56 protein-coding genes and 1 tRNA gene (2 of these 57 only partly in view) are annotated in these 54,748 nt (G+C 63.0%); 10 read left to right on the forward strand and 47 right to left on the reverse strand.

All coding sequences use genetic code 11. The annotated features are described in order from the left end of the window. Both ACN9MY_RS22065 and pnuC read right to left on the reverse strand, forming a co-directional pair. On the reverse strand, positions 1–162 hold the beginning of the coding sequence (locus tag ACN9MY_RS22065) for an AAA family ATPase (protein ID WP_426336157.1). Its footprint begins 354 nt before the window's first position; only the first 162 of its 516 coding nucleotides appear in the window; it begins with the start codon at positions 160–162; its stop codon lies beyond the left edge, outside the window. Then, positions 159–776 (reverse strand): nicotinamide riboside transporter PnuC, encoded by a 618-nt coding sequence (gene pnuC, locus ACN9MY_RS22070; RefSeq protein ID WP_426162678.1) that lies wholly within the window; start codon positions 774–776, stop codon positions 159–161. Before pnuC ends, ACN9MY_RS22065 begins: the two co-directional genes overlap by 4 nt. A gap of 222 nt (positions 777–998) precedes the next feature. Here pnuC and ACN9MY_RS22075 point away from each other — a divergent pair, with 222 nt between their 5' ends. Then, positions 999–1,466, forward strand: a complete 468-nt coding sequence (locus ACN9MY_RS22075; RefSeq protein WP_426162680.1) for a hypothetical protein — start codon at positions 999–1,001, stop codon at positions 1,464–1,466. Positions 1,467–1,526: 60 nt separating this feature from the next. Here the strand turns inward: ACN9MY_RS22075 and ACN9MY_RS22080 are convergent, their stop codons facing one another. From ACN9MY_RS22080 to ACN9MY_RS22125, 10 genes are all read right to left on the reverse strand, one after another. After that, positions 1,527–3,608, reverse strand: a complete 2,082-nt coding sequence (locus ACN9MY_RS22080) for a S46 family peptidase (RefSeq protein WP_426337653.1) — start codon at positions 3,606–3,608, stop codon at positions 1,527–1,529. A 126-nt stretch (positions 3,609–3,734) separates the two neighbouring features. Next, a complete protein-coding gene (locus ACN9MY_RS22085; RefSeq protein ID WP_426336158.1) occupies positions 3,735–5,267 on the reverse strand; it encodes a PAS domain-containing sensor histidine kinase in 1,533 nt (510 codons plus the stop codon). Continuing rightward, a complete protein-coding gene (locus ACN9MY_RS22090) occupies positions 5,264–6,178 on the reverse strand; it encodes a PAS domain-containing protein (protein ID WP_426162682.1) in 915 nt (304 codons plus the stop codon). The genes ACN9MY_RS22085 and ACN9MY_RS22090 overlap by 4 nt, the downstream gene beginning before the upstream one ends. Further along, positions 6,168–7,172, reverse strand: coding sequence for a chemotaxis protein CheB (locus ACN9MY_RS22095; RefSeq protein ID WP_426318628.1), 1,005 nt, complete (start codon positions 7,170–7,172; stop codon positions 6,168–6,170). Before ACN9MY_RS22095 ends, ACN9MY_RS22090 begins: the two co-directional genes overlap by 11 nt. 62 nt (positions 7,173–7,234) lie before the next feature. Next, on the reverse strand, positions 7,235–8,608 hold the full coding sequence (locus tag ACN9MY_RS22100) for an efflux transporter outer membrane subunit (RefSeq protein WP_426336159.1): 1,374 nt from the start codon (positions 8,606–8,608) through the stop codon (positions 7,235–7,237). Beyond that, a complete protein-coding gene (locus ACN9MY_RS22105) occupies positions 8,605–11,844 on the reverse strand; it encodes an efflux RND transporter permease subunit (protein ID WP_426162686.1) in 3,240 nt (1,079 codons plus the stop codon). The genes ACN9MY_RS22100 and ACN9MY_RS22105 overlap by 4 nt, the downstream gene beginning before the upstream one ends. Next, positions 11,841–14,891: an efflux RND transporter permease subunit gene (locus ACN9MY_RS22110; protein WP_426336160.1), complete on the reverse strand. Its 3,051-nt coding sequence runs from the start codon at positions 14,889–14,891 to the stop codon at positions 11,841–11,843. Before ACN9MY_RS22110 ends, ACN9MY_RS22105 begins: the two co-directional genes overlap by 4 nt. Continuing rightward, complete coding sequence (locus ACN9MY_RS22115; RefSeq protein ID WP_426318631.1) at positions 14,888–16,363, reverse strand: efflux RND transporter periplasmic adaptor subunit; 1,476 nt, start codon at positions 16,361–16,363, stop codon at positions 14,888–14,890. Before ACN9MY_RS22115 ends, ACN9MY_RS22110 begins: the two co-directional genes overlap by 4 nt. 180 nt (positions 16,364–16,543) lie before the next feature. Continuing rightward, positions 16,544–18,421, reverse strand: coding sequence for a signal peptide peptidase SppA (gene sppA, locus ACN9MY_RS22120; RefSeq protein ID WP_426336161.1), 1,878 nt, complete (start codon positions 18,419–18,421; stop codon positions 16,544–16,546). 26 nt (positions 18,422–18,447) lie between these two features. Beyond that, entirely contained in the window at positions 18,448–19,917 is a 1,470-nt protein-coding gene (locus ACN9MY_RS22125; RefSeq protein ID WP_426336162.1) for a sodium:solute symporter, read from the reverse strand. An 89-nt stretch (positions 19,918–20,006) separates the two neighbouring features. Here ACN9MY_RS22125 and dgt point away from each other — a divergent pair, with 89 nt between their 5' ends. From dgt to ACN9MY_RS22140, 3 genes are read left to right on the forward strand one after another with little or no spacing between them, the layout of a single operon-like run. Beyond that, complete coding sequence (gene dgt / locus ACN9MY_RS22130) at positions 20,007–21,230, forward strand: dGTP triphosphohydrolase (protein ID WP_426318634.1); 1,224 nt, start codon at positions 20,007–20,009, stop codon at positions 21,228–21,230. Next, positions 21,227–22,156, forward strand: a complete 930-nt coding sequence (locus ACN9MY_RS22135) for an AraC family transcriptional regulator (protein WP_426318635.1) — start codon at positions 21,227–21,229, stop codon at positions 22,154–22,156. The genes dgt and ACN9MY_RS22135 overlap by 4 nt, the downstream gene beginning before the upstream one ends. Positions 22,157–22,160: 4 nt before the next feature. Next, positions 22,161–22,382, forward strand: coding sequence for a DUF3820 family protein (locus tag ACN9MY_RS22140; protein WP_426318636.1), 222 nt, complete (start codon positions 22,161–22,163; stop codon positions 22,380–22,382). Here ACN9MY_RS22140 and ACN9MY_RS22145 read toward each other — a convergent pair. After that, complete coding sequence (locus ACN9MY_RS22145) at positions 22,379–22,915, reverse strand: pilus assembly FimT family protein (RefSeq protein WP_426318637.1); 537 nt, start codon at positions 22,913–22,915, stop codon at positions 22,379–22,381. The genes ACN9MY_RS22140 and ACN9MY_RS22145 overlap by 4 nt on opposite strands. Before the next feature lie 99 nt (positions 22,916–23,014). Between ACN9MY_RS22145 and ACN9MY_RS22150 the strand changes: the two genes are divergently transcribed. Beyond that, entirely contained in the window at positions 23,015–24,262 is a 1,248-nt protein-coding gene (locus tag ACN9MY_RS22150; RefSeq protein WP_426336163.1) for a dipeptidase, read from the forward strand. On the opposite strand, the gene ACN9MY_RS22155 is transcribed toward ACN9MY_RS22150, so the two are convergent. The 3 genes from ACN9MY_RS22155 to ACN9MY_RS22165 are packed head-to-tail and all read right to left on the reverse strand — an operon-like array spanning position 24,219 to position 25,422. Beyond that, on the reverse strand, positions 24,219–24,620 hold the full coding sequence (locus ACN9MY_RS22155) for a PPC domain-containing DNA-binding protein (protein WP_426323825.1): 402 nt from the start codon (positions 24,618–24,620) through the stop codon (positions 24,219–24,221). The genes ACN9MY_RS22150 and ACN9MY_RS22155 overlap by 44 nt on opposite strands. Further along, a complete protein-coding gene (locus ACN9MY_RS22160; RefSeq protein ID WP_426162705.1) occupies positions 24,620–25,000 on the reverse strand; it encodes a glutaredoxin domain-containing protein in 381 nt (126 codons plus the stop codon). The genes ACN9MY_RS22155 and ACN9MY_RS22160 overlap by 1 nt, the downstream gene beginning before the upstream one ends. Continuing rightward, positions 24,997–25,422 (reverse strand): DUF1810 domain-containing protein, encoded by a 426-nt coding sequence (locus tag ACN9MY_RS22165; RefSeq protein ID WP_426318639.1) that lies wholly within the window; start codon positions 25,420–25,422, stop codon positions 24,997–24,999. The genes ACN9MY_RS22160 and ACN9MY_RS22165 overlap by 4 nt, the downstream gene beginning before the upstream one ends. A gap of 126 nt (positions 25,423–25,548) precedes the next feature. On the opposite strand from ACN9MY_RS22165, the gene ACN9MY_RS22170 reads away from it, so the two are divergent. Next, positions 25,549–25,890: a KGG domain-containing protein gene (locus tag ACN9MY_RS22170; RefSeq protein WP_426162709.1), complete on the forward strand. Its 342-nt coding sequence runs from the start codon at positions 25,549–25,551 to the stop codon at positions 25,888–25,890. Here ACN9MY_RS22170 and ACN9MY_RS22175 read toward each other — a convergent pair. From ACN9MY_RS22175 to ACN9MY_RS22190, 4 genes are all read right to left on the reverse strand, one after another. Continuing rightward, the gene (locus tag ACN9MY_RS22175; RefSeq protein WP_426336164.1) at positions 25,887–26,798 is read right to left on the reverse strand and encodes a DMT family transporter; all 912 of its coding nucleotides are present in this window, start codon (positions 26,796–26,798) and stop codon (positions 25,887–25,889) included. The genes ACN9MY_RS22170 and ACN9MY_RS22175 overlap by 4 nt on opposite strands. Next, complete coding sequence (locus tag ACN9MY_RS22180; RefSeq protein WP_426336165.1) at positions 26,795–27,334, reverse strand: glutathione binding-like protein; 540 nt, start codon at positions 27,332–27,334, stop codon at positions 26,795–26,797. Before ACN9MY_RS22180 ends, ACN9MY_RS22175 begins: the two co-directional genes overlap by 4 nt. 76 nt (positions 27,335–27,410) lie before the next feature. After that, complete coding sequence (locus ACN9MY_RS22185) at positions 27,411–27,647, reverse strand: EAL domain-containing protein (RefSeq protein ID WP_426336166.1); 237 nt, start codon at positions 27,645–27,647, stop codon at positions 27,411–27,413. Next, on the reverse strand, positions 27,637–28,569 hold the full coding sequence (locus tag ACN9MY_RS22190) for a LysR substrate-binding domain-containing protein (protein WP_426336167.1): 933 nt from the start codon (positions 28,567–28,569) through the stop codon (positions 27,637–27,639). The genes ACN9MY_RS22185 and ACN9MY_RS22190 overlap by 11 nt, the downstream gene beginning before the upstream one ends. A gap of 105 nt (positions 28,570–28,674) precedes the next feature. Here ACN9MY_RS22190 and ACN9MY_RS22195 point away from each other — a divergent pair, with 105 nt between their 5' ends. The 4 genes from ACN9MY_RS22195 to ACN9MY_RS22210 all read left to right on the forward strand — a co-directional run bounded on the left by ACN9MY_RS22195 (position 28,675) and on the right by ACN9MY_RS22210 (position 32,526). After that, positions 28,675–29,373 (forward strand): pirin family protein, encoded by a 699-nt coding sequence (locus ACN9MY_RS22195; protein ID WP_426336168.1) that lies wholly within the window; start codon positions 28,675–28,677, stop codon positions 29,371–29,373. Between the two features lie 177 nt (positions 29,374–29,550). Continuing rightward, positions 29,551–30,204, forward strand: coding sequence for a GTP cyclohydrolase II (gene ribA, locus ACN9MY_RS22200; protein ID WP_426162722.1), 654 nt, complete (start codon positions 29,551–29,553; stop codon positions 30,202–30,204). 31 nt (positions 30,205–30,235) lie between these two features. Continuing rightward, complete coding sequence (locus ACN9MY_RS22205; RefSeq protein ID WP_426162725.1) at positions 30,236–31,552, forward strand: S1 family peptidase; 1,317 nt, start codon at positions 30,236–30,238, stop codon at positions 31,550–31,552. Beyond that, complete coding sequence (locus ACN9MY_RS22210; RefSeq protein ID WP_426318643.1) at positions 31,549–32,526, forward strand: FHA domain-containing protein; 978 nt, start codon at positions 31,549–31,551, stop codon at positions 32,524–32,526. The genes ACN9MY_RS22205 and ACN9MY_RS22210 overlap by 4 nt, the downstream gene beginning before the upstream one ends. On the opposite strand, the gene ACN9MY_RS22215 is transcribed toward ACN9MY_RS22210, so the two are convergent. The 27 genes from ACN9MY_RS22215 to tpiA form a co-directional block, all read right to left on the reverse strand. Next, positions 32,527–32,937, reverse strand: a complete 411-nt coding sequence (locus ACN9MY_RS22215) for a VOC family protein (protein WP_426162730.1) — start codon at positions 32,935–32,937, stop codon at positions 32,527–32,529. A gap of 17 nt (positions 32,938–32,954) precedes the next feature. After that, entirely contained in the window at positions 32,955–33,815 is an 861-nt protein-coding gene (locus ACN9MY_RS22220) for a hypothetical protein (protein ID WP_426336169.1), read from the reverse strand. Positions 33,816–33,825: 10 nt separating this feature from the next. Continuing rightward, entirely contained in the window at positions 33,826–34,128 is a 303-nt protein-coding gene (locus ACN9MY_RS22225) for a hypothetical protein (RefSeq protein ID WP_426336170.1), read from the reverse strand. A 534-nt stretch (positions 34,129–34,662) separates the two neighbouring features. Then, the gene (locus tag ACN9MY_RS22230) at positions 34,663–35,364 is read right to left on the reverse strand and encodes a hypothetical protein (RefSeq protein WP_426162736.1); all 702 of its coding nucleotides are present in this window, start codon (positions 35,362–35,364) and stop codon (positions 34,663–34,665) included. Between the two features lie 36 nt (positions 35,365–35,400). Continuing rightward, entirely contained in the window at positions 35,401–36,321 is a 921-nt protein-coding gene (locus ACN9MY_RS22235) for a cupin-like domain-containing protein (protein WP_426336171.1), read from the reverse strand. 4 nt (positions 36,322–36,325) lie between these two features. Next, positions 36,326–36,823: a 2-C-methyl-D-erythritol 2,4-cyclodiphosphate synthase gene (gene ispF, locus ACN9MY_RS22240; RefSeq protein ID WP_426336172.1), complete on the reverse strand. Its 498-nt coding sequence runs from the start codon at positions 36,821–36,823 to the stop codon at positions 36,326–36,328. Then, positions 36,820–37,503: a 2-C-methyl-D-erythritol 4-phosphate cytidylyltransferase gene (ispD, locus tag ACN9MY_RS22245; protein WP_426162742.1), complete on the reverse strand. Its 684-nt coding sequence runs from the start codon at positions 37,501–37,503 to the stop codon at positions 36,820–36,822. Before ispD ends, ispF begins: the two co-directional genes overlap by 4 nt. Further along, entirely contained in the window at positions 37,500–38,207 is a 708-nt protein-coding gene (locus ACN9MY_RS22250; protein WP_426162744.1) for a hypothetical protein, read from the reverse strand. Before ACN9MY_RS22250 ends, ispD begins: the two co-directional genes overlap by 4 nt. Positions 38,208–38,211: 4 nt before the next feature. Further along, positions 38,212–38,769: an NUDIX domain-containing protein gene (locus ACN9MY_RS22255; protein ID WP_426162746.1), complete on the reverse strand. Its 558-nt coding sequence runs from the start codon at positions 38,767–38,769 to the stop codon at positions 38,212–38,214. A gap of 157 nt (positions 38,770–38,926) precedes the next feature. Further along, entirely contained in the window at positions 38,927–39,229 is a 303-nt protein-coding gene (locus ACN9MY_RS22260) for a DUF2818 family protein (RefSeq protein WP_426336173.1), read from the reverse strand. 3 nt (positions 39,230–39,232) lie between these two features. Then, a complete protein-coding gene (nuoN, locus tag ACN9MY_RS22265; RefSeq protein ID WP_426336174.1) occupies positions 39,233–40,717 on the reverse strand; it encodes an NADH-quinone oxidoreductase subunit NuoN in 1,485 nt (494 codons plus the stop codon). A gap of 22 nt (positions 40,718–40,739) precedes the next feature. Further along, positions 40,740–42,248 carry an NADH-quinone oxidoreductase subunit M gene (locus ACN9MY_RS22270; protein ID WP_426162754.1) on the reverse strand — a complete coding sequence of 503 codons (1,509 nt, stop codon included), beginning with the start codon at positions 42,246–42,248 and terminating at the stop codon, positions 40,740–40,742. Between the two features lie 24 nt (positions 42,249–42,272). After that, on the reverse strand, positions 42,273–44,321 hold the full coding sequence (gene nuoL, locus ACN9MY_RS22275) for an NADH-quinone oxidoreductase subunit L (RefSeq protein WP_426162756.1): 2,049 nt from the start codon (positions 44,319–44,321) through the stop codon (positions 42,273–42,275). Between the two features lie 32 nt (positions 44,322–44,353). Next, a complete protein-coding gene (nuoK, locus tag ACN9MY_RS22280; RefSeq protein ID WP_028104269.1) occupies positions 44,354–44,662 on the reverse strand; it encodes an NADH-quinone oxidoreductase subunit NuoK in 309 nt (102 codons plus the stop codon). Further along, complete coding sequence (locus tag ACN9MY_RS22285) at positions 44,659–45,291, reverse strand: NADH-quinone oxidoreductase subunit J (protein WP_426162758.1); 633 nt, start codon at positions 45,289–45,291, stop codon at positions 44,659–44,661. The genes nuoK and ACN9MY_RS22285 overlap by 4 nt, the downstream gene beginning before the upstream one ends. A gap of 18 nt (positions 45,292–45,309) precedes the next feature. Then, positions 45,310–45,798 carry an NADH-quinone oxidoreductase subunit NuoI gene (nuoI, locus tag ACN9MY_RS22290; RefSeq protein ID WP_028104271.1) on the reverse strand — a complete coding sequence of 163 codons (489 nt, stop codon included), beginning with the start codon at positions 45,796–45,798 and terminating at the stop codon, positions 45,310–45,312. Between the two features lie 15 nt (positions 45,799–45,813). Continuing rightward, the gene (nuoH, locus tag ACN9MY_RS22295) at positions 45,814–46,896 is read right to left on the reverse strand and encodes an NADH-quinone oxidoreductase subunit NuoH (RefSeq protein ID WP_426162760.1); all 1,083 of its coding nucleotides are present in this window, start codon (positions 46,894–46,896) and stop codon (positions 45,814–45,816) included. After that, positions 46,896–49,226 carry an NADH-quinone oxidoreductase subunit NuoG gene (gene nuoG, locus ACN9MY_RS22300; protein ID WP_426336175.1) on the reverse strand — a complete coding sequence of 777 codons (2,331 nt, stop codon included), beginning with the start codon at positions 49,224–49,226 and terminating at the stop codon, positions 46,896–46,898. Before nuoG ends, nuoH begins: the two co-directional genes overlap by 1 nt. 12 nt (positions 49,227–49,238) lie before the next feature. Beyond that, a complete protein-coding gene (gene nuoF / locus ACN9MY_RS22305; RefSeq protein WP_426162764.1) occupies positions 49,239–50,537 on the reverse strand; it encodes an NADH-quinone oxidoreductase subunit NuoF in 1,299 nt (432 codons plus the stop codon). Then, entirely contained in the window at positions 50,534–51,013 is a 480-nt protein-coding gene (gene nuoE / locus ACN9MY_RS22310) for an NADH-quinone oxidoreductase subunit NuoE (RefSeq protein WP_426336176.1), read from the reverse strand. The genes nuoF and nuoE overlap by 4 nt, the downstream gene beginning before the upstream one ends. A gap of 9 nt (positions 51,014–51,022) precedes the next feature. After that, positions 51,023–52,276: an NADH-quinone oxidoreductase subunit D gene (locus ACN9MY_RS22315; RefSeq protein ID WP_426318653.1), complete on the reverse strand. Its 1,254-nt coding sequence runs from the start codon at positions 52,274–52,276 to the stop codon at positions 51,023–51,025. Positions 52,277–52,279: 3 nt separating this feature from the next. Beyond that, positions 52,280–52,870, reverse strand: a complete 591-nt coding sequence (locus tag ACN9MY_RS22320) for an NADH-quinone oxidoreductase subunit C (protein ID WP_426162770.1) — start codon at positions 52,868–52,870, stop codon at positions 52,280–52,282. 6 nt (positions 52,871–52,876) lie between these two features. After that, on the reverse strand, positions 52,877–53,353 hold the full coding sequence (locus ACN9MY_RS22325; protein ID WP_028104278.1) for a NuoB/complex I 20 kDa subunit family protein: 477 nt from the start codon (positions 53,351–53,353) through the stop codon (positions 52,877–52,879). 3 nt (positions 53,354–53,356) lie between these two features. Further along, positions 53,357–53,716, reverse strand: coding sequence for an NADH-quinone oxidoreductase subunit A (locus tag ACN9MY_RS22330; RefSeq protein ID WP_426162773.1), 360 nt, complete (start codon positions 53,714–53,716; stop codon positions 53,357–53,359). Positions 53,717–53,858: 142 nt separating this feature from the next. Next, positions 53,859–53,943 (reverse strand) — tRNA-Leu (locus ACN9MY_RS22335). 95 nt (positions 53,944–54,038) lie between these two features. Next, the gene (secG, locus tag ACN9MY_RS22340; protein WP_426162776.1) at positions 54,039–54,494 is read right to left on the reverse strand and encodes a preprotein translocase subunit SecG; all 456 of its coding nucleotides are present in this window, start codon (positions 54,492–54,494) and stop codon (positions 54,039–54,041) included. 30 nt (positions 54,495–54,524) lie between these two features. After that, positions 54,525–54,748: the 3' portion of a triose-phosphate isomerase gene (gene tpiA, locus ACN9MY_RS22345; RefSeq protein ID WP_426162779.1), read on the reverse strand. It continues 523 nt past the right edge of the window; the window shows 224 of its 747 coding nt (coding positions 524–747); its start codon lies off the right edge, out of view; the stop codon is at positions 54,525–54,527.

Raw genomic sequence — 54,748 nt, forward strand, 5'->3', positions numbered from 1 at the left:
GAACTGGTCGTTCGATACGGGAACGCATTGGCGCGCGTCGCAGAATTCGCGCAGGTATTCGGGCACCCAGACCGCGCCGTAGCGCTCTGCCAGCGCTTGCGCCAGGGTGGTCTTACCGGAGGATGCAGCGCCGATGATGGCGACGCGGTATGGCTGCTTCATTTCCAGACGACTGCTTCTTCCGGTTGGTCGCTGCTGCTGCCCTGCCAAGCCAGCAGGCCGGCAATCGCCATGGCGACGAACATGCCGTACAGGAGGGCCGTCAGCATCAGGCCTTTATGCACGTACAACGCGACGTACAGCACGTCGACAATGATCCAGACGTGCCAGTTTTCGATCTTCTTGCGCGACAGGAGGGCTTGGCCGACCAGGCTGCCGGCGGTCAGGAAGGCATCTGCATTCGGCACGTCGGTGTCGGTAAAGCGGCGCAGGAACCAGGCCAGGATTCCAAAGCCCACCAGCCAGGCCACGCCGCACACTACTCGGCCGCGCGTGTGCAGGGTCGACACCCCCAGCTGATTCCCGTGGTTCCCGTGCAGCCATTGGTACCAGCCCCAGATCGAAACCGTGATGAACACGCCCTGCAGCGCCATGTCGCCATACAGCTTGGCGCCGAAGAACACCGCGCCGTACATGGCGGATGACAGGATGGCAAACAACCAGGCCCAGTGGTTCTGGCGGATGTTCAGCCACACGGTCAGCACGGACAGCACGAACGACACCAGCTCCAGTGGCGTGGTGGTGGCAAGGCCGAACAGGGAAATGGTTTCGTTCATGGGTTTGCGTTTGGGTGACGCGGGATTATGCCATGAGCAGGAGTCCTAGCCAAACCAAGAAGTTGCAATTTTAGAATCACCTTCAGGCAGCAGTAGTATGGGGGTCGCGATTTAGAGGGAAACTCTTATTCGCTCTTATCCACACTTAGAACCTCTTATTTGAACTTTTTTTCTCTTAAATTGGTCAAAGTCTGCATGCTTTTTTGAAAGAAGGAGGATGCCATGACCAAAGTGCTCTTCAGCTTGCCAGCCTCACTTGAGACATACCAAGGCCTCGGAAATTTTATGTACACGCATGGCCTGAAACAGGAAATGTTCGAGATCGTCGACGAGGCGATCAACACCTGGATGGAAGGATTCGTGACGGCGCAGTCCAGGCGCGCCGCATCGACCCTGGATGGTTATCAATGGAAGAACGTATTCCTTCCCGACGGGACAACACTACGAAACGTCTACAAGCGCACAAGCTATCTCGCACATGTCGAAGGACGTGAATTGCTCTTTGAGGGCAAATGCGTTTCGCCAGCTCAGTTTGTCAATCGAGTCGGCGGTGCATTTCGCAACGCGTGGGCAACGATATGGATTCGTTTTCCGAATGAAGGGGAATGGAAACAGGCAATGAGCCTGCGCAAGAAAACGCCTCAATTTAAGAGCAAACAAGGTCGAACAAGAGGAAATAAGAGCGCCTAAGAGCGTTTAAGAGTTTTACTCCAAATCGAAAAGGGGCTCATTACGAGCCCCTTTTTTTGCTTACTTCTGCGGATACTTGATCGTCATTTCATTCAGCAGGTTGTCCGCATGGTCAACCTCCTTCATGACCCACAGCATGTAGCGCACATCCAGGTGGATGGCGCGCGTGATGTCGCGGTCGAAATACCAGTCCTTGGTGATGGACTCGTAAGTGGAGTCGAAGTTCAGGCCAATCAGTTCGCCGCGCTTGTTCATGACGGCAGAACCGGAGTTGCCGCCGGTCGTGTCAGCCGAGGACAGGAAGTCGACCGGTACGGTACCCAGTACCGGGTCCTTGAACTGGCCATAGCGCTTGGCCTTGACCGCATCGATCAGCGACTGTGGCGCGTCGAACGGCTCCTTGCCGGTGTGCTTCTCAAGGATGCCTTCCACCGTGGTGAACGGCCCCTTGGTAATGCCGTCGCGCCCTGGGTAGGCCGACACGGTGCCATAGGTCACGCGCAAGGTGGAGTTGGCGTCAGGGTAGACTGGCTTGCCCTGCGATTTCTTCCACGCGATCACCGCGCCCATGTACTGCGGGATGATCTTCTCCAGGTTGCCGTCGACTTCCTTGCGGCGCTCTTCCAGCACCATGGCCGCGCCGTGCATGCGCACGGCCAGCTTGATGAAGGGGTCGGCGGACTGCTCGAATTCGGCCGGCGCCTTGTCCATCCAGGCCAAGCGGGTTGCGGTATCGGCCAGGCCTGACTTCTGGTACATGGCAGGCACGTCGGCGATGGCCGGGGTCAGGTTATCTAGCCACTGCGGATGCGCCTTGGGCGGCAGCTTGGCGTAGCGCTGCAGGCCGGCCACGTAGCGGGCCTGGTCGACCGATGCCACCAGCGACTGCTCCAGGCGGCTCAGGCGCGCCTTGATGTTGGCCAGGTCGCGTTCCTGGAAGCCCGATTCGCGGTCGGCGTCCGGCTTCTGCTTTTCCAGCGCCAGGCGATACAGGGTGCGCGCGGATTTCAGCAGGTCGCTGTAGGTCGCCACGCCGTAGGCGAATTCGTCGTCGCTCAGTTCCATGTCTGCGGCGATGGCGGCATCCAGTTCGGCCAGCATGGCCTGCGAAGATTTCGGCTGCTTGCCGTACCAGGCGCGGAATTCGGCGTCCTGCTTGTCCTTGATGGCAGCGATGTCCTTGCGGGCGAAGCCGTCCAGCAGGCCCTGGGTCTTCTTCATGCGATTGTTGATCGACTTGACCACGCTGGCATAGCGCACCACGTCGTTTTCCTTGCCCTTGGTGGCGGCTGCGATGGCGTCCAGGTCGGCCTGGTAGTCGGCCACCATGGCCGGGTAGCTCAGGTCGCGCGCATAGCGGATCTCGACCGGCAGCTTGTAGCGGCTGGTGCGGCCTGGATAGCCGGCCAGCAGGATAGGATCGCCGTTCTTCAGGCCTTCGGCGGACACCACCAGGAAGTCCTTCGATTTGTAAGGCACGTTGTCCGGCGACGGGTCGGCCGGCTTGCCGTCCTTGCCCACGTAAGCGCGCAGGAAGGAGTAATCGCCGGTGTGGCGCGGCCATTCGTAATTGTCGATGTCGCCGCCGTAGTTGCCGATGGATTCAGGCGGCGCGTAGACCAGGCGCACGTCCTTGATCATCATCTGGCGGATGCGGTAGTACTCGGCGCCGCGGTGGAAGGCCGGCACGGAGCAGCGGTAGTTCTTGTCGGTCTCGCACTCGGCGATCAGCGCCTTGATGCGCTTTTTTACTTCGGCGTTGCGATCCTTGCCGGCCAGCTTGTCCAGGCCATCGTTGACGCGCGCGGTCACGTTGTCCACCTTGTCGGTCACGTAGACGCGCGTGGTCGGGCCGCCCGGCAGCTCTTCGGCGCGGGTCTTGGCCAGGAAGCCATTGGCGATATAGTTCTTTTCAGCGGTTGAATTGCGCTGGATGGCGCCGTAAGCGCAGTGGTGGTTGGTGACCACCAGGCCGTCAGGGGATACGAACGACGCGGAGCAGCCGTCCAGCGACACGATGGCGCTCATCGGATGCCTGGACAGGTCGGCCAGGCGTTCGGCCGGGATGGTGATGCCGATGCGTTTCAGTTCCGCCTTCAGTTGTGGCAGTTGGTGCGGCTGCCATTGGCCTTCGTCGGCCATGGCGGGAGCGAATGCTGCTAGCAATGCTGCCGAAAGTGCGAGTTTTTTAGTCAAATCAGTCCCCTGAACGTATAAAAGCACCGGCAGTATATGCGTTCCCGGCGTGCAGGGCTATTGACTTTTTGCTTACAAAGGGAGGCGAACCGTCACGCAGCATCCCGCGCCGGCTTCGTATTCATTCAGGGTAAAGCTGCCATGCAGGGCGTCGGCGCGCTCCTGCATGCCGATCAGGCCAAAGGACCCGGGCCGCTCGCGGCAGGACGGCGCGATGCCGATGCCATTGTCTTCCACTTCCAGCAGCACCACGCCCTCTTCTACCCAGAGGCGCACGGTGGCCACGCTGGCGCGCGAGTGACGCAGCACGTTGACCAGCGATTCCTGTACGATGCGGAACAGCACCAGGCCGGTTTCGCCGCCAATGGCCGCCAGTTGCGCCTCTCCGGGCAGCTCCAGTTCGTAATGCAGGTTGCTGCGATGGCGAAAATCGTTGACCAGCCATTCGAGCGCCGCCGCCAGCCCCAGGTCCAGCACCGAAGGACGCAACTCATTCATGATGCCGCGCACGCTGCGCAGGGTCGCGTCGACATTGTCCAGCGCCGAGGCGACCCGACGCGCAAAGCGCGTCTGGCGCCCGCCCATGCGTTCATTCAGCTGCGCGATGTCCAGCTTCAGCGCCAGCAGGTTCTGTCCCAATTCATCGTGGATTTCGCGCGCGATGCGCTTGCGTTCTTCTTCCTTGACCGCCGCCATATGGGCCGACAACTGGCGCAACTGGCCGTTGGCATGCAGCAGTTCGGCGGTGCGCTGCACCACCCGGGTTTCCAGGTTGCGGTGCAGGTCCTGCAGCGCCGATTCGGCCTGCTTGCGGCGGCTGATATCGGACAGCACCGCCACCACGCCGGCCACGCCGCCATCCGGCCCGGCCAGGGCGCGCAGCGACAGGGTCGCATGGTAGTCGCCGCCGTCCGGGCGACGCCCCGTCAGTTCACCTTGCCACCGGCGGCCGTCAAAAGCTGTCAGCACGGCGTCGGGGCCGCACAGCGTGGCCAGATCGCGGCCGATCGCGACCTCATCGGTGAGCCCGCTAATCGCGGAAAATGCAGGATTTACGGTCACGATTACGCCATCCGCATCGGCAAGCGCCACCCCCTCGCCGAGATTGTCCAGCACCGCAAAGGCGCGGCGCAGGGCCGCATCGTTCTGTTCGCGCGAACGCGCCAGGCCGATCACCATGCGGATCGCCTCCCCCGCGTCATCGAGGTTGGCCTCGATGCGTACCTGCCCACCGCCAATGCCTTCAAACAGTTGCGCCTCCATGGACGCACTGGCGCCGTCGGCGCGCAAGCCGGCCAGCAGCTGGCGCAAGCCGGGCTGGTAGTGCGGCGCCAGGAAGCGTTCCACCGGCTGTCCAGGCAAGTCCTGCAGCGGCATGGCAAACAGCACTTCGGCCGCGCGGTTGGCGCCGGCGATCATGCCGTCGCGCGCCAGCGCCAGGTAACAGACTGGCGCTTGGTCGAACAAGCCAGCGTAGCGCAGCAGGCCCTGCTCCACCTCGCGTTTCTGACGCTCGAGCTCCGCCAGGGCGGCACTCTGGACTTCCAGTTCCAGCTGGCTGACTTGCAGCTCATGCCATTGGCGCAGGGCGTCGGTGCGGCTCATTTGGTGCTACCTCCTTCAGGCGTTAAACGCGCTTCCAGCAGTTTCAGTTCGGTGACGTTGACGAAGGTTAGCACCAATCCGTCGATCACGTTGTTCACTGTACGGTACGGCATGATGCGCACCATGAACCAGCGTCCGTCGCGGGTCGGGATCTGGCGCTCGCAGAACACCAGGGAGCGCAGCACTTCGGCCGCATCGTCTCCCATGTCAGGGTAGACCAGGTCGTTGGCGATGTCGCTCAGCGGGCGATTCAGGTCGGTGGCGATCAGCTTGTACAGCTGGGTGGCCTGGTTGGTGTAGCGCCGGATATTCATCTGGCTGTCCAGGAAGATCACGGCGATATCGGTACTGTGCAACAGGTTCTTCATGTCGCTGTTGACCAGCGACAGGTCGTCCACCTTGGACTGCAATTCGGCGTTGACGGGGTACAGCTCCTCGTTCAGCGACTGCATTTCTTCCTTCGAGGTGGTGAGTTCCTCGTTGGTCGACTGTAGCTCCTCGTTGGTCGACTGCAGTTCCTCGCGCACGGCCTGCAATTCCAGGCGCGCCATGGTCAGTTGCTGCTCCAGCTCCTGCGGGCGCGGATCGGCGCCGCGGCTGCCGCTCCTGCGGGCCGGCATCGGCGCTGCATTGAAAGTCACCAGCAGGTTGTGGCCGGACTGGCCGTCTTCGCGCACCACTTCGGCCGTCATGTCGACCAGCAGCGAGGACACGCCATCCTTGAACAACAGCTCGCGCACCGATTCCGTGCTTTCGCTGCGGTTGGCGCGTTCGATCAGGTCCGCCAGCTCGTAGCGCAGGCCGTCACGCGCCATGGCGTGGATATTCCAGTTGGCGCGGCCGGAAGCAGGCTCCAGGTAAGTGCCGGTACGGCCGTGGATGTAAAGGATGTCGCCATCGCTATTGATCATGACTGCCGCCGGCGTATGCGTTTTGTGCAGCAGGTGTTCTACTTGTGTCTGGATATTGCCATTCATGGTCATGGTCGTAACTTCGATGGAACTTGGTTGCGCGGTCTTTGCTATCTTGGTGGGAAAGTAATTCGCCACGCGCTGCGTGCTGGCATCGAGCCGGCGGTAAATGCGTCCGCAGCCCGGAACCGGGGTAAACAACTCGTTGTAGCTGCCGGGCGTCAAGCTGGTGCAGCTTCATGCGGCGCTCGATGCGGCGCAGCACGGTGCTCATCTTGTACTCGGTGAAGTTGTTGCCCGTATGCCGCTGCAATAGCGACATCAGCTCGCGCAAGGCCTGGCGCCGCGCACGCGCCGCACCGTGGGCGCCGCCGTGCGGCACCGAGCGCACCTGGCACAGCCACATCGGCATGGCGCCGGGCGGCGCGACAAAGTCGGCCACGCCGGCGGTAATGGCGCTGCGCGGCATCGAGTCGAATTTGGCGGAATTGGGTTCCTGCGCCAGCGTCACCCCGCCGGCTTCCTGGATCGCGCGCAAGCCAGCCGTGCCGTCGGTACCCATGCCGGAGAACACCACGCCGGCGGCAGCCTGCCCTTTTTCGGCAGCCAGTGCACGGAAGAAGGAATCGATCGGGTAGCGCGCGTGGGCTTCGGCCGTTTCCACCGGCATCAGCTTTTCGCTGGAAAAGGCCAGCTCGTGGTTGGGCGGGGCCACATAGACATGGTCTGGCCGGACTTCGATCGATTCGGCGATCTCGCATACTTCCATGCTGGTGATACGGCGCAGCAGCTCCGGCAACAGGCCGCGGCGCGACGGATCCTGGTGCTGCAGGACGATGAACGCCATGCCGGTACGCGTGGGCATGGAGGCAAGGAACTCGGAAATCGCATCCAGTCCGCCGGCAGAAGCGCCCATGCCGACGATCTGCACCGCCTGTCGGTGCCGTAGCGTTTCGCTGGAGTCCGGATCGGATGAAACCAAGGGGTTAGTCATTCCACCATGATGCCAGTGCGGCAAGGAAATGGCAAACCGCCAGTTACACCCGGCAGCGAGGTTTACCGGGCGTGCCAGCCGCCTCCCAGCGCCTGCACCAGGGCCACTGCGGTTGACTGCCGGTCGGCCTGCGCCTGTAACAGGGCGCGCCGTGCATTGAGTGCCGTGACCTGGGCCGTGACCACTTCCGTGTAGCCAACCTGGCCGGCGCGGTAGCGATTCAGCATCTGCTGCTCGACCTGGCTGGCCGCGGCGGCCGACGTCTCGCGCAAGGACTGTTGTTGCGCCAACACACGGCTGGCCGCCAACTGGTCTTCCACGTCGGCCAGCGCGTTCAGGACGGATTGGCGATAAGCCGCCACCGCCACGTCGCGGGCGGCGTTGGCCTGGTCGACGCGGGCGCCGGTGGCGCCGGCATTGAACACCGCCTGCGCCGCCGACAGGCCGAGCGACCACAGGGTGTTGGAGGCGCTGAACAAGCCGCCCAGCTGGCTGCCCGCCACGCCGTAGCTGCCGCCCAGGCTCAGGCTCGGGAAATAGGCGCTGCGGGCGATGCCGATCTGCGCGTTGGCCGCCGCGACCCGGCGTTCGGCGGCGGCGATGTCGGGCCGCCGCTCCAGCAGCGTGGACGGCAGGCCGGCCGGGACCAGCGGTACCTGCAGCGTCCAGGGCGCCGGCGCCAGCGTGAAGTCGGCCGGCGCCTTGCCAAGCAGGATGGCGATCGCGTGTTCGAGCTGGGCGCGCTGGCGCTGTACGGCCAGGCGGTCGGCGCTGGCGTTGGCCAGCTGGGTCTGTGCCTGCAGCAGGTCCGAACTGGGCGCCACGCCGGCGTTGACCCGGTTCTGGGTGATCTGCAGCACGCGCTGGTAGCCCTCCACTGTTTCGCCCAGCAGCGCCAGTTGGGCATCCGCCAGACGCAGGCCGATGTAGTTGACGGCCAGCTCGCCCTGTGCCGCCAGGCGCGCGGCCGCCAGGTCAGCTTCGCTGGCCTGGGCGCTGGCCTGGGCGCCGCTGACGCCGGCGCGCAGCCTGCCCCATACGTCCGGCTCCCAGCTGGCGCCGATGTTGACGCGGTACTGGTTGCCGGTACGCGTGTCCCCGCCGCCGCCATTGCGGTTGGCGCTGGCGTCCAGCGTCACCACCGGGAACAGCGCCGCGCGTTGCTCGGACACGGCGGCGCGCGCCTGGAGGTAGCGCGCCGCGGCCGCCGCCACGTTCTGGTTGTTCACTTCCACCAGCCCGGCCAGCGCGTTGAGCGTGGCGTCGCCAAACAGCTCCCACCATGGCCCTTTTTCCAGCAAATCCGCCGGCGCGGCCGGCTGCCAGCCCTGTGCTTCCTTGAATTCGGCCGACAGCGGCGCGCTGGGCGTGTGGTAGGCCGGGCCGGTGGCGCAACCGGCCAGTATGAGCGTGCACGCGCCAAGAATTTTTTTCATGATGTGGCCTTCGCGCCACGCAGGCGCATCTTGTCGAGCAAAAGGTAGACCACGGGCGTGGTCAACAAGGTGAGCAACTGGCTGGCGACCAGGCCGCCGATGATGGCAATGCCCAGCGGCTGGCGCAGCTCGGAGCCTTCGCCGAAACCAATTGCCAGCGGCAGCGCGCCCAGCGCCGCTGCCATGGTCGTCATCAGGATCGGGCGGAAGCGCAGCAGGCAGGCTTCCCGCACGGCGCTGCGCGGATCGAGGCCGCGCGTGCGCTCCGCCTCCAGCGCGAAGTCGATGATCAGGATGGCGTTCTTCTTCACGATGCCGATCAGGAGGAAGACGCCGATCAGGGCAATCAGCGAGAACTCCATGCGGAACATCAGCAGCGCCAGCACTGCCCCCACGCCAGCTGACGGCAACGTCGACAGCACCGTGATCGGGTGCACCAGGCTTTCGTACAGCATGCCGAGGACGATATAGATCACCACCAGCGCGGCGGCGATCAATAGCGGCTGCTGCTGGTTGGTTTCCTGCGCCGTGCGCGCCGTGCCCTGGAAGCTGCCGCGCACATTGTTGGGCATGCCGATGGCGTTTTCCGCGTCTTTCACCGCTTGCTGCGCCTCGCCCAGGCTGGCGCCATCGGCCAGGTTGAAGGAGACCGTCGTGGCCAACTCGCCATCCTGGTGGTTGACCGAGGCCGGCGTCGAGCGCTCGGCGAAGGTCGCCAGCGCCGCCAGCGGCACCATTGCTTCCGCCTGCGCGCTCAGGGCCGAGCCGCCGGACGGGTCGCGCATCCCTGCCCCCACCACGCTGCCAGCCGTGCTGGCGCTGGCGCCGGCGGCCGAGCCAGCGCCGCTCGCCGATGCGCCTGCGCCATTCGCCGCACTGCCCAGCTCCTGCGCAGTCGCCGCCGCGCGCCGCGCCACATAGACATCGGCCAGGGCCTCGGGACTGCGCGCGTATTGCGGCGCCACCTCCATCACCACCTTGTACTGGTTCAGCTCATCGTAGATGGTGGCCACCTGGCGCTGGCCGAAGGCGTTATACAGCGCGTTGTCGACATCGCGCATCGTCAGCCCCATGCGCGCCACCATGTCCTTGTCGGCCGCGACGAACGTTTCCACTCCGTTGTCCGCCTGGTCGGTATCGACGTCCACCAGTGCTTTCTGCCGTTTCATCTCGTCCGCCAGCCGCGATGCCCAACGTTTCAAGTCGGCCCGGTTATCGCTCTTCAGCGTGTACTGGTAGGTGGAATTGCTCTGCCGCCCGCCCATGCGCAAGTCCTGCACCGTATTCAGGAACAGCGACACGCCGGTCACGCGCGCCAGCTTGGGCCGCAAGCGCGCAATCACCTGCTGCCCGGTCACGTCGCGCTCGGCCACCGGCTTCAGGCTGACGAACATGAAACCGCCGCCCGCCCGCGAGCCGCCGGTAAAGCCGACCACCGTGGCCACCGCCGGATCGTCGCGGATGATATTCACCAGCTGCCGCAGCTTGCCCTGCATGGCCTGGAACGAGATGCTCTGGTCGGCCCGGATGCCCCCGTTGATCTGTCCCGTATCCTGCTGCGGGAAAAATCCCTTCGGCGCCGACGCATACAGGTACACGTTCAGCCCCACCACGAACACCAGCACCAGCATCACCAGCCAGGCACTGTCCAACGCCCAGTCCAGTGATTTTTCATACGTGCGCAAGATGACGCCGAAACCGCGCTCGAACCAGCGCGACACGCGCCCCGGCGGCTTCTGCCCGGCGCCCGGCCGCAGCAGCCAGGCGCACAGCATCGGCGTAGTGGTCAGTGAAATCACAAGGGAAATCATCACCGCCGCCGACAGGGTGACGGCAAATTCGCGGAACAGCCGCCCCACCTGTCCACCCATGAACAGCAGCGGAATGAATACCGCCACCAGCGACACGCTGATCGACAGCACGGTGAAGCCGACTTCCCTGGCCCCCTGCAGCGCGGCGGCGAAGCGCTCCATGCCCTGCTCCATGTGGCGCGCCGTGTTCTCCAGCACCACGATGGCGTCATCGACCACGAAGCCGGTGGCTACGGTCAGCGCCATCAGGCTAAGGTTATTCAGGCTGAAGCCCAGCAGGTACATCACGCCGAAGGTGCCCAGCAACGACACCACCGTGGCGATCGCCGGGATCACGGTCGCCCGCGCGCTGCGCAGGAAGGCACTGACCACCAGCACCACCAGCACGATCGAGATCAGCAAGGTGAATTCGATCTCGTGCAGCGACGAACGGATCGAGTTGGTGCTGTCCGAAGCGACCTGCAGTTTCACGTCCTGCGGCAATTGCGCCTGCAGCTGCGGCAGCAGCGCGCGCACCGCATCCACCGTCTCGATCACGTTGGCGCCAGGCTGGCGCGTCACCAGCACGATGACTGCGGGATCGCCGTTGAACAGGCCCAGCGTATTGCGGTTCTCGGCGCCGTCGGTGACCTCGGCCACGTCGTCGAGCCGGATCGCGGCGCCGTCGCGCCAGGCTACCACCAGGTCGCGGTAATCGGCCGCGCTGCGCCCGCCGCTGGCTGTTGAAGCTGCCGAATAGATTTGCAGGCGCCGCCCTTCGACCTCGATCGCGCCTTTGGGCCGGTTGGCGTTCGTGGCCTGGATCGCAGCCCGCACGTCCTCGGACGATACGCCATAGCGGTTCAGCGCAAACGGCAGCAACTCAACGCGTACCGCCGGCAGCGAACCGCCGCCGATCTCCACGTCGCCGACGCCCTTCACCTGCGCCAGCTTCTGCTGCACGATGTTCGACACCGACTCATACACTTGCCCCGGGCTGCGCGTCGCCGATGTCAGCGCCAGGATGATGACCGGCGCATCGGATGGATTGGCCTTGCGGTAGGTCGGATTGCTGCGCAGCGTCGCCGGCAGGTCGGCGCGCGAGGCATTGATGGCGGCCTGCACTTCGCGCGCCGCGGCATCGATCTTGCGGTTCAGCTCAAACTGCAGGTTGACGCGGGTCGAACCGCTGCCGGACGACGAAGTGACCTCATTGACGCCCGCGATCACGGCCAGGCGCCGCTCCAGCGGTGTCGCCACGCTGCTTGCCATGGTGTCCGGGCTGGCGCCCGGCAAGCTGGCGCTGACCGAGATCGATGGATAGTCCACCTGCGGCAAAGGCGATACCGGCAGCACGAAGAAGGCCGCAATGCCGGCCAGAGCCAGCCCGATCGTCAGCAGCACCGTGGCAATCGGACGGCGGACAAAGGGCTCGGACAGGTTCATGCTTCTCTACCTTTTCGGCGGCGCTGCGCAAGCCGGTCAAAGGTTAGGTAGATCACCGGCGTGGTGTACAGCGTCAGCAACTGGCTGACAATCAGGCCGCCGAAGATCGACAGGCCGAGCGGCCGGCGCAGCTCGGCGCCTTCGCCCCAGCCCAACATCAGCGGGATGGCCGCAAACAGCGCCGCCATGGTGGTCATCAGGATCGGCCGCAAGCGCAGCAGTGCGGCCTGGTGGATCGCGTCGCGCGGCGCCATGCCCTGCTCGCGTTCCGCCTCGATGGCGAAGTCGATCATCATGATGGCGTTCTTTTTCACAATGCCGATCAGCAGGATGATCCCGATGATGCCGATCACGCCCAGCTCCTGCCCCGTCAGCATCAGCGCCAGCAGCGCGCCGACGCCGGCCGAGGGCAGCGTGGACAGGATGGTCAGCGGGTGGATATAGCTTTCGTACAGCACGCCCAGCACGATGTAGACGCAGCCCACGGCCGCCAGGATCAGCCAGAGCTGGTTGCTCAGCGAAGCCTGGTAGGCGCCGGCCGCGCCGAGGAAAGTCAGGCTGACCGACTGCGGCAGGCCGACTTCTTTCGCCGCATCGCGAATGGCGTCCACCGCCTGCCCCAGCGCGACGCCCGGCGCGGCATCGAAGCCGATGGTGGTGGCCGGGTATTGCGCCACGTGCGTGACCTGCAGCGGCGCCGGGCGCTCCTGCACACTGGCAATGGCCGACAATGGGGTCGGCTTGCCGCTGCCGGTGCGCAGTTGCAGGTTGCCAAGTGCTTCCGGCGTGTCCATGCGGTCCTGGCCGGCCTCCAGGATCACCCGGTACTGGTTGGTCTCGGTGAAGATGGTGGACACGATGCGCTGGCCGAAGGCGCTGTACAAGGCATCATCGACGGCGGCAGCGGTGATCGACAGCCGCGATGCCGTGTCACGGTCGATGCTGACGTAGGCGCCGGCGCCGGTAGCTCCCACGTCGGACACCGCATTGCGCAGGCGTTCCTTGGCCGCCATGCGTTCGGCCAGTCTGCCCGCCCACTCGGACACGGTGGCGTTGTCGGCGCCTTCCAGCGAGACACGATACTGGGTCGGCCCGCTTTCGGCATCGATGGTCAGGTCTTGCGTGGGCTGCAGGTAAAGCTTGACGCCAGCCACTTGCGCCACGCGCTGGCGCAGGCGTTCCATCACGACCTGCAGCTTGTCGCGGTCCGGTTTCAGGTTGACCAGCATGCTGCCGGTATGCAGCATGGTGTTGTTGCCGGCATCGACGCCGACCACCGAACTAAGCGAGGCCACGGCAGGGTCGTCCAGCAGCGCGCGGGCGGCTTGCTGCTGCAGTTGCGCCATGCGCTCGTAGGACACGGTCTGCGCGGCCTCGATGCGGGCTTGCAGCTGGCCGGTGTCCTGGGTCGGGAACAGGCCTTTTGGAATCCACAGGTAGAGGAGCACCGTCAGCAGCAGCGTGCCCAGCGCCACCAGCAGGGTCAGGCCCTGGCGCTCCAGCACCCATTGCAGGCTGCCGTCATAGCGCTTGACCAGGCGGTCGAACAGGGTCGCCTCATGCTCCTTGTGTTCGGCCAGCCAGCGGCCCGACATCATCGGCACCAGCGTCAGCGACACCACGGCGGAGATCAGGATGGTGATGGCCAGCGTGACCGCGAACTCGCGGAACAGGCGGCCCACGACGTCGCCCATGAACAGCAGCGGGATCAGCACCGCGATCAGCGACACCGTCAGGGAGATGATGGTGAAGCCGATCTGCTGCGCGCCTTTAAGGGCGGCATTCATCGGGGTCTCGCCTTCTTCGATGTGACGCGCGATGTTCTCGATCATGACGATGGCGTCGTCCACCACGAAGCCGGTGGCGATGGTGAGCGCCATCAGGCTGAGGTTATTCAGGCTGTAGCCGAGCAGGTACATGATGCCAAAGGTGCCGACCAGCGAGATCGGCACCGCCAGGCTGGCAATCACCGTGGCGCGCGGGCTGCGCAGGAAGGCGAAGATCACCAGCACCACCAGCACCACGGCCAGCAGCAATTCCAGCTCCACGTGCAGCACCGATGCGCGGATGCCGTGGGTGCGGTCGCTCAGCACCGTCACCTCGATGGCGCCGGGCAGGCTGGCCTGCAGTTCCGGCAGGCGCTCCTTGATGGCGTCCACGGTGGCGATGACGTTAGCGCCCGGCTGGCGCTGCACGTCGAGAATGATGGCGGGCGTCAGGCCGGCCCAGGCGCCGAGCTTGACGTTTTCCGCACTATCCACTACGCGGGCCACGTCCTGCAGCCGGACCGGCGCGCCGTTGCGGTAGGAGACAATCAACTGGCGGTAGTCGTCGGCCGCCAGCAACTGGTCGTTGGCATTGATGGTGAAAGCGCGCGTGGGACCGTCGAAGCTGCCTTTGGCGCTGTTGGCATTGGCCGCCGTGATGGCGGTGCGCAGCGTATCGAGGCCCAGTCCGTAGCTCGCCAGCGCCTGGGTGTCGGCCTGGATGCGCACGGCAGGCCGCTGGCCGCCGCTCAGCGTGACCAGGCCGACGCCGTTGACCTGGCTGATTTTCAGCGCCAGCCGCGTGTTGACGATGTTCTGCACTTCCGTCAGCGGCATGGTTTTCGACGTGATGGCCAGGGTCAGCACTGGCGCGTCGGCCGGGTTGACCTTGGCGTACACGGGCGGCGCCGGCAAGTCGGTCGGCAGCAGCGAGCCGCCGGCATTGATGGCGGCCTGCACTTCCTGCTCGGCCACGTCCAGGGTCTGCCCCAGGCTGAACTGCAGCGTGATGATGGAAACGCCGGCGGCGCTGGTGGAACTCATGCGCTGCAGGCCGGACATCTGGCCGAACTGCCGCTCCAGCGGCGCCGTCACCGTGCGGCCCATCACTTCCGGGCTGGCGCCGGGATACAGGGTGCGTACCTGGATGGTCGGGAAGTCGACCTGCGGCAGCGCCGACAGCGGCAGGAAGCGGTAGCCAAGCAGTCCTGCCAGCACGATGGCCAGCATGAACAGCGCCGTCGCCACCGGCCGCTGGATAAATGGCGCCGAGGGGCTCATCGCGTCACGCCGTCCGCTGCCCGGCCCTCGCCCCGCGCCCCGCCTGACGCACCGTCACGCGTCCGGCGGCCATCGCCTCCCGCTCCCGATGCGTCGCCGCCCGCCCCGGCATCGTCGCGATGACGCCGCCACTTGCCGCCGCCCTCGCCCGCCGGCCTGCCTTCGCCGCGCGAGCGGCCCGCGTGCTCGCCGTCGGCGCCTGGTCGCTGCGTTGGCAGCGTCACGCGCGCCCCATCCTTGATGCGGTCCGCGCCTTCGGTAATCACCTGCTCGCCCGCTGCCAGGCCGCTCTCGATCTGCACCTTGTCCACGGTGGCAATCCCGCGCCTGACCGGCCGCAGCGACGCCGTCTGGCCATCCTGCAGCACGTATACGTAATCGCCCGAAGCACCGTGCCGCAATGCCGTCACCGGCACCACGACGGCGTCCTTGATTGTGCGCAGCTCCAGCCGCACGTTCACGAACTGGCTGGGGAACAGCGAGGAACCGGCGTTGGCAAAGCGCGCCTTGGCCATTACCGTACCGGTCTGGGTGTCGACCTGGTTGTCCAGCGCGTAAAACTCGCCTTTCTCCAGCACTGTGCTGCGCGTGCGGTCGTACGCCAGCGCCACCATGCGATCGCCGGCGCGATCGCCGGCGCGCTGCCCCAGCTCGGAGACCCGGTCCTGCGGCACCGCAAACTCCACGTCGATCGGCGCCAATTGCGTAATCACCGCGATGCCCCCGGCATCGCCAGAACCTACCAGGTTGCCGATATCGACCACCCGCAAGCCGACCCGCCCGCTGATCGGCGCAAGCACCTTCGTATAGCCAAGGTTCAGGCGCGCCGTGCCCTCATTCGCGCGGTCGGTGGTGACCGTGCCCTGGAGCTGCTTGACCAGCGCCGCCTGCGTATCGACGTCCTGCCGCGCAATGGAGTCCTGCGACAGCAAGGTGCGGTAGCGTTCAAGGGTCAGGCGGGCGTTTTCCAGCTGCGCTTCGTCGCGTTCGCGCTGGCCGGTCGCCTGCATCAGTTGCAGCTCGAAGGGACGCGCATCGATCTGGGCCAGCACCTGGCCCGCCTTCACCATCTGGCCTTCCTTGAACAAGACCTTTTGCAGGATGCCGGAGACCTGCGGCCGCACCGTCGTCGTAGCGGCTGCGGTGACCGTGCCCAGCGCATCGAGCGTGACCGGCAGGTCGGCCTTTTCGGCAGTCGCCACGCCCACCGTGGCAGCCGGACCGCGGCCGCTGCGTCCGCCCCGGCCGCCGCCAGCGCCGCCCGCACCAGCGCCGCGCCCCCCCTGTCCGGCGGCAGCGGCTGAGGTACCCGGACCACCCGGCCCGGCATCGGCCGGGCCGCGGTGGGTCAGGTACCAGGCCAGGCCGCCCAGGGCCAGCATCCCGGCCAGGGCGGCGACTCCCCCGATCCAGCGCGCCCGCTTGCCGGCGCGAGGTTTCGACGGGGTACTGGATGTTGTTGGAGTCTCCATGGGGCGACCCTTTCTTCTTTTGGTAAGAACGCGAATTGACTCTAGCACAGCGCCCCGGCGCAAATGCGTTAGGCAAGAAACATCGGAAACAATTCAAGCGCCCTGGCGCCCCAAAAGAAAAGCCGCCAGACTGGCTGGCGGCTTGTTTCTTGTAATAACTGCTTACAAAGCTGCTACAAACTAATCGGGCGAACTGCAGAGGCAATGGGTCAGCGCCATGAACGGCTTGCGCTGGGCGGTCATTTCGTTCAACCAGCCCAGGTCCTGCACCACCTCGGTAGCCACGCCAGCCGGCATCCCGGCAGGCAGCAGCGAAGCGCGGGCCTGGTCGCCAAAGGCCTTGGCGGCAGCGGCCTTCGCAGTCGAGGCGCCGAAGAACTCCAGCACCTTGTCGAAGCGCGACACTTCACGCTCGATGTAGACGATACGCGGCTCGCCGCTCATCTTGGCACGGCGTGCAGCCGCCTTCAGCGCATCCTGGTAGCCGCCCAGCGTATCGACCAGGCCGCGCTCCTGCGCCTGCACGCCGGTCCATACGCGGCCCTGGCCCACGGCATCGATCTTGTCAGCCGTGGTCTTGCGCGCCTTGGCCGCCTTGGCGGTGAATTCCTCGTAGGTGTGGCCAATCACGCCCTGGATCAATTGACCGAAGCGAGGGTCCATCGGACGCAGCGGATTGCCTGCATCGCCCAGCCAGGTGGTGGTCTGTCCGGCGGTGTGGATGCCCAGCTTGTCGATCACCTTGTCCACGGTCGGGAACAGGGCGAACACGCCGATCGAGCCGGTAATGGTGGCCGGGTCGGCAATTACTTCGTCGGAAGCCATCGAAATCCAGTAACCGCCGGACGCGGCCACATTGCCCATCGAGACCACCACCGGCTTGCCTGCCGCGCGGGTCAGCTCCAGCTCGCGGCGGATCAGCTCCGAGCCGAAAGCGCTGCCGCCGGGCGAATCGACGCGCAGCACCACCGCCTTGATCGAACTGTCTTCGCGCGCCATGCGCACCAGGCGTGCCGTCGACGCGCCGCCGATCTGGCCGGCCGGCGCATCGCCGTCGCTGATTTCGCCGACCGCCATGACCACGCCGATCGCGTCGCCGGTCAGTTTAGGGAAGACGCGCGCCAGGTAATCGTGGAAGTTGACCTGGCGGAAGGACTTGGCCGCAGGATCGTCCACGCCGCGCTTGGTCATCATGACGCGCAGTTCATCCTTGGTTTTCAGGCCGTCGACCAGCTTGGCGTCCAGCGCTACCTGCGCCAGGTTGCCTTTTGCTTCAGCCACCAGTGCCGGCAGGTTGTCGATCGCCTTCATCAGCGCGCCTTCCGGCATCTTGCGCGACTGCTCCACCTGGGCGGTGTAGCGCGCCCACAGGTCGTTGTACAGGAAAGCATCCGCTTCCGCCGCCGCCGGCGAAGGGCCGTTGGCGATGAACGGCTCGGCGAAGCTCTTGTAGGTGCCGACCTTCATCAGGTTCACAGTCACGCCAACCTTGTCCAGCGCATCGCGGTAGTAATTGCGGTATTTGCCGAAACCGTCGAGGAACACTGCGCCCATCGGGTGCAGGTAGACTTCGTCGGCGTGAATCGCGACCTGGTACTGGCGCTGGTTATAACTGGAGCCCCAGGCCACGACCTTCTTGCCGCTGGCCTTGAAACGGTCCACCGCGGCGCCAATCTCGCGCAGCATGGCCTGGCCGCCGCCCTGCATTTCGTCCAGCACCAGCACGGCGCCGCCGATTTGCGGGTCCTTGGCGGCCGCATCGAGCACGTTCAGGACATCGCGCAGTTGCACGGATTTGTGCACTTCGCCGCCGGACAGGCCGGCCATCAGCGCGTCACGGCTGCTGCCGGACGATTGTTCAACCAAAGAGCCCTCCAGGTTCAGGACCAGCATGGTCTTGTCGCCCAAGGGCTTGACGCCGCCGCCGAACATGGCGGCAATCAGCAGCACCACGACCAGCAGGAACAGGAAGTTCATGGTGGCGCGGCGGCTTTTATCCACGGCATTCCAGAACCAGGCAAATCCACCGCGGACATACGAGAAAACAGAGCGGGACATCTTTACTCCTAGTGCAAAAAATGAAACTACTTCACACTATAAGCGACATTCGCCTTGGAGGGTGAAGAAATCAGGTAAAGCCCAGCCATGACCAGCAGGCCGTTGATGACCAGCAGCTCCAGGCCGATGCGGTAGCTGCCGAACAGGCTTTGCTGGTTAAAGTCGATCAGGGCGCACAGCAGCGGCCCGGCCAGCGCCACACACGGCGCCAGCCTGTCATTCACCGCCCGCCTGCTGAGCAGGCCGAAGGCGAACAGGCCAAGCAGCGGGCCGTAGGTGTAGCCGGCCAGCTTCAGGATCATGCCGATCATGCTGGCGCTGTCGATCCACTTGAACACCATCACCAGCAGCAGGAACAGCGCGCAGAAAGCCAGGTGCACCCGGTGGCGGATGCGCAGTTGCGCGCCCTCGCCAAGGTCAGCGCGCCGTTTCAGGCCCAGGATGTCGATGCAGAAGGACGAGGTCAGCGCCGTGATCGCGCCGTCCGCACTCGGGAACAGGGCGCTGATCAGGGCAATGATGAACACCAGCTGCAGCAGCGCCGGCATATGGCCCATCACCACGGCCGGGAAGATCTTGTCGCCGCTCACGGCCACGCCCACCTGCGGCGCATACAGGTACAGCAGGCCGCCGAGGAACAGGAACAGCGCCAGCACGCCGGCCAGGATGGCGTTCAGCGCCAGCATGTTCTTTTGCGAATCGCCCAGGGTCTTGACCGAGATATTCTTCTGCATCATTTCCTGGTCCATGCCGGTCATGGTGATGACGATGAAGATGCCCGCCAGCACCTGTTTCCAGGCGTTGCCAGGGCTATTGATATCGGTCGTGAAGACGCGCGCCAGCCCGGCAGAGCGCATGCGCTCCAGGCTTTCCAGCAAGCCCAGGTTCATCTCGTCCAGCAGGAAGGCCGTGCAGGCCACCAGGCCAAGCAGCATGCCGGTGGTCTGCAGCGTGTCGGTCCAGACGATGGTCTTGACCCCGCCCTCGTAGGTATACAGAAGGATCATCGCCAGGATGACCAGGTTGGTCAGCCAGAACGGCACGCCAAGGCTGTCCAAGATCACCGCCTGCAGGATGTTCACCACCAGGTACAGGCGCGCAGTGGCGCCAAGGGTGCGCGACAGGATGAAGAATGCCGCCCCGCTCTGGTAGGAGCGCCGGCCCAGCCGCACGTCGAGGTAATGGTAGATGGACGTCAGTTTCAGGCGGTAGTACAGCGGCAGCAGGATGCAGGCCACGGCGATATAACCGAGTACATAGCCGATCATGATCTGCATGTAGCCAAAGCCGTCGCGCCCCACCGCGCCCGGCACGCTGATGAAAGTCAAGCCGCTCAGCGTGGTGCCGACCATGCCGAAGGCCACCAGCATCCAGTTCGAACTCTTGTTCCCGATGAAGAAGCTGTCGTTGTTGGCGTTGCGGGAAGTGGCCCAGGCCACGCCCAGCAACAGGCCGAAATAGGCCAGAACCACGAGGAACAGCGAAACAGGTGACATTTTATTATCCAGCCGTGAAACAATTTGGGCTGCAATATACACCGGAATGCGGAAGCGACTTAGAATCCCCTGCAAACCAGAGGAAAACAATGTACGACCAACAGACCATCGAATTCGCCCGCGCCCAGGAGGCGCTGGTACTGCCGCTCGAATACCGCGTCCACGCCCAGGCCGACGGCCGCGGCGAGGGCCGCGAGGAGTGCATGCGCGATTATGCGCGCGTGCTGTATTCGTCTTCTTTCCGCCGCCTGCAGGGCAAGATGCAGCTGCTCGGCGTCGACGCCAACCGTTTCAACCGCAACCGCCTGACCCACAGCCTGGAAGTGGCGCAGATCGCCCGTTCCATCGCGGCCGACCTGGGGCTGGAGCGCAGCGTGGTATCGGAAACCTGCTCGCTGGCGCACGACATCGGCAACCCGCCTTTCGGCCATTACGGCGAAAAGATCCTGGACGAGCTGGCGGCCGGTTCCGGCGGCTTCGAGGGCAATGCGCAAGCCTTCCGCACCCTGCGCACGCTGGAAAAGAAGCACCACGCCTATGCTGGCCTGAACCTGACCGTGCGCTCCCTGCTCGGCATCACCAAGTACTTCCAGCGCCGTGCCGACAATCCGAAGAAATTCCTGTACGACGATGACTATGCGTTCCTGATCGGACAGCTCAACGCCGCCGGCATTACGGTCCGCAAGAGCATCGACGCCCAGATCATGGACCTGGCCGACGAAATCGCCTATGCCGCCCACGACGTGGAAGATGCGCTGAGCTTCGGCATCATCACCTGGGGCGAGATCGTCCACGAATTCAGGATCAGCAAGGACTTTTCCGCCGCCTACGAGCAATTCGCCAGCATCGCCAACCACGCCCACGAGGAAGCGCTGAAATGCGACATGCAGGAAAGCTCGGAGGAATATTCGATCGTGCTGCGCAAGGAGCTGACCTCGCAGATCGTGCATGAACTGTGCCGCGACATCGCCGTGGTGGAAGGCAAGCACGGCCCCGAACTGGGCTACCGCACCAAGGGCCTGCTGGCGCGCGGCCTGAAAAGCCTGCTGTGGCGCGCCATCCTGCGCAAGAAAGACGTGCAGCTCTACGAAAAGCGCGGCGAGAAAATCATCCGCGGCCTGTTCGAAGTCCTGACCGACAAGACCTACAACAAGGGCGGCATCCTGCTGCCGCCGGCCATCCGCAGCCTGAAGGATTCGCGCGAGCGGCTGGTAGTGGACTACATTTCCGGCATGATGGATTCCTACGCTGCCAGGGAATACGAAAAGTACTTCGGCCCCGGCAGCCTTGACCGCATCTATCCCCTCGCATGAACGATCCGCGCAGCGAATACGAGCGCCGCATGAACCGGGTGCTAGACCATATCGACCGCAACCTGGACGCGCAGCTTGACCTGCCGGCCCTGGCCGACATCGCCAACTTTTCGCGCTACCACTTCCACCGCATCTTCGCCGGCTGGATGGGCGAGACCATCGGCGACTATGTGCGCCGGCGCCGCCTGGAAGTCGCGGCCCACAAGCTGGCTGCCGGCGGTACGGTGCTCGAGGTCGCGCTGTCGACCGGCTTCGGCTCGGGCGAAGCCTTTGCCCGGGCCTTCAAGACCCGCTTCGGCAGCACGCCCACCGAGTGGCGCAACAGCACGCCCGAGCGCACGGCCGCGTTCCTGGCGGCGCAAAATAGCAATCTGGATCAGGCGAACAGCAAGTACGGTCAGGCCGGCGCAGGCGCGAACGGCGAACATGGCGTCTCCAACAACCCATTCGGAGAAATGATCATGGAAGTCAACATCGTCGACCTGCCAGCTGCCCGCATCGCCTACCGCCGCCACATCGGCCCCTACGGCCCGGCCGTCGGCCAGTTCTGGGCCCAGGCCGTCATGCCCTGGATGCTCGGCCACGGCCTGGCCGGCGCCACCTGCTACGGCATCGGCCACGACGACCCGAGCGTCACACCGGCCGACAAGTGCCGCTATGATGCCTGCGTCGAGATCCCGGAAGGTTTCGAGCCCGGCGGGCAATTCAGCGTCGCCCATCTGCCCGGCGGGCGCTATGCTGTCACCCGCTACACCGGTTCGCCGCGCGACATCGGCCCGGTGTGGAACCGCATGATGAAGGAATGGCTGCCTTCCAGCGGGCTGCAATGCGACGAGCGCCCATGCTTTGAACGCTACGAGAACCTTGCGACGCAGACCGACGGCAGCTTTACCTGCGAGATCTGCATACCTGTGAAAGCACTGTAGAAGAATGAACCCGGAATACCTGGCAATGCTGGTGGCGCGCGATATGCCCTACGGGAAGTACAAGGGCCGCAAGCTGGCCGACTTGCCAGGCCATTACCTGGGCTGGATGGCGCGCGAAGGCTTCCCGAAAGGGGAGCTTGGCGCGCTGCTGGCATTGATGTACGAGATCGACCACAACAACCTGCGCGCCCTGCTCGATCCGCTGCGCGCGCCCAGGCGCCCTTAGCAGCCGCTGGTGTTCACTGTGACCACTGGAGTGCCGCTGCCGTTGTAGTTGTATCGGACGGAGCACTGCGTCGGGTTCGGCGCCTCCTCGATTCGCCACCCGGCGTCGCCGCCGGGGATCTGGCTATTGCCGTAGCCGTAGAAAGTATAGTCGCCGGTCTTCACCGCGCTGGATGACAGGTAGCAGCCGCCGGCCGGTATCTTGGTGCCTTGCAGCGCAATGCCGATGCCGTCGCACCAGCGGTCAGGGTAGCCGCTCCAGACGCGCATGCTGGTCGTGTCGTCCAGGTCGACAAACGTGATGTTGGCCTGGGCGCCGGGCGTGCCTTCGCCCCTCAGCGCGGTAAGCGACTTGACCAGGCCGATCGACGTCCTGACCGATCCTGCAAGGGCCTGGATCGATGCGGTACGGGCGGAGGAGCCGAAGTTGATCATTTTCGGCAGCGCCACCGCAGCCAGAATGCCGAGGATGACGATGACGACAATCAGTTCGATGAGCGTAAAGCCCCTGGCAGGTGCGCGATGTCGATGCATGAAGAATTCCGGATTCAGGTCTTGCTAAACCGCCAGAGTATACCGGCGTTTGGCGCTGCGGCATACTTGAAAAATAATCGCTATTTCAACGGAGATAATTTGAACCGACTGTACATCACACTGCTGTGCGGAGTCCTGGGCTGTTCGCCCGCCTTCGCCGCAGACGCCGCCCTGCGCCACGCCCAGGCCCTGCTGGACCGCGTGCCCCTGGTCGATGGCCACAATGACCTGCCCTGGACCATCCGCGAAGACGCCGGCCATCCGATGGACGTGGACCACTACGACCTGCGCCAGCGCACCCCGCACGAAACCGACCTGGCGCGCCTGAAGCAAGGCAAGCTGTCCGCCCAGTTCTGGAGCGTCTACGTGCCGGGCGAGCTGAAAAGCGGCTGGGCCGTCGAGCAGCTGGAGCAGATCGACCTGGCGCGCCGCATGATCGCGAAATATCCTGAAAGCCTGGTGCTGGCCACCCGCAGCAGCGACATCGCCAAGGCCAAACGCGAAGGCAAGATCGCCAGCTTCATCGGCATGGAAGGCGGCCACGTGATCGAAAACAGCCTCGGCGCCCTGCGCGCCTACTACGACCTCGGCGCCCGCTACATGACCCTGACCCACAACAGCACGCTGGACTGGGTCGACGCCGCCATGGGTGAACGCAAGCACGGCGGCCTGACGCGCTTCGGCCAGGAAGTTGTGCGCGAAATGAACCGCCTCGGCATGCTGGTGGACCTGAGCCACGTCAGCACGGAAGTGATGCTGCAGGCGCTCGACACCAGCGAGGCGCCGGTGATCTTCTCGCACTCCAGCGCCCGCGCACTGGACGACCATCCGCGCAACGTGCCGGACGAAGTACTGAAACGGCTGCCGGCCAACGGCGGCGTGGTGATGGTAACGTTTGTGCCGGCCTTCGTCTCGCCGCAGGTGGCGGCATGGGGCAAAGGCCTGGGCGACGCCGCGGCAGCAGCCGGCGCCAGGCCGGACAGCCCGGAATTCAAGGCCGTCAGGGAAGCGTATATCGCCAAGGCCGGCCCGCAGCCGAAAGCCACCCTGGCCATGGTGGCCGACCACATCGAGCACGTGGCGCGCGTGGCGGGCAAGGACCACGTCGGCATCGCCGGCGACTATTACGGCTCCATCAACCCGGAAGGACTGGAAGACGTATCGACCTACCCTGCCCTGTTTGCGGAACTGATACGCCGCGGCTGGAGCGACAAGGACCTTGCCAAGCTGGCCGGCGGCAACCTGGTGCGCGCCTTCGCCGGCGCGGAACAAGTCGCTGCCCGCCTGCAGAAGGAACGCAAGCCTAGCCTGGCGCGCGCCGAATCGCCAGCTCCGCAAAGCCCGTAAGCGGGTCGTGCTCGCGCGAGAACCGGTGCGCCGGCAGCAGCACCAGCAGCAACTCGGCCGTGGTGCGCACGATGCAGCCGCGGCCCACGTGCCCGCCGAACACCCTGCCGCGCGCATCGGACAGCATCATGTGCAGGTGGGCGCCGTCCGGCGCCACCGAGCCGGCTACCGTCAGGATTTCCAGGTCGCCCAGCAACTCGGTCGGCTGCGCCAGCCCGGCATAGCGCAGCTGCGCCACAGACAGGCTGCCGATGCCCTGCACCAGGTAGCCGGCCGCAGCTCCCGCATCGCGCAGCGCCTGTTCGACGGCGCCGCGCAGGTCGTCGCCGGGATTCAGGCGCAAAGGCAGCGCGTCCATCATCCCTGCAGTCGCGGTGCGACCAGCGAAGTAAATTCGCCCTTCTCGATCAGGCGCTCCAGGTCGCTGAAGCCGCCAATCAGGACGCCGTCGATGAAGATCATCGGGAAGGTCGGCCAGCCGGTCCACATCTTCAGCGCCGTGCGGCGGCGCCACATGCTGAAGTAGCTGCCGTATTCGAGGTAGGCATACTTGGTGCCTTGCGCGTCCAGCAGGCGGCAGGTCTTTTTCGGGAACGGGTTCTGGCGCATGCCGACGACCACCACGCGGTTGGCCGCAATGGCCGCCTGCACTTCCGCCACGATGTCGGCATGGTTCTTCGCCACGCGTTCGCGGATGGCCGGGTGCAGGTGGGCGTCGTCGAGGATGGTACGGGTCATTGTTTTTCCTTGTGCAGTAAGTCCAGCGTGGCCGGGTCAGGCACGCCGCCAAAATATTTGTCGAGGCAAGCGCGGAACAGCGCTTCGTCCGGCGCGGCTTGCGCGAACAGCGTCATCGACGAATGAAATTTCATATTGTCCGGCGACCCGAAGATACCATGGACCGTGGCTCCCTGGACAGCCAGCACCAGCGCGCTGCACTGGCGCAGCCGCGCGCCCAGCAAGGGATGCGCCAGGTAGGCTTGCGCTTCGGCCAGCCCGCTGATCGCGTAATGCTGCGCCATGGCGCTGGCGCCGAGGCCGGCGATCTGCGGAAAGATGAACCACATCCAGTGGCTGCGCTTGCGTCCAGCCGACAGTTCGCTGACCACCTGTTGGTAGAGGCCTTCCTGCGCAGCGGTAAAGCGATCCAGTAGGTACATGGCCTGCCTCGAAAAGTTACTTTTCAATGAGCCATTGTCCTACAAACTCTGGTAGCGTGTTCTGATTAATTGGCGCCCCTGCCACGCCTACCATGACGACTCCTTGAACCGAATTGGGAGATGATCATGGCATCCAGTAATCAAGACAACCGCGGCGGGAACAAACAGTCGGGCGATACCAGCAACCGTGGCTTCGCATCGATGGACCCCGAAAAGCAGCGTGAAATCGCCAGCGAAGGCGGCAAGGCAGCCCACGCCTCCGGCAATGCGCACGAGTTCACCTCGGAAGAAGCGCGCAAGGCCGGCAGCATGAGCCACAAGAATGACGGCAACCGCCAGTCCGGCTCGTCCGAATCGGGCAGCCGCCAGAGCGGCAGCGGCGGCAGCGGTGGCGGCACCCGTGGCGGCACCCCTGAGCAGCACGCCGAAGCCGGCCGCCAAAGCCACAAAAACGATGACAAGCGCTAAGCGCGCCTAGTCAGGAACGGAACCGTCCAGCGCGACGGTTCAACAAGCCCGGTGGTCAGCGCGCAACCCGCGAGGATCACCAGGCAGCTCAATCCCATCTGCAACGAGAACGTCTCCCCCAGGAACAGGCAGCCCCACAGCACGCCAAAGGCCGGGATCAGGAACAGAGCACTCATCGCCTTGCTCGCGCCCAGCCGCGCAATCAATCCAAAGAACAGCACGTATGCGAACGTCGTGCACAGTGCCGCCAGCGCCAGCACCGCGCCCCAGGCCTTGGGCGAAGGCGGCTCGGCAGGCCACAGCGCCAGCGCCGGGCCAATCAAGAGCACGGCAGCCACCATCTGGCTGCCCGTCGCCACCGCCAGCGGCGGCGCTTCGGCCAGGTAGCGCTTGCTGAAATTGCCCGAAATCCCATACAGCAGCGTCGCCGCCAGGCAGGCCAGCGAGGCCAGCACCGTGCGCAGCATGTCTTGTTGCGGCAGGAAGTGCAGCTTGCCCGCCACCAGCAGCACCACGCCGCCAAAGCCCAGCGACAAGCCGGCCATGCGCGTGAGGGTCAAGCGTTCGCCGAGCCAGATGGCGCCGATCAGGGCCGCGAACAAGGGCGTGGTCGCGCTCAGGATGGAGGACAGGCCTGCCGGAATCGTCAGCGCGGCGAAATTGAACAACAGGAAAGGCAGGGCCGCATTGGTCACGCCAACAAAGCCGATGCCGCGCCAATGCTTGCGCAGTGCGCCGAGCTGGCCGCGCCACAACAGCAGCGGCAACAACAGCCCGGCCGCTGCGACAGCGCGCACCCCGCCCATTGCCGCCGCGCCAAACTCCGGCGCCCCGACGCGGATGAACAGATAGGAGGCGCCCCAGATCGCCGCCACCGACAACATGCTGCCCGCATCGGTCCGCTTCATGGCAATACTCCTGCCAGCGCTTCGCTTTCGGCCGGCGGCGCCACGCTGTCCGGAGCGCCGTAGGCGCGCTGCGTTGCCGGCCGCTGGCTGACGGCGTGGAACCAGCGCGCCAGGTTGGGATAAGCGGCCAGCCGTGCGCCGCGCGCACTCACCCAGGGGAAGCAGGCGATGTCAGCCACGGAGTATTGCTCCCCGCACAGGTAAGCCTGCCCTCCCAGTTCCTTGTCGAGCGCACTGTACAGCCCACCCGTTTCATTGCTGCGGCATTCGAATGACTTCTGCCAGAACAGCCACTGCCTCGTCGCTGCCCGTGCGCGCATTCCGGCCGGCATGCCGAAACCGGCCTTTTCGGCCAGGTAAAGCAGCATGGCGCCCGACTCCTGCAGCGGCAACGGTTCGCCGGCATCCATCGGCCAGTGGTCGACAATCGCCAGCGACCTGGCGTGGGGAATGCGGCGAAACGGCAATCCGGTCTCTTCCAGGAACATCAGCAATTGCTGACCTTGGGGTGTCGCGACGTAATAGAAGTCCAGCATGGCAATCCCTTTCGATGTTGGCAGGGACAGTTTGCACCGCAACATGGCCCCAAGAAAGGTCCAGTAATGGGTGATTTTATGGAGCCAGCGTCGCCTGGCGCCCGGTAACCGCCAAGCGCTTGCCTTCGCGCAGCATGCGTTCGAGGCCTGCCGCGCCGACCGGCTGGCTGAACAGGTAACCCTGGAGCTGGTCGCAGCCCAGGTCGCGCAGGAAGCTCATCTGTTCGATGGTTTCCACGCCCTCGGCCACGATTTCCCGCCGCAATTGCTTGGCCATGGTGACGACGGCGCGGGCAACACGCTTATTGACCAAGAGCAACCTTCGGCAGGTGCGAGCATAAACGTTCGAACAAGCCCGGTTCGGCCATGCGCTGCCGCCACCAGCGCAAGGCTGCGCCGGACTCGCCGCTGCGCCACGCGAGGTAGAAAGTTTCATCGGGCTTGGGCTCTTCCACTTCCTTTTCCACCAGCAGGCCGGCAGCAATCGCTTCGCGCGCGCAGCGTTCGGGCAGGAAGCCGAAGCCCAGCCCAGCGCACTGGTAGTCGAATTTGGCCTGCATGGTCGGCACCGTCAGCGTGTCCTGCCCCAGCACCAGGCCGACCGTGCGCGGCGCCAGCAGCCGTGCGGAATCGGCCGTGGCAATCGCGCGGTGCAGCTGCAACGCGTTGCGCCCCAGGCGGCCGGGCAGCTGCGCCAGCGGATGCTGCGGCGCGACCGCGAACACCCATTTCAACCGGCCGATGGGCTGCGACACATAACCGCCCCCGGCCGGACCGTCGCCCGGCGCGCCGACCACGAGATCGACGCGCCGGTCCAGCAAGGCCTCCCAGCTGCCGCCGAGCGTTTCCTGCACCAGGCGCAGGCGGGTTTGCTGGGTGACCTCATAGAAAGCGCGCACGTCCTGAGCCAGCACGGCGGCGCCGAACATAGAGTCAAGGCCGACTGCCAGCTCCGTTTCCCAGCCGGAGGCAACGCGCCGCACGCGCTGCTCCAGGTCGCCCGCCGCCTTGAGCAGGTAGCGTCCCTCCTTCAGCAGTTCGTGCCCGGCAGCTGTCAGTGCAACGCGCGGGCCGAAGCGCTCGAACACTTGCACCCCAAGCTCCTCTTCCAGCTTGCCGACTGTATAGGAAATGGTCGAAGGGACGCGGTACAACTCCCGCGCGGCGGCGGCAAAGGAACCGCCACGGTCGATGGCGTCCACGATTTGCAGGGCTTCCAGGCTGAGTCTAAGCATTCGATTTTTTCGATCATAGACAGGCAAATTATTCGCTTTTTAACACGATTGCCCGCACTTATACTGTGAAACATCTGATCGAAATTATCGCACAAGGAGCTAATCATGTTGCAAGTACGTAAATCTGAAGACCGCGGCGTTGCCAATTTTGGCTGGCTGGATTCGAAACACAGCTTCTCTTTCGGCCACTACTATGACCCGAACCATGTCGGTTTCGGCCCCCTGCTGGTGATCAACGAGGACAAGGTGTCGCCGGGCCAGGGTTTTGGCACCCATGGCCACCGCGACATGGAGATCATCTCGTATGTGCTGAGCGGTGCGCTGGAACACAAGGACAGCATGGGCAATGGCTCGGTCCTGCACTACGGCGACGTGCAGCGCATGACGGCTGGCACCGGCGTGCGCCACTCCGAGTACAACCACTCGAACAAGGAAGGCGTGCATTTCCTGCAGATCTGGATCCAGCCTTCGCAGGGCGGCATCGAGCCTGGCTACGAGGAAAAGCACTTTACGCCGGAGAGCAAAACCGGCGCCTTGCGGCTGATCGCATCGCCGGATGGGCGTGAGGGGTCGGTGCTGGTGCACCAGGACGCGTTGATCTACGCCTCCATCCTGAATGGCGGCGCAGGGGCCGTGCATGCGCTGGGCGCGGGGCGGCAGGCTTATGTCCACGTGATCCGCGGCACGCTGACCGTCAACGGCACCGAGCTGAAAGGTGGCGATGCTGCCAAGATTACCGGCGAGGAGTCGGTGACGCTGTCAGGTGGCGATAATGTCGAAGTTCTGCTGTTTGACCTGCCTTAAACCGGTAAACCTGGGTCTGACCCGCAGGGTCAGACCCAGTCTGCGGCGCGGCCAACGGTTCTGGTTCGAGACCGTTGGGGGTCAGACGGGACGGCCATCCGGCTTGGGGCTGACCCCTAATATCCGGGTTTTTGTTATGATTGCAGGGTTACACAACACAAAGATTGAAAGAGCATCATGCAGCCCGTAGCAGAACAACCGGTAAAAGAAGACCTGGACTACGTCACCTCGTGCGCCTTGCCGACGCCGTGGGCCCAGTTCACGCTGCATGCCTTCGTCGAACACGCGACCGGCAAGGAGCACCTGGCCATGGTGCTGGGCGATATCGGCAATGGCGAGCCTGTGCTGGCGCGCGTCCATTCCGAATGCCTGACCGGCGACGTGCTGTTCTCCCAGCGCTGCGACTGCGGCGCCCAACTCGAAGGCGCCCTGAAACGCATCGCCGAGGAAGGCCGCGGCGTGCTGCTCTACCTGCGCCAGGAAGGCCGCGGCATTGGCTTGATCAACAAGATGCGCGCCTACCGCCTGCAAGAGCAAGGTGCGGACACCGTGCAAGCCAACGAACAACTAGGCTTCAAGCCAGACCAGCGCAACTACGCCCTGGTTGAACCGATGCTCAAGCAGTTTGGGGTGAAGAGCCTGAAGCTGATGACCAACAACCCGCGCAAGATCGCGGCCATGGGCAGCCTTGGCGTCGAAGTCGCCGAACGGGTGCCGCTGCTGGTCAACCGCAATGCCTTCAACCAGCACTACCTGAATACCAAGGCGCTCAAGCTGGGGCACATGATGACCCCAGTCACCCCGCCAGCCGCCGAAGACGGCGAACTGTAATCCCCGCCTCACTCCCAGGTCTAAGGATTAGATGAAATTCACTAAACTTGCATTACTACTGACTTTGACCTGGGGCTGCGCAGCAGCCAACGCCCAGCAGGCTCCGGCCCAAGCCCCCGATGCAGTCGCCCTGCCGACACCATCGAGCACCGCGCAAAAACTCTATTCCGCCGCCAAGGCCGACCTGCTGCAGGTACGCTCGCTGCTGAAAACCGGCCGCACCCAATCCTCGGTCGGCTCCGGCTTCCTGGTCGGCACCTCCAACCTGGTGCTGACGAACTACCACGTCGTCTCGCAGTTCGCACTTGATCCGGATACCTACACCGGCGAATGGGTCGATACCGCCGGCCAGCGCGGCAATATCGAATTGCTGGCAGTCGATGTGCTGCACGACCTGGCCGTGGTGCGCGTCAACCGCTACGGCACCGGCTACTTCAAGCTGGGCGACAAGCCGGTCACCCTGACGCAAGGCCAGTACCTGTACTCGCTGGGCAATCCGCTCGACCTGGGCTTTGCCATCTCCGAAGGTTCGTTCAACGGCGTGATCGCGCGCAGCTTCTACGAGCAGCTGATGTTCACGGGCCCGATCAACGCCGGCATGAGCGGCGGCCCGAGCGTGACCGTGGATGGCGCGGTGGCCGGCATCAACGTCTCCAAGCGCCTCGATGGCGAACTGGTGTCCTTCCTGGTCCCTGCCCGCTACGCGCAAGAGCTGCTGAAGAAAGTCGATCCGGAGGCCAAGCCGCCGAAGGACTTCACCGCCATCGTCGCGCAGCAGCTTCTGGTGCACCAGAAGGCCATGATCGACCAGTTGCTGGAAAAACCGCTGTCCGCCAAGGCCATGGGACCGTACTCGGTGCCGGTGCGCGAATCGGAACAGATGCGCTGCTGGGGGCGGTCCAACGACCGCGATTCCTTCCAGGTGGAAGTCACCAATTGCCAGATGGAGTCGTCGCTGTTCGTCTCCGGCTCGCTGCAGACCGGCCAGGTGCAGATCCAGCATCAATACATGAAGAGCACGGGACTGGATGAAGTGCGCTTCGCTGTCCTGTCCAGCAACTCTTTCAAGAACGAGAGCTTCGGCAGCCACAAGGACAAGCGCCTGACCGGCCCGATGTGCACCGAACAATTCGTCAAGAACAGCAACCTGCCGATGCGCGCCGTGATGTGCGTGCGCGCCTACCGCAAGTTCGACGGCCTGTACGACTTCGCCCTGCTGACCTCCAGCACCGACGAAGGCAAGATGAACCTGCAAAGCCGCCTTGACGCGCGCGGCGTGTCCTATGAAAACGGCCTGCGTGCCTCGCGTGCCTTCCTCGAATCGCTGGCGCGCGGGGGCAGGAAATGAACGGCCCGTTCTTCATCGAGACCCTGGCGCGCAACGGCGACGTGCTGCATCGCCACCGCGTCGACAAGCTGCCGATCACCATCGGCCGCGGATACAACAACGACTTCATCCTGGACGACGCGCATACCGCGCCTACCCACGCCGTAGTAGAGCTGGCGGAAGACGGTGCGCTCGTGATGCGCGACCTGGGCAGCCAGAACGGCATCGTGGTGCACGGCAAGCGCCAGGCTTCGGTCCCGATCAACGGCACCACCGTGGTGCGCCTCGGCCACACCCGCCTGCGCGTACGCGACGCGGCATTCCCGGTTGAAGCCGAAGTCACCGATACCACCATGCATGCCTGGGAAGGCGGCGTGCCCGCGCTGGCAGGCATGGCGCTGATTGCCCTGTTCGTCGGCGTGACCGAAGCGCTGTCCGATACGGGCGCCTTCCAGGCCATCCGTTACCTGCTGGTGATTGTCACCGGCATCGGCGCCGGCATGGTGTGGAGTGGCGTCTGGGCCCTGGCCAATCGCATTTTCGGCGGTCATGCACGCCTTGGACGCCATCTGTTCATCCTTGGCAGCGGACTGGTAGCAATCGGCGCATGGAAGGCTTTGAGCAGCGTGCTGGCGTATGCCTGGTCGGCGGAAATGTTCACGCGCTACGGCAACCATGTGGTGATGCTGATCCTGGTGGCGATGATCTACAACCACTTGCGCACCGTGAAGCCGCACAAGCCGCGCGCCTTCATCTCATCCTGCGCCGTGTTCCTCGCCCTGGGCTCTGGCCTGATCCTGATGCGGAATTACGAGGGCGCCGGACGGCTGCGCGATGAGCTCTACATGTCGGTGATCCTGCCGCCCGAAGTCCGCCAGAGCAAAGACCACAGCGTGGATGAATTCATGGGCGATGCGGCCAAGCTGAAAGCTGCCGCCGATGAAGCGCGCAAGTCCTCGAAGCTCAAGAAGGACGACGAGGACGACGACGAGTAATCAGCTCGCGTAAGGCGCACCGCGCAGTTCGACGGTGTTGCCTTCGGGGTCGTTGACATAGATCGACGGCCCTTCGCCTTCCGCACCATAGCGTGATTCGGACGGGCCATTCGCCACGTCGTGCGCGCTCAGGTGGGCGCGGATCGCCGCCTCGTCAAACGGCTCGACGCGGAAGCAGAAATGGTCGACATTGCGCCCTTCCTTGCCCGGCGCAGCACCGCCCATCCTGCCCAGCTTTTTATCAACCGGCACCAGGTCCACCAGCGAGCTGCCAGCGCGCAGCTGGATCAGGCCGATCTCGTCCTGGCGGCGCTCGATCGTACAGCCCAGCACTTCGGTATAGAAGCGGATCATGCGGTCGGCGTCGACAACGCGCAGTACGATGTGGTCAATTTCGCGAATCTTGATCATCGTTTGTCTCCTTTGATTTAAGCGTCCGGAACGGGATTGCTGCCGGAGACGGGCACATAGCGCCCGCCGCGGAATTCGAACTTCATCGCCTGGTCGACGCGCTGCGCAGGAGCATTGCCATCCTTGCCTGCCTTGCTCACCGCGCCAGTGAAACGCAGCGTCAGCGCGCTTGCACCGGCAAGCTCCCAGCGGCCTTCGATGTCATAGCATTGGCCCGGCGGCACCTTCTCGTCGGCGTAGGCTGGATCGGCAGGATGCAAGCCTTGCACGATGCCGCCCAGGCGGTCGACGCAATCGGGGCGTGAGTAGACGTTGCTGCCCTTGATCTTTTGCAGCAGGAGCGGCTGTGCTTTCACGCCGTCGGCGCCGATTGCATACAGCGCGATGACATCCACGCAATGCCCTTGCCAGCAGCTTCCCCAGGTAGCTTGCAACGCCTGCGACTTTGCGGACAATGGAGCCGTCGCCAACTGCACCCGTCCTTCAAAGCCCTGCAGGGCGAACGGCTCCTGGCGCCTGGCGATCTTCCAACCGTCCTTGCCGGGCTTGAAGGTATAGGCTGCAAGGCCGGCCGGCGTGCCGTGTGCAACTTGCGGCTCGCCGCCATCGCCTGCCGGCATCATGGTCGCCAGCAGCACGATGCGACCCGGGGAGACGCGCACCACCTGGCGCGGCAGCACGATGACGTTGCGCTTCCTGCCTTGTTTCGCATTCCAGCCGCGCGTAGCGGCGCTGGTCGGGATCGACTGCAAACGCCCGCCCTCCTCGTCGACCCACTTCGGGAATGCGATTTGCAATAGTTCGTCAGGCTGAGGGTCGGCCGCTTGTGCGATCGCCAATGCCGGCACCGCCAGCAACGCAACAAAAACAAGCTTCATCAATATTCTCCTAGATCCGCAAGCGGCGGCGGTCATTGAGGAAAGTCTCGAGCTGCGCAGGCGTCAGCACCTTGACCGGGTCGCCATGGAAGACGTACAGGTAAGGCTCCCCCCCGAGACGGTCGGTCATCTTCGCCAGCACAAGGAAACAGGTACCCAGCGGATAAACGGCCGTATCGCGCAACTGCCGCGAACACTGAACCCGCATCTCCGGGCTGAACGCCTGCCCATTCACCGGCCGCAGCACCACCTGGCCGCATTCCTCGACCGATTCCACCGCCACATCGCGGTAATCAAAAGTATCCCTAGTCATCCCGCGATCTTACCTGATCCACCTCAACACATGTGCCGTCGAAGCGCTTGAGCATCAACTTACCGCCCGGCTGCTTGACCTCCTTTTCCAAAGGCCTGGACTGACCATGTCAATCTTCTGGGACGAACTAAAGCGAATAGTCGGATTCGTGGAAGGGCGAATTGCCAAGTTGACCTACTGCTATGAAAGCGAGACCCTCAGTGTCATTTCCTTTCGAAAAGCCACCAGGCCAGAAGCCCTTCAATATCACATCATCCTGCGTGAGCGAGACGGATTGGGACGCAATTGACGCGATGAAAGACGATGACATTGTCCCGACTGAGGAATGTTCCGAGATGCAATCGCACGATTTCGAACGAGGCAGGCTGCTTTTCAATGGACGCACCCCAACACAAGAAGAAATTGAAGAAGGACGGCGCATCATCCTTCAGTACCACAACCGCTCACAAGGTGCAAAGAGTGGCAGGTGAGCATCAGGCAAGACATGCCTGGGCCGAACCGGACAAGTCCGGTCCATGGCAGTCCAACGCCGCCTTAAGATTCGACCTTCAACTCCCTAATTGCCGCTACAGCCCTATTCCAGGCCTGGCGGACCTGAATATGTTCGTGTTGAGCGCAACGCTCCGCTAACCGCATCAAGTAAGGGGCCGGTCTCTTTTCAATTTCCCTCGCCACGGCTTCTCCGTAAAAGAAATTCGAATCAGAAGCGAGCCGGCTCAATAACCTTTCGTCTCGTAGATCCATGGAGGGAATAATCGCGAGCACAGCGGCCTCGATCTCGGGATCGCTATTGTCGAGCAGATCGGTAATCAGTTGGCTCAGAGCAACTTGATCCTCAACAATAGTGGATCTTGAGGGATGGAGATCACTGAACCATAGGCCTTCCCGTTTTGCCTTCCCGACGAAATCCATGAACTCCGCAAGCGATGCAAACACGACTCTCGAATCGCCATCATGCGACAAGAAGAGAACACTTCCCTTCAAAGCGGGATGATTCAAATAGATATGATGGTCACTCGTATTCGGATCATCCAGAACAATTCCGTTGAGTACACGGACAACTGGATGCGATGCGATGGCGCACGTGCATTTTTCAGCATGAACACGATCGAGAAGATTGATTCCAATGTCCCAACGCTCCGAGTAGTCGCCATTTAGGACAGGAAAGTATCGATCTAGCTCAGGTGGCAATTTCGTCGGCTGCGCGCCCCATTCTGGCGTGACAAGTGCCCGCAATTTTGTTCACTTTGGAAACGGCCACATACCTGTCTTTCAAGCCAAGGCAAAAGGTTTGCCGCGCGCCCAGCGGTTTGACGACAGCGAGAATGTCAGTGCGCGCACCTGGTGGTACCAGCCGGCCGGAACGAAGAGCATATCGCCAGGCTGGACGATCACTTCGATCATCGTGGCCTGGCGCGCCAGCGGGTAGCGTTCGAAATCTGGCGCTTCGGGATCGAACGGGCTGCCGAACAAGACCGGATTGGCCTCGCGGGTGTAAAGGAACTCGTCGTGGTGCGGCGGCGCGAGGAAAATCCGCTTGCTGCCCCAGACCTGCGCGAAAATGTTGTCGTCAAAGTCGCTGTGCAGCGGCGTGACAGTTCCGGCGGGGCCGATCCAGAAGCGCGGCGGCCCCATCTTTTCGAAATACGCCGGCCAGTGGCACAGGCTATTCAACTCGCGCAGTTCGAGGTTGCCGAGGTATGGCGGCAAGCCTTCAGCCACATCGGCGAGATCGAGATACTCGCGCATGGTCATGTCCTGCATCGCGCGGTCGGGTGCGAAGGCAGTGCCGATGTAGTCGCCAACGCGTGCGCGCACGTGTACATCACCAAAGCGCTCTCGCAGCACTTCCGGACCGAGCGCGCAGATCGGCCAGCGTGCAACTGCGCCGGGAATCAGGAATGGCAGCCCTTCACGCGCCCGTGTGCGGAACGCCGTTGCGCTCATCGGGCGTACGCGCGGCACGGCATCGATGGCCGGCAAAGCGCGGGCTGCCGCGCGGATGGCTTCACGCATCTCCTGCATCGAAGACACGCCGCGCACCGCAGCGTCGCGGCGCTCGCGTGCTTCGGCTTTGGCGGCTTGCGCCGCCTCCCCGTCCGGCAGGTTGCGCGAAGCTTCGAGCGGCCGCAGGCGCGACGCAGCAAGCGCTGCGCCGGGCGCTGGTTCGCGCGGCGGCTGGCGTGACGTCATGGCCTTACGCCCCCTGGCGCAGTACCAGCAGCGCTACAGCTTCGGCATTGATACCTTCTTCTCGGCCAAGATAGCCGAGCTTCTCGTTGGTCTTGGCCTTCACGTTCACATGGCCGGCCGGCACGCCGAGGTCGGCGGCAATATTGGCCGCCATGGTTGCAATGTGCGGCGCCATCTTCGGGCGCTGGGCGATGATGGTGCAGTCCACATTGCCGACATCGTAGCCTGTTGCGCGCACGCGCTTGGCGGCCTCGCGCAGCAGCACGCGCGAATCGGCGCCGCGGAATTCTTCGGCCGTATCCGGGAAGTGCTTGCCGATATCGCCCAGCGCCGCCGCGCCGAGGATGGCGTCGGTGATCGCATGCAGCAGCGCGTCTGCGTCCGAGTGCCCAAGCAGGCCGCGTTCGTGCGGGATCTCGACCCCGCCAAGAATCAGCTTACGGCCTTCAACCAGGCGGTGCGAATCGTAGCCCTGGCCGATGCGGAATGGGAGTTGCGTCATTTTGAATCCTGTCCTAAATACATTTCTGCGATCGCGATATCGGTCGGCAGCGTGACCTTCAAATTGCGGGGGTGGCCTTCCACCAGTTTCGGCGAGAAGCCTAGCATCTCGACGGCACTGGCGTCATCGGTGATGGCGTTCGGGTCCGGCGCCAGCGCCAGGGCGCGCAGCAGCAGCGAGTACGAGAACATCTGCGGTGTCTGCGCCAGCCACAGGCCGTCGCGCGGCGTGGTCTGCAAAGTGCCCGTTCGCGTGGACTTTACCGTGTCCACCACCGGCAGGGCAAGCAGCCCCCCGCCCTCGTGGTCGCCGACAGCGGCAATCAGCTTTGCGATCAGGGCCGGCGTCAGGCCGGGACGTGCAGCGTCGTGCACCAGCACCATGTCGTCATCGCCCACGTTGGCGCGAATGGCGCGCAAGCCGTTCAGGATCGAATCCATGCGCGTAGCGCCGCCGCAGCGCAGGACCGTCACGCCAAGTTCGGGCGTGATGGAATCGATATAGCCGTCGCCCGCGCTCACCACCACATAGGTATGCGCAATCAGTTCGCTGCGGCGAAACGCTTCAAGCGTGTGCTGCAGCATCGGCACGCCGTTGATGGGCAAGTACTGTTTGGGGCTGGCGGCCGCCATGCGCGCGCCAACGCCGGCGGCGGGAATCAATGCGAAGTATCGCTTCATTTTCTGCTACGTGACTTCCTTAAAATGGTTTGTATCTCGCCGTTGCACGCCTTGCTCAGGCGGGCGTATTCTGCCGGCGAATCGATCAGCGCCTGCTGCACCTCCACCTTGGCCATTTCGGCCTTGATGTACGGCAGCCAGCCGCTGTCGATCTCGTGGGCCAGGGCCGAGCGCGCGGTGCCGGCCGGGGCATAGAGCGGCTTGGCCTCGAAGCGCCGCGCCAATGCGGACCGCACGATTTCCTCGACCTTGACCAGGTGGTCCATGTAGGCGTTCATGTGGCGCAGTTCGTGCGTCAGGATCTCCGCGTAACCGCAAGTCCCCGGCGGGAATTCATTGCCAACATAAATGCGCACTGGCGCGTACGTCAACTGCACCTTGATCCGCGGCGCCACGCACTCGTAGCCGCTGGCCGGGTCGGTGAGCATCGGACCATCGAGGGCGATCTGCACGCGCGACTCGGTGCGGGTCAGGCCCAGCACATAGCCGGTGGCCGGCATCTTTTCGGTGCGCATGGCCGAGAGCTGCTTGTACGACAGCTGTGTATTGACGGTGTAGCCGTTCTGGCGCGCCGACAGCACTGAGACTGTCTTGCTGATCGTATCTTCGCAGCGGATCTGGAACGGCGTGCGCTGCACCGGCGCTGCCTGCGCCTGGTTTGCCGCGAGGGCTCCAACCAGTAGCAGGCAGCGCATGCCGTTCATGGCCTCAGTCCAGCTTCCAGGCGCCGGCGCGCAGCTTGTCGAGCCAGAAGGCGCCGATCACGGTCTTGACGTCGGTGATCTTGCCGCTGCGGACCCAGTCCAGCATTTCATCCACGCTGGCGGTAATGGTTTCGATGAATTCACCGTCGTCCAGCTTGACTTCGCCAGCGGTCAGGCCGCGCGCCAGGTAGATGTCCAGGTGCTCGTCCGAGTAGGCGATGGCGTTGTGGATGGTGCTCACGAATTGCCAGTCGGCGGCGGTGTAGCCGGTTTCCTCTTCCAGCTCACGCATGGCGCAGGCCAGAGGGTCTTCACCCGGGTCGATCTTGCCGGCGGGGAGCTCGATGAAGACGCGGTCGTTGGGGTAGCGGTATTGGCGCTCCAACAGGACCTTGCCGTTATCGAGCACGGGGATGATGACTACAGCGCCGGGATGGCGGATGTATTCGCGCTTGGTGTGCTTGCCGTCGGGCAGGCTGACCGTGTCGCGGTGGACTTTGAGGAAGCCGCCGTCGTAGGCGATGCTGCCGTCTATCTTGGTTTCTTTTAGGTGTTTGTCCATGGTTGATTTTTAAACCGGTAAACCTGGGTCAGACCCAAAGGGTCTGACCCTCAACGGTCTCCAGGTCATGGGGTTGGTTCTGGGCCTTTGACTAATTGAGAAGGTCAAAGGCGTACAACCCAATCACAGGCTTTGAGACCCAGGTTTACCGGTTCTATTAGTGGTGTTTACGCAGGTAGCGTACCACGAAGCCAGGAAATGCAAACACCAGGAAGGCGAAAGCCGCGACCCAGTAGAACTCCCAGTTCTGCGGAAACTCGGTGCCGATGCGGGATTCGAGCGCAATGCCGATGCCGCCAACGACAACATACAGCACTGCCAGTTCCGCCAGCCGCACCAGGAATGGCTTGCGTGCGGCTTTCAGCGGAACCAGGGCAAATACCTTCTCGTTCAGGAAAGGCAGGTTGGCGGCCACCACTGCAAGCAGGATGACCAGCCAGGATGAAGCATTGACGTCCATCTATCAGGAAGCCAGGGTCTTCTGCATCGCCGCCATGCAGGCGTTCAGCAGAGGGCCTGGGATCATGCCCAGCACCACGACGGCCAGGCCGTTCAGTGCCAGCACGACACCCTTGTCGGTGGTGACGGACAGAGGAGTGGTGTCAGCCGGCTCGTCGAACCACATCACTTTCACGATGCGGATGTAGTAGAACGCGCCCACCAGCGAGAACATCACTGCAAACACGGTCAGCCACACAGCGCCTGTCGCCAGCACCGATTGCAGCACCGCAAACTTGGCGGCAAAGCCCATCATCGGCGGCACGCCGGCCAGCGAGAACATCAGCACGGACATCAGCACTGCGTAGCCCGGGCTGCGCTTGGACAGGCCTTTGAAGTCGTTGATTTCTTCGGCTTCAAAGCCCTGGCGCGCCAGCACCATGATCAGGCCAAACGAGCCGACGGTGGTCAGCACGTAGGTGATCGCGTAGTACATGGCGGACGAGTAGGCGGCGGCGCCATTGGCCGTCTCGTGGCCCACAACGCCGGCCATCAGGCCCAGCAGCACGAAGCCCATTTGCGCGATGGTGGAGTAAGCCAGCATGCGTTTCAGGTTGGTCTGTGCGATGGCGGTCAGGTTGCCGATGGCCAGCGACAGCACGGCCAGGATCATCAGCATCTGCTGCCAGTCGCCAGCCGCAGGGCGCATGCCTTCCACCAGCAGGCGCACGCAGATGGCGAAGGTCGCCAGCTTCGGAGCGCCGCCCAGCAGCAGGGTCACGCCGGTTGGAGCGCCTTGGTAGACGTCCGGTACCCACATATGGAACGGAACGGCGCCCAGTTTGAACGCCAGGCCGGCCACCACGAACACCAGGCCGAAGGTCAGGATGGTCGGGTTGACGGTACCGGAGCCGATCTTGTCAGCCACGCGGGAGATATCCAGCGAACCGGTCGCGCCATACAACATCGACATGCCATACAGCAGGAAGCCGGAAGCCAGCGCGCCCAGGATGAAGTACTTCATCGCAGCTTCGGTTGCGCGGGCGTCGTCGCGGCGCAGGGCCACCAGGGCGTACAGCGACAGGGACATCAGTTCCAGGCCCAGGTAAATGGTCAGGAAGTTGTTGGCCGAGATCATCACCATCTGGCCCAGCAGGGAGAACAGCGCCAGGACGTAGAACTCGCCGCCCAGGTTACCGCCCAACATGCCGCGGTCGGTGGAATACTGGCGTGCATACACCAGCGTCATCGCCATGGTCAGGTAGGAGAACAGTTTCAGCAGGTTGCCCATCGGGTCGCTGATGAACATGTTCGAGAACGCGTACACCGTGCTGCCGGACATGTAGTCGGCAAAGCTGAAGAAGGCCGCGCCCACCAGGGTCGCCAGCGTCAGCATATAAGTGATCGCACGTTTGCCCTCTGCCAGGAACATGTCGATCAGCAGGATCGCCGAAGCGGCGATCAGCAGAAAGACTTCTGCGTAGAGCGGGATCAGGTTAGTGGTATTCATGAAAACTTGGTCCTATTTGCAATCAAGGGGCCACGGCTGGCAGCTTGCTTTGAGCCGCATGCGCCAGCAGGTCGGCCACGGAAACCTGCATCACGTCGGTGAATGGCGCTGGGTACAGGCCCATCACCAACACAGCGATCGCCAGGATGCCCAGCATCAGGAACTCGCGGTTGTTAACGTCGGTCAGCTCTTCCACGTGCTTGTTGGTGATGGCGCCGAAGATCACGCGCTTGGCCATCCACAGGGAGTAAGCCGCGCCGAAGATCAGGGCGGTAGCCGCCAGGATGCCGGTCACGAAGTTGAACTGCACGGCGCCCAGGATCACCATGAACTCGCCCACGAAGCCGGAGGTGGCTGGCAGGCCGCAGTTAGCCATGGAGAACAGGATGAACAGTGCGGCGAACTTGGGCATCTTGTTCACGACGCCACCGTAGTCGGCGATCTGGCGCGAATGCATGCGGTCATACAGCACGCCGATGCACAGGAACATCGCGCCGGAGATGAAGCCGTGCGACACCATCTGCACGATACCGCCCTGCACCGCCATCTCGTTGAACATGAAGAAGCCCAGGGTCACGAAGCCCATGTGCGCGATGGACGAATACGCCACCAGTTTCTTCATGTCCTTCTGCACCAGGGCCACCAGGCCGATGTAGATCACGGCGATCAGGGACAGCACGATCACCATCGGCGCCAGCTTGTGCGAAGCGTCAGGCACGATCGGCAGCGAGAAACGCAGGAAGCCGTAAGCACCCAGCTTCAGCATGATCGCGGCCAGCACGGCGGAACCGCCGGTCGGCGCTTCCACGTGCACGTCCGGCAGCCAGGTGTGGACCGGGAACATCGGCACCTTCACGGCGAAGGCCATGAAGAAGGCGAAGAAGATCGCAACCTGCTCGCCCATGGTCAGCGGCAGCTTGTGCCAGGCCAGGATATCGAAGCTACCGGACTTGTTGTACAGGTAGATGATGGCAACCAGCGTCAGCAGCGAACCGAAGAAGGTGTACAGGAAGAACTTGAACGCTGCGTAGATGCGGTTGGCACCACCCCACACGCCGATGATGATGTACATCGGGATCAGGGTCGCTTCGAAGAAGAAGTAGAACAGCAGGCCGTCCATGGCGGCGAACACGCCGATCATCAGGCCCGACAGGATCAGGAACGCGCCCATGTACTGCGCCACGCGTTCGGTGATCACTTCCCATGCCGAGATCACCACGATCACGGTGATGAAGGCGGTCAGCGGAATGAACCACATCGACAGGCCGTCAATGCCCAGCGAGTAGAAGATGTTGAAGCGCTCGATCCAGGCGGCCTTCTCGACGAACTGCATGCCGTGGGCCGCCTTGTCGAACTGCGTCATCAGCGGGATGGTCGGCACCAGGGATACCAGGGCGCCCACCAGCGACAGCACGCGCACCATGCCGGCCCGCGTATCGCGGCCGATGGCCAGTACGATCAGGCCGAAGACGATCGGTACCCAGATCGACAGGCTGAGGTAAGGAGGTAGAGTATTAATCGTTGACTGCATTTGTTATCTCTTTTGCGTCAGCTGTTAAGCGTGCCAAAACGGCAGGAAGTACACCAGGAAGCCCAGGATACCGATGATCATCACGAAGGCGTAGTGATAGATGTAGCCGGTCTGGAACACTTTGGTGACACTGGAGAACCAGCCCACCACTTTCGCCGAACCGTTCACCATCAGACCATCGATGATGGCGCGGTCGCCAGCAGCCCACAGGCCTTCGCCCAGCAGGCGCGCGCCGCGGGCAAAGACAGCCTCGTTGAACTTGTCCATGTAGTACTTGTTGTCCAGCAGGGTGTGCAGGAACTTGAACTTCTCATAGAACCAGGCAGGAACCTTCGGATTGACCATGTAGCAGTAGTAAGCCGAAGCCACGCCCGCAATCGCCAGCCACAGGGGCAGCGTGGTCAGGGAGTGGATTGCCATGGCAACCGGGCCATGGAATTCTTCCGCCAGTTCGTGCATCGCGTGGTGGTTTTCACCGACGAAGATCACGTCCTTGAAGAAGCTGCCAAACAGCATAGGTTCGATCGCGATCGCGCCGATGATGACCGACGGGATAGCCAGCAGGATCAGCGGCAGGGTCACTACCAGGCCCGGCGAATGCGGCTTCTCGCCCGGAGCCAGGCCGTGGTGGCCGTGGTCGTCTTCTTCGCTTTCGTCAGCGTGGTGCGAATCGTGCGCGTGGTGGTGTTCCTTGCCGAAGTTCTCAGGGCCGTGGAACACGACGAAGTACATGCGGAAGGAGTAGAACGCGGTCACGAACACGCCCGCCAGCACGGCAAAGTTGGCAAAGCCAGCGCCCGGCAGGTGGGTTGCGTGCACGGCTTCGATGATCATGTCCTTCGAGTAGAAGCCGGAGAAGAACGGGGTACCGATCAGCGCCAGGGAGCCCAGCAGCGAGGTAATCCAGATGATCTTCAGGTACTTCTTCAGGCCGCCCATATTGCGGATGTCCTGGTCGTGGTGCATCGCCATGATGACAGCGCCGGCGCCCAGGAACAGCAGCGCCTTGAAGAAGGCGTGGGTCATCAGGTGGAACACGGCCACCGAGTAAGCGGAGGCGCCCAGCGCCACGGTCATGTAGCCCAGCTGCGACAGGGTCGAGTAAGCCACCACGCGCTTGATGTCGTTCTGGATGATGCCCATGAAGCCCATGAACAGCGCGGTAATCGAGCCGATCACCAGGATGAACGACAGCGCTGCGTCCGACATTTCGAACAGCGGCGACATGCGGGTCACCATGAAGATACCGGCGGTAACCATGGTTGCCGCGTGAATCAGTGCGGAGATCGGGGTCGGGCCTTCCATCGAGTCAGGCAGCCAGACGTGCAGCGGGAACTGCGCCGACTTGCCCATGGCGCCGATGAACAGGCAGATGCAGGCCACCGAGATCAGCGCCCAGCCGAAGCCCGGCAGGGTGCCGTTGACCAGCACGTCCTTCTTGGCAAACACTTCCTGGTAGTCCATGGAACCGGTGTAGGCCAGGATGATGCCGATGCCCAGGATGAAGCCGAAGTCGCCCACGCGGTTGACCAGGAAGGCCTTCATGTTGGCGAAGATGGCGGTCGGACGGGTGTACCAGAAACCGATCAGCAGGTAGGACACCAGGCCCACAGCTTCCCAGCCGAAGAACAGCTGCAGGAAGTTGTTCGACATCACCAGCATCAGCATGGAGAAGGTGAACAGCGAGATGTAGGAGAAGAAGCGGTTGTAGCCTTCGTCTTCAGCCATGTAGCCGATGGTGTAGATGTGAACCATCAGCGACACGAAGGTCACCACGTTCATCATCATCGCGGTCAGCGCGTCGATCTGGAAGCCGACGGCCAGCTTGACGCTGCCCACGGTCATCCAGCGGTACACGTCACCGTTGAAGGTGGCGCCATCCATCACCTGCAGCAGGGTCTGGAACGAGATCAGGAAAGCGATCAGCACGCCCAGGATGGTCGCGGTATGCGACACCTTACGGCCGACGACATTGCCGAAGAACTTGGTGCCCAGCAGGCCCGCGATTGCGGAACCTGCCAGCGGCGCCAGCGGAACGGCCAGAAGGAGGGTTGGGTTAAGTTGCCCCGTCATGATTTACCTTATCTATTTTTCGAGGTTTTAACTTAGCCTTTGAGGCTGTCCAGGTCTTCCACGTTGATGGTGTCCAGGTTACGGAACATCACCACCAGGATCGCGAGGCCGATTGCCGATTCGGCAGCCGCCACGGTCAGGATGAAGAAGACGAAGATCTGCCCGGCCGCGTCGCCCAGGTAGTGCGAGAACGCGATGAAGTTCATGTTCACTGCCAGAAGCATCAGTTCGATGGCCATCAGCAGGACGATGACGTTCTTGCGGTTCAGGAAAATACCGACGATCGAGATCGCGAACAGGATCGCGCCAAGGACCAGGTAATGAGCCAGGGATAAAGTCATGGTGCCTCCTTCGTTTCCGCTGCTGCGACCGGAGCGTGGACGGTGGCGTCCATCTTCACGATCTTCAGGCGGTCATTGCGCTTGACGCGGACGGCAACGCCCGGGTCGATAGCCTTGGTGTCTTTGCGCTTGCGCAGGGTCAGGGCCACGGCGGCAACGATAGCCACCAGCAGGACCACGGCTGCGATTTCAAATGCGTAGACGTACTCGGTGTAGATCTTCAGGCCCAGCGCCTTGGTCTGGCCGATGCTGTTGGCCGCCTCAGGCACCGCGGTGCCGGTGGACGGGAACGAGCGCCAGATCACGGCAGCCATTTCCAGCACGATCACACCGCCGATGATGGAAGCAACCGGCAGGTAATTCCAGAAGCCCGCGCGCAGCTTGTCGAGGTCGATGTCGATCATCATCACGACGAACAGGAACAGGACCATGACGGCGCCGACGTACACCAGCACCAGCACGATGGACAGGAATTCGGCTTTCAGCAGCATCCAGATGCCGGCCGCCTGGAAGAAGGCCAGCACCAGGTACAGCGCCGCATGCACCGGATTGCGTGCAGTAATAACGCGCAGCGATGCCAGCACCAGGATGGCAGCGAACACGTAGAACAAAATAGAAGTGAAGTTCATTTTTATTAGCCTCGGCGATCAGCGGTACTTGGCATCGGCCGCGCGGTTAGCCGCGATTTCCGCTTCGTAGCGGTCGCCTACGGCCAGCAGCATCTCTTTGGTGTAGTACAGGTCACCGCGTTTTTCGCCGTGGTATTCCAGTACGTGCGTCTCGACAATCGAGTCCACCGGGCAGGATTCTTCGCAGAAGCCGCAGAAGATGCACTTGGTCAGGTCGATGTCGTAGCGGGTGGTACGGCGGCTGCCGTCGTCACGCTGCTCCGACTCGATGGTGATCGCCATCGCCGGGCAAACTGCTTCGCACAGCTTGCAGGCGATGCAGCGCTCTTCGCCGTTCGGATAACGGCGCAGGGCGTGCAGGCCGCGGAAACGCGGCGAGATCGGGGTTTTCTCTTCAGGGAACTGGACGGTGATCTTCTTGGCAAACATGTATTTGCCGGTCAGCGCCATCCCCTTGAACAGTTCGGTCAGCAAGAAGCTGCCGAAGAAATCTTTCAATCGGTCCATTCTGTATTCGCTCTCTTACTTCCAAATATTCCAGGAGGTCTGCATCCAGGTCGCCACGAACACCAGGTACACCAGGGTCAGTGGGATGAACACTTTCCAGCCCAAACGCATGATCTGGTCATAGCGATAACGTGGGAACGTTCCGCGGGTCCAGATGAACAGCGACACGATGAAGAAGGTCTTGATGAACAGCCAGAAGAAGCCGCCGAACACGCCGCCGATTTCCAGCGCTGCGATCGGTGCGGACCAGCCGCCCAGGAACATGATCGAAGCCAGCAGGCCGATCAGGATCATGTTGGCGTATTCCGCCAGGAAGAACATCGCGTAAGCCATGCCGCCGTATTCGACCATGTGGCCGCCGACGATCTCGGATTCGCCTTCCACCACGTCGAACGGGTGGCGGTTACATTCAGCCAGGCCGGACACCAGGTACACGACGAAGATCGGCAGCAGCGGCAGCCAGTTCCAGGAGAACAGGTTCAGGCCCATGGCAGCCATGGTGCCCTTCTGCTGGCCGGCCACGATCTCGGACAGGTTCAGCGAACCGGAAACCATCAGCACGATCACCAGGGCGAAGCCCATGGCGATTTCGTAGGACACCATCTGTGCCGATGCACGCATCGCGCCCATGAAGGAGTACTTCGAGTTGGCGGACCAGCCGGCGATGATGATGCCGTACACCTCCATCGAGGCGATCGCCATGATCAGCAGCAGGCCGGCGTTCACGTCGGCCAGGGCGGCGCCCGGGGCGAACGGCACCACGGACCAGCAAGCCAGTGCCGGCATGATGGTCATCACAGGACCGATGAAGAACAGGGACTTGTTCGACTTGGTCGGGACGATGATCTCTTTGAAGAGCAGTTTCAGTGCGTCGGCGATCGGCTGCAGCAGGCCGTTCGGGCCCACGCGGTTCGGGCCGATACGGATCTGGATCCAGCCCAGCAGCTTACGCTCCCACAGGGTCAGGTAGGCCACCAGGCCCATCAGAGGCAGGGTCACGCACAGGATCTTGGCCATGGTCCAGACGAACGGCCAGAAGGTGCCGAGGTTGGCCTCGCCCATCACTTTAATCGAATCAATCATTTCTGGCAGAGCCATTACTTGCCCTCCCCTGCTTTAGCAACGGTGATGTCACCGAACATCGCGCCCAGCATCGCGGTCGATGCGTGTGCGGCGGACACGCGCACCACGTTCGCTGGCAGGCCGGCGTCGATGGTCGCTTCCAGGATCGCAAAGCCGGAGCCCTGCTTCACTTCAACCTTGTCGCCGGCCTTCACGCCGATCTGCTGCGCAGCGGCAGTAGACAGGTGCGCTTTCGGAGCGGCAGCATCGGTGGTCGCCAGCAGCGGGCCGGAACGGCGCGCCAGGGCGTCGGCGAAGTAGATCGGCACGTCGGCGAGGCGCTGCAAGCCGGTCGCGGTGAACGGCACGCCGGCAACGGCAGCCTTGCGCGACACGTTCGACAGCTTGGCCGACAGGTCGGACGCGCCTTTTTCGAACAGTTCGTCGCGGATCGATTCCGAGGTCTCGTAGTCGAAGCCGCCCAGGCCGAGGATGTTGCCCAGTACGCGCAGCACTTTCCAGGCCGGACGGGCGTCGCCCATTGGCTTGACGGTGCCGTTGAAGGACTGCAGGCGGCCTTCGGCGTTGACGAAGGAGCCGGAAGTCTCGGCGAACGGCGCCACTGGCAGCAGCACGTCGGCGTACTCCATGCCGTGCTTGAAGGCCGACATCACGACCACCATGTCGGCGGCGTTCAGCGCGGTCTTGGCAGCTTGCGGGTTGGCAGCGTCCAGTTCCGGCTCGGCGTTCAGCAGCACATAGGCTTTCTTCTGCACGGAGAAGGCTGGCGCCGCGTTCTTCGCGGTGGCGCCGACCAGGTAGCCGCCAACGGTGTTGGCTGCTTCGGTCAGGTAGCCCAGCTTGGCGCCGGTTTGTTCAGCGATCCACTGTGCGGCAGCGTGCAGCTTCGACGCTTCCGGATGCGCCACGGCGGCGTTACCCAGGAAGATAGCTTTGCGCTCGCCGCCCACCAGCGATTCAGCGATGGCTTCTGCTTCGGCCGAGGCGACCACGCCTTCGAAACCGGCCGGAGCGGCAACGCCCTTCGCCTTGGCCACAGCGGACACTACGCCGGACAGCGCGGCCAGCCAGTCGGTCGGCGCAGCGATAATCTTGTTGGCGGTGGTGATCAGGTTTTCAGTGTCGGCAGCGTGCAGCACGGACAGCTTGCCGCCGGCTTTCACGGCCGCGCGGATGCGGGTCGCGAACAGCGGGTGGTCCTTGCGCAGGAAGGAACCGATCACGAACACGCGCTGCAGCGAGCTCAGTTCAGCAATCGGCATGCCCAGCCACGGCTTCACTTCGCCATCCAGCGCGAAGTCGGACTGGCGCAGGCGGAAGTCCACGTTCTCGGAACCCACGCCGTGCATCAGCTTCTTCAGCAGGGCCAGTTCTTCCACGGTGGAGTGCGCGGTGCCGTAGGCAGCCAGCGAGTCCGCGCCGTGTTCGTGCTTGATGTTCTTCAGGCCGTGCGCCACGTATTCCAGCGCGACTTGCCATTCAACTTCTTTCCACTCGCCGCCCTGCTTCAGCATCGGCTTGGTCAGGCGCTCGGCGCTTTCCAGCGCTTCGTAGGAGTAGCGGTCCTTGTCGGAAATCCAGCACTCGTTGACTGCTTCGTTCTCGAACGGCAGCACGCGCTTCACGGAGCCCTGCTTCACTTGCACGATCAGGTTCGCGCCGGTGGAGTCGTGCGGGGAGACCGATTTGCGGCGCGACAGTTCCCAGGTACGGGCGCTGTAGCGGAATGGACGCGAGGTCAGCGCGCCGACCGGGCACAGGTCGATCATGTTGCCCGACATTTCGGAGCTCACTGCTTCGCCCACGAAGGTGGTGATCTCGGAATGCTCGCCGCGGCCCAGCATGCCCAGTTCCATCACGCCGGCCACTTCCTGGCCAAAACGCACGCAACGGGTGCAGTGGATGCAACGCGACATTTCTTCCATCGCCACCAGCGAGCTGCCGGCCTTCGGCGGCACAACGCGCTTCTCTTCTTCGTAGCGGGACTCCATCTTGCCGTAGCCTACGGCCAAGTCCTGCAGCTGGCACTCACCGCCCTGGTCGCAGATCGGGCAATCCAGCGGGTGGTTAATCAGCAGGAATTCCATCACCGACTTCTGTGCTTGCACAGCCTTGTCGGAGGCGGATTTCACGACCATGCCAGCCGATACCGGCGTGGCGCATGCTGGCAAAGGCTTAGGCGCCTTCTCAACTTCGACCAGGCACATACGGCAGTTCGCAGCGATCGACAATTTCTTGTGATAGCAGAAGTGCGGGATGTAGGTACCCAGCTTGTTGGCGGCGTCCATCACCATGCTACCCGCAGGGACTTCTACCTTTTTGCCGTCAATTTCGATTTCAACCATGATAATCGCAGCTTAGTAAGCCGAAACAGGCACCAGGCAGTGCTTGTGTTCGACGTGATATTCAAATTCTTCGCGGAACTGCTTGACGAAGGCGCGTACCGGCATGGCGGCAGCATCGCCCAGCGCGCAGATGGTGCGGCCCTGGATGTTGTCGGCGATGGAGTTCAGCATGTCCAGGTCCGAAGGACGGCCCTGGCCGTTCTCGATACGGTGGATCATGCGGTACATCCAGCCGGTGCCTTCACGGCACGGGGTGCACTGGCCGCACGACTCTTCAAAGTAGAAGTAGGACAGGCGTTCCAGGGCCTTCACCATGCAGCGCGTCTCGTCCATCACGATCACGGCGCCCGAACCCAGCATGGAGCCGGCTTTGGCGATCGAATCGTAATCGAGGTCAGTCTGCATCATGATCTCGCCGCGGATCACCGGAGCGGACGAACCGCCAGGGATCACGGCCTTGATCTTCTTGCCGCCGCGCATGCCGCCAGCCAGCTCCATCAGCTTGGCGAACGGAGTGCCCAGCGGGACTTCGTAGTTGCCCGGACGCTCAACGTCGCCCGAGATCGAGAAGATCTTGGTGCCGCCGTTGTTAGGCTTGCCCAGGCCGAGGTAGTTTTCGGCGCCGATGTTCAGGATGAACGGAACGGCCGCGAAAGTCTCGGTGTTGTTGATGGTGGTCGGCTTGCCGTACAGGCCGAACGAGGCCGGGAAAGGCGGCTTGAAGCGCGGCTGGCCTTTCTTGCCTTCCAGCGATTCCAGCAGCGCGGTTTCTTCGCCGCAGATGTAGGCGCCGTAGCCATGGTGGGCGTGCAGCTGGAAGCTGAACTCCGAACCCATGATCTTGTCGCCCAGGAAGCCGGCGGCGCGCGCTTCTTCCAGCGCTTCTTCAAAGCGCAGGTATTCCTGGAAGATCTCGCCGTGGATGTAGTTGTAGCCCACGGTGATACCCATCGCGTACGCACCGATGGCCATGCCTTCGATCAGCGAATGCGGGTTGTAGCGGATGATGTCGCGGTCTTTGAATGTGCCCGGTTCGCCTTCGTCGGTGTTGCAGACGAGGTATTTCTGGCCAGGGAACTGGCGCGGCATGAAGGACCATTTCAGGCCGGTCGGGAAACCCGCACCGCCGCGGCCGCGCAGGCCGGAGGTCTTCAGGTCGGCGATGATCTGCTCTGGAGGAATCTTCTCTTCCAGGATGCGGCGCAGCGCCGAGTAGCCGCCACGCTTGACGTAGTCGGCCAGGCGCCAGTTGTCGCCGTTCAGATCCTTCAGGATCAGGGGGTTGATGTGACGGTCGTGCAGGGAAGTCATTTCTTGAGCTCCTCCACGAGGGCGTCCAGTTTGTCGTTGCTCATGTGGGAACACATGCGGTGGTTGTTGACCAGGATGACCGGTGCGTCGCCGCAGGCGCCCATGCACTCCCCTTCCATCAGCGTGAACGCACCGTCTTCGGTGGTGCCGCGGAAGTCGATGCCCAGCTTGGCCTTCAGGTGCTCGGCAGCTTTCACGCCGCCCGACAGTGCGCATGGCAGGTTGGTGCACACGGTGATCTTGTGCTTGCCGACCGGCTTCAGGTTGTACATATTGTAGAAAGTCGCGACTTCCTGCACGGCGATGGCCGGCATGCGGATGTAGTCCGCGATTTCCTTCATGGTTTCTGGCGACAGCCAGCCCAGTTCAACCTGGGCGTGGGCCAGCGCGGCCATCACGGCCGACTGGCGCTGGTCGGCCGGATACTTGGCCAACTCGCGGTCGATTTTTTTATAGCATTCGTGGGATAACAGCATTTCTTGCCCTTAGCGGTCGATTTCACCGAAAACGATGTCCTGGGTACCGATGATGGTCACGGCGTCGGCGATCATGTGGCCGCGCGACATCTCGTCCAGACCCTGCAGGTGGGCAAAGCCCGGTGCACGGATCTTCATACGGTATGGCTTGTTGGCGCCATCGGAGATCAGGTAGATGCCGAATTCGCCTTTCGGGTGTTCCACCGCGCTGTACGCTTCGCCCGGCGGCACGTGGAAGCCTTCGGTAAACAGCTTGAAGTGGTGGATCAGCGATTCCATATTGGTCTTCATGTCCACGCGGTTAGGCGGAGCGACCTTGCGGTTGCTGGTCATGACAGGACCCGGGTTGGCTTTCAGCCATGCCACGCACTGCTTGATGATCCTGTTCGACTGGCGCATCTCTTCCACGCGCACCAGGTAGCGGTCGTAGCAATCGCCGTTGGTACCGACCGGGATGTCGAAGTCCATCTTGTCGTAGACCTCGTACGGCTGCTTCTTGCGCACGTCCCAGGCGATGCCCGAGCCGCGCAGCATGGCGCCGGTGAAGCCCATGGCCATTGCGTCTTCAGGAGACACCACGCCCACGCCGACGGTACGCTGTTTCCAGATACGGTTGTCGGTCAGCAGGGTTTCGTATTCATCGACATAGGTCGGGAAACGCTTGGTGAAGTCTTCGATGAAGTCGAGCAGCGAACCCTGGCGGTTCTCGTTACGCTCTGCCAGCGCTTTCGCGTTGCGGATCAGCGATGCCTTGTACTGCGGCATGGCGTCCGGCAGGTCGCGGTACACGCCGCCCGGACGGTAGTAAGCCGCGTGCATGCGCGCGCCCGACACTGCTTCGTAGCAGTCCATCAGGTCTTCGCGGTCGCGGAATGCGTACAGGAACGGGCCCATGGCGCCCACGTCCAGCGCGTGCGCGCCCAGCCACAGCAGGTGGTTCAGCAGGCGGGTGATTTCGTCGAACATCACGCGGATGTACTGCGCGCGCACCGGCACATCCAGGCCCAGCAGCTTCTCGATCGCCATCACGTAGGCGTGCTCGTTGGACATCATGGACACATAGTCCAGGCGGTCCATGTACGGCACGGATTGCAGGTAGGTCTTCTGCTCGGCCAGCTTCTCGGTGGCGCGGTGCAGCAGGCCGATATGCGGGTCGGCGCGCTGGATCACTTCACCGTCCAGCTCCAGCACCAGGCGCAGCACGCCGTGCGCCGCAGGGTGCTGCGGACCAAAGTTCAGGGTGTAATTCTTAATTTCAGCCATTTCTTACTTCCCGTAGTTTTCTTCGCGGATCACGCGCGGCACGTTTTCGCGCGGCTCGATGGTCACAGGCTGGTAGACAACGCGCTTCTGCTCCTGGTCATAGCGCATTTCAACGTAGCCCGACACTGGGAAGTCCTTGCGGAATGGATGGCCGATGAAACCGTAGTCGGTCAGGATGCGGCGCAGGTCGTTGTGGCCTTCGAAGATGATGCCGAACAGGTCGAACGCTTCGCGCTCAAACCAGTTGGCGGAGCGCCAGATCGAGGTCACGGAGGCCAGGATAGGCATGTCGTCGTCCGAAGCGAACACGCGCACGCGCAGGCGCCAGTTCTTGGTGACGGACAGCAGGTGAGTCACGGCCGCGAAGCGCAGGCCGTCCCAGGTGCCTTCACCGTAGGTCGAGTAGTCAACGCCGCACAAGTCGATCAGCGTATCAAAACGCAAAGCTGCGTCGTCGCGCAGCTCTTGCATTACCTGGTAGTAGTCCCCAGATTTGACTGTAATCGTCACTTCGCCCAGCGCGACGACGATGGAGGCCCGCTCGCCCAGCTTTTGCTCGAGGGCGGAGACCAGTGTTTGCAGATGTGTGTTCATAAGGTCTTACCGCGCGATCGTGTTGGTCTTCTTGATCTTGTTGTGCAGCTGCAGGATGCCGTACAGCAGTGCTTCTGCAGTCGGCGGGCATCCCGGCACGTACACGTCGACCGGCACGATACGGTCGCAACCGCGCACTACGGAGTACGAGTAGTGGTAGTAGCCGCCGCCGTTGGCGCAGGAACCCATGGAGATCACCCAACGCGGGTCAGGCATCTGGTCATAGACCTTGCGCAGCGCAGGGGCCATCTTGTTGCACAGGGTGCCTGCCACGATCATCACGTCGGACTGACGTGGCGACGGACGGAACATGAAACCGAAACGCTCCAGGTCGTAACGGGCAGCACCAGCATGCATCATCTCCACTGCACAGCAAGCCAGACCGAACGTCATCGGGTACATCGAACCCGTACGCGCCCAGTTGATTACCGTGTCAAAGGTAGTGGTGATGAAGCCTTCGTTAAATACGCCTTCAATAGACATGGCTTATTCCCAATCAAGGGCACCTTTCTTCCAGATATACCAAAAACCGACCACGAATTCGGCGATGAACACCATCATCGTCACGTAACCCTGCCAGCCCAGTTCACGCATGGAGACGCCCCATGGGAAGAAGAATGCAGTTTCAAGGTCGAACAGAATGAACAGAATTGCGACGAGGTAGTAACGCACGTCGAATTTCATGCGCGCGTCTTCGAAAGCTTCGAAGCCGCACTCGAATGGGGAGAGCTTGGCCGCATCGGGCTTGTTCGGGCCAAGGATATGGCCGAGCACTTGCGGGACTACGCCGACGCCAAGGCCGACGATCAGGAACAACAGGACGGGGAAGTAATTTTCGAGGTTCACGATGGGTAAGCAGCTTAGTTGAATTACGCTCGACCCCAATCACCTACTACTGAGACCAGGATCAAACGACACATCCTCGTAAAAAAACCAGCTAAGCCACTGAATCTACGATTCAAACGACCTGCTGGCTTTTGATCTTTTTTGGTGCCGACGACGAGACTCGAACTCGTACAGCTTGCGCCACTACCCCCTCAAGATAGCGTGTCTACCAATTTCACCACGTCGGCAATAGGCCGCTATTCTACACTGTGATCATCGCTTTGTTAATGCAAATTGCGCATAATCAAGAAGAAAAACGGCAAAAAGTTCAAAGTTGCCAGTTTTACTTCGCTGGCGAAGCAGCTGGAGCGGCCGCAGCAGGCGCCGAAGCAGCTGGCGCGGAAGCAGCCGGCGCCTCGACAGGAGCCGGAGTCGCAGCCACTGGAGCAGCAGGAGCGGCAGGAGCAGCCGAAGGAATCGCCGCAGCACCACCCACCGGCGCAGGAGCCGCCGCCGGGGCCTTGACGTTATCCATCACACCGGCGCCGGCCGAAATATTGCCTTTGCTAGCCAGGACCGACAGGCCGAGGGTGGCGCCGAAGAAAATGGCTGCCGCCAGTGCGGTCGACTTAGACAGGAAGTTGGAGGAGCCAGAAGCACCAAACAAGCTGCCCGAAGCACCAGAGCCGAAGGCGGCACCCATATCGGCGCCCTTGCCATGCTGCAGCAGTACCAGGCCAATGATCGCCACGGCGGAGATGACCTGCACTACGATAACCAGATTGAACAAAGTGTTCATGCTATTCCTTAAATAATAAAATTGCCCCGCTTATGCAGCAGCGATGATGGCAAGAAAATCCACCGCCTTCAGTGCTGCACCGCCAATCAGGCCGCCGTCGATATCAGGCTGGGCCAGCAACTCCTTGGCGTTTTCCGGCTTCATGCTGCCGCCATACAGGATCTGCATGCCGGCGGCAGATGCCGCATCCTTCTTTGCCACCCGGGCGCGCAGCAGCGCATGCACTTCCTGCGCCATTTCCGGAGTGGCGGTCT

This window comes from Pseudoduganella sp. R-31 (genome assembly GCF_049913235.1).
Lineage (GTDB): Bacteria > Pseudomonadota > Gammaproteobacteria > Burkholderiales > Burkholderiaceae_D > Rugamonas.

What these genes read in the sequence shown, in the direction of transcription:
- ribA (WP_426162722.1), top strand. Translation starts at nt 29,551, where the DNA reads ATGCAGCCCGTAGCAGAACAACCGGTAAAAGAAGACCTGGACTACGTC.
- ACN9MY_RS22145 (WP_426318637.1), bottom strand. Translation starts at nt 22,915, where the DNA reads ATGCATCGACATCGCGCACCTGCCAGGGGCTTTACGCTCATCGAACTG.
- ACN9MY_RS22210 (WP_426318643.1), top strand. Translation starts at nt 31,549, where the DNA reads ATGAACGGCCCGTTCTTCATCGAGACCCTGGCGCGCAACGGCGACGTG.
- ACN9MY_RS22325 (WP_028104278.1), bottom strand. Translation starts at nt 53,353, where the DNA reads ATGTCTATTGAAGGCGTATTTAACGAAGGCTTCATCACCACTACCTTT.
- ACN9MY_RS22250 (WP_426162744.1), bottom strand. Translation starts at nt 38,207, where the DNA reads ATGAACGGCATGCGCTGCCTGCTACTGGTTGGAGCCCTCGCGGCAAAC.
- nuoN (WP_426336174.1), bottom strand. Translation starts at nt 40,717, where the DNA reads ATGAATACCACTAACCTGATCCCGCTCTACGCAGAAGTCTTTCTGCTG.
- ACN9MY_RS22160 (WP_426162705.1), bottom strand. Translation starts at nt 25,000, where the DNA reads ATGACCCGTACCATCCTCGACGACGCCCACCTGCACCCGGCCATCCGC.
- ACN9MY_RS22225 (WP_426336170.1), bottom strand. Translation starts at nt 34,128, where the DNA reads ATGACTAGGGATACTTTTGATTACCGCGATGTGGCGGTGGAATCGGTC.
- ispD (WP_426162742.1), bottom strand. Translation starts at nt 37,503, where the DNA reads ATGAAGCGATACTTCGCATTGATTCCCGCCGCCGGCGTTGGCGCGCGC.
- ACN9MY_RS22135 (WP_426318635.1), top strand. Translation starts at nt 21,227, where the DNA reads ATGAACGATCCGCGCAGCGAATACGAGCGCCGCATGAACCGGGTGCTA.
- nuoG (WP_426336175.1), bottom strand. Translation starts at nt 49,226, where the DNA reads ATGGTTGAAATCGAAATTGACGGCAAAAAGGTAGAAGTCCCTGCGGGT.
- ACN9MY_RS22235 (WP_426336171.1), bottom strand. Translation starts at nt 36,321, where the DNA reads ATGACGTCACGCCAGCCGCCGCGCGAACCAGCGCCCGGCGCAGCGCTT.
- ACN9MY_RS22115 (WP_426318631.1), bottom strand. Translation starts at nt 16,363, where the DNA reads ATGGAGACTCCAACAACATCCAGTACCCCGTCGAAACCTCGCGCCGGC.
- ispF (WP_426336172.1), bottom strand. Translation starts at nt 36,823, where the DNA reads ATGACGCAACTCCCATTCCGCATCGGCCAGGGCTACGATTCGCACCGC.
- nuoK (WP_028104269.1), bottom strand. Translation starts at nt 44,662, where the DNA reads ATGACTTTATCCCTGGCTCATTACCTGGTCCTTGGCGCGATCCTGTTC.
- ACN9MY_RS22170 (WP_426162709.1), top strand. Translation starts at nt 25,549, where the DNA reads ATGGCATCCAGTAATCAAGACAACCGCGGCGGGAACAAACAGTCGGGC.
- nuoI (WP_028104271.1), bottom strand. Translation starts at nt 45,798, where the DNA reads ATGGACCGATTGAAAGATTTCTTCGGCAGCTTCTTGCTGACCGAACTG.
- ACN9MY_RS22260 (WP_426336173.1), bottom strand. Translation starts at nt 39,229, where the DNA reads ATGGACGTCAATGCTTCATCCTGGCTGGTCATCCTGCTTGCAGTGGTG.
- dgt (WP_426318634.1), top strand. Translation starts at nt 20,007, where the DNA reads ATGTACGACCAACAGACCATCGAATTCGCCCGCGCCCAGGAGGCGCTG.
- ACN9MY_RS22270 (WP_426162754.1), bottom strand. Translation starts at nt 42,248, where the DNA reads ATGCAGTCAACGATTAATACTCTACCTCCTTACCTCAGCCTGTCGATC.
- ACN9MY_RS22220 (WP_426336169.1), bottom strand. Translation starts at nt 33,815, where the DNA reads ATGAAGCTTGTTTTTGTTGCGTTGCTGGCGGTGCCGGCATTGGCGATC.
- nuoF (WP_426162764.1), bottom strand. Translation starts at nt 50,537, where the DNA reads ATGACTTCCCTGCACGACCGTCACATCAACCCCCTGATCCTGAAGGAT.
- ACN9MY_RS22085 (WP_426336158.1), bottom strand. Translation starts at nt 5,267, where the DNA reads ATGAGCCGCACCGACGCCCTGCGCCAATGGCATGAGCTGCAAGTCAGC.
- ACN9MY_RS22215 (WP_426162730.1), bottom strand. Translation starts at nt 32,937, where the DNA reads ATGATCAAGATTCGCGAAATTGACCACATCGTACTGCGCGTTGTCGAC.
- ACN9MY_RS22155 (WP_426323825.1), bottom strand. Translation starts at nt 24,620, where the DNA reads ATGGACGCGCTGCCTTTGCGCCTGAATCCCGGCGACGACCTGCGCGGC.
- ACN9MY_RS22090 (WP_426162682.1), bottom strand. Translation starts at nt 6,178, where the DNA reads ATGATCAATAGCGATGGCGACATCCTTTACATCCACGGCCGTACCGGC.
- ACN9MY_RS22205 (WP_426162725.1), top strand. Translation starts at nt 30,236, where the DNA reads ATGAAATTCACTAAACTTGCATTACTACTGACTTTGACCTGGGGCTGC.
- ACN9MY_RS22315 (WP_426318653.1), bottom strand. Translation starts at nt 52,276, where the DNA reads ATGGCTGAAATTAAGAATTACACCCTGAACTTTGGTCCGCAGCACCCT.
- nuoL (WP_426162756.1), bottom strand. Translation starts at nt 44,321, where the DNA reads ATGACGGGGCAACTTAACCCAACCCTCCTTCTGGCCGTTCCGCTGGCG.
- ACN9MY_RS22285 (WP_426162758.1), bottom strand. Translation starts at nt 45,291, where the DNA reads ATGAACTTCACTTCTATTTTGTTCTACGTGTTCGCTGCCATCCTGGTG.
- ACN9MY_RS22165 (WP_426318639.1), bottom strand. Translation starts at nt 25,422, where the DNA reads ATGTACCTACTGGATCGCTTTACCGCTGCGCAGGAAGGCCTCTACCAA.
- pnuC (WP_426162678.1), bottom strand. Translation starts at nt 776, where the DNA reads ATGAACGAAACCATTTCCCTGTTCGGCCTTGCCACCACCACGCCACTG.
- ACN9MY_RS22140 (WP_426318636.1), top strand. Translation starts at nt 22,161, where the DNA reads ATGAACCCGGAATACCTGGCAATGCTGGTGGCGCGCGATATGCCCTAC.
- ACN9MY_RS22195 (WP_426336168.1), top strand. Translation starts at nt 28,675, where the DNA reads ATGTTGCAAGTACGTAAATCTGAAGACCGCGGCGTTGCCAATTTTGGC.
- ACN9MY_RS22320 (WP_426162770.1), bottom strand. Translation starts at nt 52,870, where the DNA reads ATGAACACACATCTGCAAACACTGGTCTCCGCCCTCGAGCAAAAGCTG.
- nuoE (WP_426336176.1), bottom strand. Translation starts at nt 51,013, where the DNA reads ATGCTGTTATCCCACGAATGCTATAAAAAAATCGACCGCGAGTTGGCC.
- ACN9MY_RS22175 (WP_426336164.1), bottom strand. Translation starts at nt 26,798, where the DNA reads ATGAAGCGGACCGATGCGGGCAGCATGTTGTCGGTGGCGGCGATCTGG.
- ACN9MY_RS22255 (WP_426162746.1), bottom strand. Translation starts at nt 38,769, where the DNA reads ATGGACAAACACCTAAAAGAAACCAAGATAGACGGCAGCATCGCCTAC.
- ACN9MY_RS22180 (WP_426336165.1), bottom strand. Translation starts at nt 27,334, where the DNA reads ATGCTGGACTTCTATTACGTCGCGACACCCCAAGGTCAGCAATTGCTG.
- ACN9MY_RS22080 (WP_426337653.1), bottom strand. Translation starts at nt 3,608, where the DNA reads ATGGCCGACGAAGGCCAATGGCAGCCGCACCAACTGCCACAACTGAAG.
- ACN9MY_RS22095 (WP_426318628.1), bottom strand. Translation starts at nt 7,172, where the DNA reads ATGACTAACCCCTTGGTTTCATCCGATCCGGACTCCAGCGAAACGCTA.
- secG (WP_426162776.1), bottom strand. Translation starts at nt 54,494, where the DNA reads ATGAACACTTTGTTCAATCTGGTTATCGTAGTGCAGGTCATCTCCGCC.
- ACN9MY_RS22105 (WP_426162686.1), bottom strand. Translation starts at nt 11,844, where the DNA reads ATGAACCTGTCCGAGCCCTTTGTCCGCCGTCCGATTGCCACGGTGCTG.
- ACN9MY_RS22110 (WP_426336160.1), bottom strand. Translation starts at nt 14,891, where the DNA reads ATGAGCCCCTCGGCGCCATTTATCCAGCGGCCGGTGGCGACGGCGCTG.
- nuoH (WP_426162760.1), bottom strand. Translation starts at nt 46,896, where the DNA reads ATGGCTCTGCCAGAAATGATTGATTCGATTAAAGTGATGGGCGAGGCC.
- ACN9MY_RS22075 (WP_426162680.1), top strand. Translation starts at nt 999, where the DNA reads ATGACCAAAGTGCTCTTCAGCTTGCCAGCCTCACTTGAGACATACCAA.
- ACN9MY_RS22125 (WP_426336162.1), bottom strand. Translation starts at nt 19,917, where the DNA reads ATGTCACCTGTTTCGCTGTTCCTCGTGGTTCTGGCCTATTTCGGCCTG.
- ACN9MY_RS22100 (WP_426336159.1), bottom strand. Translation starts at nt 8,608, where the DNA reads ATGAAAAAAATTCTTGGCGCGTGCACGCTCATACTGGCCGGTTGCGCC.
- sppA (WP_426336161.1), bottom strand. Translation starts at nt 18,421, where the DNA reads ATGTCCCGCTCTGTTTTCTCGTATGTCCGCGGTGGATTTGCCTGGTTC.
- ACN9MY_RS22190 (WP_426336167.1), bottom strand. Translation starts at nt 28,569, where the DNA reads ATGCTTAGACTCAGCCTGGAAGCCCTGCAAATCGTGGACGCCATCGAC.